The sequence below is a fragment of the Methylomagnum ishizawai genome (genome assembly GCF_900155475.1).
Lineage (GTDB): Bacteria > Pseudomonadota > Gammaproteobacteria > Methylococcales > Methylococcaceae > Methylomagnum > Methylomagnum ishizawai_A.
The window spans coordinates 3,439,502-3,497,172 of the sequence record NZ_FXAM01000001.1; the positions used below are offsets into that span (position 1 = coordinate 3,439,502).

Here is a 57,671-nt window from a genome sequence, read left to right on the forward strand (position 1 = left end):
GTGCAGATGCTATTCGATTGATTAACTTTTGGTCGAGTTGATTGACAGCCACGAAGTTATCTATCATAGCTGTGTGTCCTTTCAACTCTTTTTCCAACTGGGAGACAGGAATCGATTCTTCAAGGCAAGATAGGTCAGGAGTTCCCCCATTGGCTAATTCTTTCGTTAACCAGCGTCTTACCGAAGCCAGTGCTTCGGTATCCAGAATTACTTTACCATTTGGATTTTCTATACGCCATTTAGAAATAGCATCGGCGTATCCAGATAAATTATGAGTACGGCATAGCCATATCAAATCAATGTTTCTAGGCGACTTCAAAATGAAAGGCGCGAAACCCTTTAAGCTATCATCTTCAGAGTAAATAATTTCGCAAAATGGTAGATCTATAGGTTCAATTCCCGGCAGCTTTTTATAAACCCAAACTTTGACCCACCACCCATGCTCGACGAACTCCCGGACAATATCCTCGCTTCGACACAAGCCAGAACCAAGCTCTTTACGCGGCATAAAATCTTCGATCAACAAGACCTTGGGCATCTTGTTCTGCGAACGGTCTGAAGCAATCTCGGCATTGGCCACAGAAGGTCTATGCTGTTTTGACAAGAACTTATGATTTTTCTTGACAAGCTTAACCCTGTTTCTTGCCATCAACGCCGTAGATATTGTGCTTGGACGCCCTTTACTATAACTAGCATATTCATAATGGAAAACATTTATTCCTGGATCGTATACAACTCGCCTGCCTGCCTCCCATATCCTGGCACACAAATCCGTTTCCTCATAATATCCAGGCGTAAACTGCTCATCAAATCCATTTAAGCTTCTAAATAAATCGCTTTCCACGGCCAAAAAACAACCAGAGCAATAATCTACATCGCGTTGGAATTTAAAACGGAGAGATAAGGGATGATCACCACGCCCATAACCCCACGCCGACCCATCACTCCAAATAATGCCTCCAGCCTCTTGAATTTCACAATTCAATTTAATAATTTTCCCTCCAACCGCGCCAACGCCTTGTGCCACGTCGAAAATCTCTAAGACTCTTTCAAGCGATCCCGGAAGGATTTCAATATCATTATTCAAAAATACAAGGATTTTACCTTTAGCGGCATGGACACCGGAGTTACAAGCCGCTGGATAGCCCAACGGCTGGTCGAACCTGATTAGCTTTATACCCGAGACATACTTTTTAATTTCAACAGTCAAATCAGAAGAACCATTATCAACAACAATCACTTCGGCCAAGGCTTCTTGGCTGGATTTTATAAAAAGCTCCAACTGCTTTAACAAGCTAATCGTAAAATCAAAATGATCTATAACAGGTATAATTATAGAAATCCTAGGTTCTTCGAACTCTGGAATAATGATGCTACACCCCGCTTTGACTGACGCAGCTTGAATTTGACAACGCTTTTCATAAAGAGATTTCGCAGCTTCTTCCGACACCGACATATTTATTAATGGGGCGCAAGCTTTCAAATTCTCCTTGATGCCTATCGCTAAAAAATGTTCGAACGCGCCCAGATAGCCATATCTTTTTATTTCATCTATGACCTGTGGATTATGTTCTAAATAATATTTAGTGTCGAAAAATCGATTAGGATTCCGACCTTCACTAATCCCGTGGTATATAAAATGGATTAGCGCATTTGCAGCACCTTGTTTTCCGGTATCACTTATATCATTTACATCCCTATTATTTCTCGCATAAAACTCAACATCAAAGTCGGGGAATGGAATTTTCCCATCCTTCATCCCACGCTCCATATAATGCTGAAAATATGATTCAAACTCAGACGACGGACCAATTGCTTCTTTTATATCGGCATAACGTGAAGCATACCATTCCAGATCAAACAAAGGCGTACAAGCCACCCCCACGGCATTACCATAAGTTATAAAATCAAAAAATGAGTCGCGCACTGGCTTGCGGCCCAATTGCTGGAGATAAAAGTTTTTATTGAAAAACGGGGATGGACCATGCAAAAAAGCATCGTTCCCGACCTTGCGGATATAGTATTGATAGCCGGAAACCAAGTTACCGGTCTCAACCACTTGGCGCACTTCTAAAACCTTATCAAGGAAATATTTTTCATCGAACAACCAGTGGGGAGAAAGGCATTTAGCCGCGCCATATCGGAAATAATCCTCAATAATTCCCCAAGCGGGTTGACGCTGCAAGTATTTTGATTGCTGGGCGTAATAACGGGCACAAAAATATGGTGATGGGCTGCAAAGCTTATCCTGGGCCATCTGATCGAAGTGTTCCTGATAGTTTTGGAACCGCCCACTTTGGATTGCAAGGACAGCTTCGGGGTGTCTTTCTTTGTACCAAGCTACATCCAGCCTGAACTCACGCATCATGTAAAGTTCCTTTCTTGCGCTGCCGGATGAGTTTTTGTCATTAGCCATATAACAACACCATTTCTAATATTTTAGCCGCCGATTAACAATTTTGATAATTTGGTTTCTGCACATTCCAACAAATCCAGGGAGGAATTTTTACCTGTAACCCAAATCTACCCGGATAGATTGCAATATCTGCCCTACCCTAACCGCAATATTTTGCGGAAATTCCTCTTTCGCACCGATGGCACGGTTTATATCTATGGCTTCCAAAGTTTTCCTCGATTTCCGGGGTACTTGTAGCCACATCTCAAAATCCTGTAAGACTTTGGTGGGCTGGCTTAGTACGTCCTCGAATCTAAAGCTAAAATATTTAGCCCGGCCCTGATCTCCCAACTCCCGCACAAACTCCATGCCCAAGCTTAATTGATGTAAGGTAGTATAAGCCATATGGATCGCGGGGTGATCGAATTGGATCAGGAACGTTGATCGATTAGCCGCCCGATACGCCAACGGCAGGGTGATCCTTCCAATCTGGTTATCCAGACGCGCCGTCATATGGGTACGCCGGAGGCAGGTATCCATAGGCTCCCGCAATAATTGGATATAGCGGGCCTTGGGAAAAGCGGCCCGCAACTCGGGCAGGATAAACAGGTTTTCAGGCAGTTTGAAGCCCCATAAGCGCCTCTGCCCGCTGCTGGCTTGCTCCAGCATCCTGGCGGCAGCCAAGCGCAGTTTAGGCACGGCCAAGGCTTGCTGCCAAGCCGATGGACATCGATATTTGCCCATCAAGGTTTCATATACCGCCATCACCATATCCAGGCAATCGCCGGAGGCATTGACCTGCTTGCCCATATAGATACCATGATCTTCCGCCAAGATCGATAATAAGCGGGAGCCCCCACCACCCTTGGCGAGCAGGATAATCGGGGCGTCAATATCCGCGAGCAATGCTTGCGGATATTGCCCGAGCAACTTGCCAGGATCCTGCCAACCCATATAGAGGGTATTGATCGTGCGGAATGGCGCATACTGCTGCCAGCGATAATTGATATATTCGTCGCAGCAGTTTTTATCGGCTTTGTAGGCGAAATTGGCGCGGTCCCGTACTTTGGTGGAATCATGAGCGGTTTGGATGGGTTTGCCTTGGTCGTCCCGGTATTTGTGTATGGTGGGGGCATCGATCACATAGCAGGCATGGCCCCGCTCCCTGGCCGTAAATACCAGGCTTACACAGACCCCATGTATCCCCGGCAATAGATCATCCGCCCTCGACCCTTGGGATTTGCGGACCAGCATGAAATGCTCGTCGATGAACTCCGCCTGGGCGAATAACCGGCCTTGGGTGAAAGTATTGCGATAGGTTTTAGGATCGCTCCAATGCCCCACAAACCGGCCCGATGCCAGATTGCCCGCGACGCCGACAATCCCCCAGTTTGGATCGGCGGTTTCCAAGGACTCCAGGGATTGCTCGAACCGCGCCTGCCAACCTGGCTGCAAGTATACGTCCTCGTGGGCGATGGCGATTAACTCATGCTCGGCGGCAGCGATACCCGCGTTGATTGCCGCGGAGAGGTTGGCATAAAACAGGTTGGCCGTATTATCGATGACCACGGTTTGGTTAAGCGGGTCCACAGCGCAGGGCGAAAGGGCGAAATTATGCTCGAACTCGTCAGAAAACTTGACGACGACGAAACTAATCGGGCGCGTGGGCGGTTTCGAGGCCGGAGCAATGATGGGGAAATCCCGCATGATTTGAAACTGGTAATCTCGATGGGTTTCGGTTTTAAGCGGCGGCGACATACCTTAATCCAAGCCGACGCATCGTTTTCTACGATAAGAGCGAAACCCTTCCATCATACACGAGCGCCAACGCCTCGCGCCATGGCGGGTCCACCCCGCAAGCGTGCTATTGTTGGCCGGCATCCAACCCTTGGAAAAACCTCCACCTTATGAACATCCGAATCCATCCTGTTCCCGGCCCGCGCACCCTCCGCCGGTGGCATCGTCCCATCGGCCTGGTCCTTTGCCTATTGGTTTGTCTCCCTCAAGTCCACGCCGCGGCGCGGCCATCCCAAGCGGCCATCGCCAGCGCCCATCCACTCGCCACCCAGGCGGGCTTGGACATACTCGGCCAGGGCGGCAACGCCTTCGATGCCGCCGTCGCGGTCGGCGCGACCCTGGCGGTGGTGGAACCGGCGGGTTCCGGGCTGGGTGGCGGGGGGCTTTGGTTGTTGCGCCGGGGCGCGGATGGCAAGGAAATCCTGCTCGATGGACGGGAACGGGCACCCTTGGCCGCGGCGCGGGATATGTACCTGGACAAGGCGGGCCAACCCATCCCCGGCTTGTCCATCGACGGGGCTTTGGCGGCGGCGATTCCCGGTATGCCCGCCGCCTTGGTCCATCTGGCCGAGCATTATGGGCACTTGCCGCTCGCCACTTCGCTGGCACCGGCCATCCGCCATGCCGAGGCGGGTTTCGCCCTGGGGGAACGGCATCTCCGCCTGCTCGGACCCCGCGCCGAAGCCCTGCGCCGCCATCCGGCGGCGGCGGCGATCTTCCTGCCCGGCGGCGCGGTCCCGCGCTCCGGGGACACTTTGGTACAGCGGGATTTGGCCGACAGTTTGCGGAAGTTGGCCCGGCAGGGCAAGGCGGGTTTCTATGGCGGGACGACCGCCGCAGCCTTGGTCGAAGGCGTGCGGGCGGCGGGCGGCATCTGGACCCTGGACGACCTCGCCGGCTACCGGGTGGTGGAACGGCCCCCCGTCCATGGCGATTACCAGGGCATCCGCATCACCACGGCGGCACCGCCCTCGGCGGGCGGCGTCGGCCTGGTGGAAATGCTGAATATGCTGTCGGCCTACGACCTGAACCACGCGCCCGCGATTACCCGCAAACACCTGATCGTGGAAGCCATGCGCCGGGCCTATCACGACCGGGAAACCTACCTGGGCGACCCCGATGCCGTCGCCATGCCGATCCTGCGCCTGTTAAGCCCCAATTATGCGGCCGGCCTGAGTTCGACGATCCGCCCCGACCGGGCCTTGCCCAGCGCGGCGCTGAGCGATACCGCCCGGCCCCAGCCGGTCGGCGACAATACCACCCATTACTCGATCCTGGACCGGGAAGGCAACGCCGTGGCCGCGACCCTGAGCATCAATTATGGCTTCGGCTCCGGCTTCGTGGCACCGGGCACGGGGGTGTTGCTGAACGACGAGATGGACGATTTCTCGATCAAGCCGGGCTCGCCCAACATCTATGGATTGGTGGGCGGCGAGGCCAACGCGATAGCCCCCGGCAAGCGCATGTTGTCCAGCATGACCCCGACCTTCCTCGACGACGGCGACCGCCTGGGCTTGCTCGGCACTCCGGGCGGTAGCCGCATCGTATCGATGGTGCTGCTGGCGGCGCTGGATTTCGCCCAGGGCCACGGACCCGCTTCCTGGGTCGCAGTGCCGAGGTTCCATCACCAATACCTGCCGGATGTGGTCGAATATGAAAGCGGGGGCTTGACCGAGGCGGAACAAAACGGCTTGCGGCAACTCGGCCACAGTTTGAAGGCCGTGGACCGCCGTTATGGCGATATGCAGGCGGTGTTGTGGGACCGGAGGGCCGACCGGGTGGAAGCCGCCAGCGACCCGCGCGGCGAAGGCGCGGCCCGGCTGCGCTGAACCCCGGCGCTCACAGGCTGCCGAAAGAAATCCGGTGGCCGGCGATGGTCAGCACATCCCCGGCCTGCAGGATGGCCTCGCGGACCTTGTTGCCGTTGACGCGCAAGGGACGCCAGCCACCCTCGTGGACCACCCTGTAGCCATATTGCTGTTTGACGATGGAAAGTTGTTCGCCCTTGACGAACCAACCATCGATACGCAAATCGCAGCGGCTGCCCCGGCCCACCACGGTCAATTCCTTGTCCAAGGGCACCACCTTGCGGCGCACGCCTTCCAGCACCAGGACCATATTGCCCTTTTCGCTGCGTTGTACGTACTGGGCCACCATGTCGCGCCGCACGAAGCAGGTGGCGTCGCCTTCGTCCTGAGGCTCGGCGGGCTTGTCGACATTGGCGGCGACGCTCTGATGGGTGTGGCCGCTGCCGTAGTCGTCGAACAGCAGGGTATGCTTGCCGATGACGATGCGGTCCTGGTGTTTGAGCGCCTGGGTGTAGGTCCGCTGGCCGTTCAAGAAGGTGCCGTTGGCCGATTGGTTGTCCTCGATCATCCATTGCCCATGGAGGCTCTTGAACAAACAATGCCGCCGCGACACCGCCAGATTGTCGATCACGATATCGCAATCAGGGGCGCGCCCCACGGCATACTCCTCCTGCGACTCCAAGGGGAATTCCGATTGGAGGCTGCCACCGAAAAACACCTGAATCTTGGCCATGATCGATTCCTCGCCGGGCGGTTCGCGCAATGGATGGAAATCCCGGCCGGCATCCCAAACCCCGGCCCGGGTGGGTTAGGCGGCGGCGCTATCGGCCCGTTGCCGGTAGAGGCTGGCATCGACCGCCGCCGCCATGGCGGCTTCGTCCAGGCCACCGCCCAGGAAACGGTTGATCTGGGTGGCCACGGCCAGCGAATCGTGCAAAGCCTCGTGATAGCCTATCGACAGCACGCTGACCCGGTCGGGATGGGCGGCCAGCACGGCACGCACATTGTCCACCTGCTTGAGATAGGCCGCCGCCAATTGCCGCTCGGAAAGGCGCGCGCCGTCCTGGCCCAGGCTTTTCAGCATCGCGGCCTGGGAGGCGACGATTTCCTTGAGCGGGCGCTCCATGAACACGATGCGGTAAACATGGCCCATCGGCAGTTGGTCCAGGAGCGGGGCGATGATCTTGACCGCCTTGCCCTGGGCGTCGTCCAGCCAGGTGTTATCGGGATTCAGGACCAGTTGCTTGACCCGCTCCAATTCGTAATAGCCCCGCGGATTGCTCTCGTCGGCGACCCGCTCGCCATCGGTGAGGATGGACACACCGCCCGCCGCCAGCATCTGCATCGCCATCGACGTGCCCGAGCGCGGCAACCCGGAGACCACCACGATATCCCGGCCCAAGGGCGGCAGGGCCTCCAGGACCGACAAATCCGCCACCGAGGCGGCCCGGTGCATATCGAGGTCCAGTTTCAAATCCACGTCATCGGGCAGTGGCTCACCGGCCAGATAGGCGGCGATCCGCGCCTCGGCGGCCTTGGCCAGCGCCCGGTGTTCGGCGGCCTTGTCGAATTGTTCGCGGCTGCGGTAGATATCGGCCAGCAAGCTGTGCGCGGCGGGATAGACCGGATTTTGGGCCAGGGCGGTTTGCAGGGCGGTGATGGCCTCGTCCTTGCGCCCAAGCCAGACCAGGGCGCGACCGCACACATAATGGGCCAGCGGATTGTGGAACACCATGCCGATGGAGGCCAAGGCTTCCTCCAAGGCCTTGCGGGGCCGGCGGCTATGCAGGTGGCAACGCGCCAAACCCAGCCGGGGCGCGGGATTGACCGGATCGATGGCCAGCACCTCGTTCAGGCAGGCCTCGGCTTCGCGCCAACGTCCCAGCGCCATATAGGCCTTGGCCCGGCCCAGGTAAAGGCTGGGCCGGTTGTGCAATTGGACGTGTTCGGCCTTGGTGAACTCCACCAAGGCCAGGTCGTATTCCTGCTCGGCCATATAGACCAAGGCCAGCAGGAACGGAAAGACCGCGTTGTTGAAACTCGCCTTGCGGCGTAGGTCGCCGATCCGGGTTTGCTGGTCCTCGGTCAGGTCGGTGAAATTCTTGTCCTTCCATTCCTGGGACAGCTTTTGTAACTCCTCCAGGGCCACGGCGGCATAGCGCTGTTTTTCCCGGAACAAGCGCTCGTAAGCGACCCTGGCTTCCTTGGGCCGGCTCAACCCCAGATGGCATTCCAGCAGTTTGACCCCGAAACGGCTCTCGTCGGGGAATTCGTTCCACAGTTCCTCGAAGGACCGGGCCGCTTCCACCAATTGCTTGGCATCGAACAAATCCCGCGCCAGGTTATAGCGGAGTTCCTTGATGGTATTGGCCAGCGCGGTCTCGCGGTCCTCGTCGAGCTTTTCGATATAGCCAAGCTTCACCAGTTGTTTCAAGGCTTCGGTCTCGTCCACCGGGTCGGTTTGCATACCGGGCGGATGCATACCGGCATCGCCGGGCAGGCTGTCCCAGCTTTCGATATATTCCACCTCGGGCACCGCCGCGAAGGCGTTCAACAAGGGCTTACCGTCCATGTCCCGGCCCAAGGGCAGGCCATAGAGGCTGAGGATGGTGGGGGTCACGTCCAGCAGGCTGGCCCCGTAGATCAATTGGTCCCGCTTCAGGCCCGGCCCCTTCATGGCGATGATGCCGAAGTCGCGGTGTTCCTCGGCGGGCCCGGCGGGTTCGTTGGGGAGTTCTTTGGGCCGGAGGTGGTCGGGATGGAATCCATGATCGGACACGATGATGACGGTGGTGTCCTCGCCCGCCAGATGCAGCAAAGTGCCCAGCATCAAATCATGGAACTGGTACCCCGCGTTGACCACCTCGCGGTAGAGTTCGAAATCCTCTTCGGGCACCCAATCCAGCCGCGGCGGGTGGTATTTCATGAAGCCGTGGCAGAAATGGTCGATGCCATCGTAGTACACCCCCATGAAATCCCAGGGTTCGAGTTGCATCAGGGCGGTGGCCGCAGCGTGGATGCTGGCGTTCTCGGCGATGATGGTGCCGAGGATAGACAGCCGCCTGTCCTTCCCTTGATCTATTTCGGCGGCTCTCGGCACAAAGGACAGCAAGATTTCGGGGTCTAACTCACCCGTATGGACCCGGAATTCCGCCAAAGGATCGGCCAAATGGGGAGGATGCACGGTGCCAGGGCGCATCGGCCAAGGTTGGTCCAAGCCGCCCACGACCTGCTGATAATGATTGGAAACCATCACGCCATCGATGGGTTCGGCGGGATGGGAAGGCCACCATCCGACCACATTGGACTTCAAGCCCTGCTGGTGCAGGATATTCCACAGTGCCTTGCACTTGCGGCCCAAATTGGTGACCGGGCGGACCGAACCCGATTTGGGATCGGGCTCGGCGAAGCCATGGATGCCGTGTTTATAAGCGCGCTTGCCGGTCGCGATGGAAGTCCACAGCATCGGGGACAACACCGGATATAGGGTCGAAAGATTGCCCATGACCCCCTGGGACACGAACTTCTCCAGGTTGGGCATCTTGCCCGCGTCCATGAGCGGAGAAATCACTTTCCAATCCGCCGCGTCCCAGCCGATCAACAGTACTTTAGGTGCCATGGGAAATCCTTCGTGTGGTCGTTTCAGTGGGATGGCCGGGGCTGGACCATGGGTCGATGGGCAATACATCGATTGCGCGGGATTCGGCCCTCCCCGCCGGGTTTCGATCCGGGTCTCCTATGCGGAGGCCGCGACAAAAGGGGAAGTGGCATGGGATGGGTCGGCCTTGGACCAAGGCGTTTCGGGGCGGGCGCTAGCGCTTAGTATAGTGCTGGAATGCGGAGGGACGACGGGTAAGGGCCGTCCCTTTTCATGGAAGCTTGAACGAATCAGGTCGCAAGCGCCTTGCTGTCCATGGTGGACTTCTTGCGCGCCCGCCAAGCCCGGATACCTCCCGCGCCCATGCCGATCAAAGCCAAGGCGGCGGTGGAAGGTTCGGGAACCCTAACGTCGGGGGCCGGCACGTTATATGCCCACTGCACGATTGTGAAGGAATGGTTGGTCGAATTCATGTTGATCTGGGCCCATCCATACGCATCGCTACCGTCATGCAAGAAAGCGAAATTGATATAGTTGTCGCCATTATCAACGAACTGTTGCAGGTACTGCCCGGCAACCGTCCCACCGCCTTTACCCACAGGCCGCTTCCACCACATTGTGCGGTAGGCCTGGGCACCGGCCTTCATATCGCCATCCCCTTTAAAAGCATAACCAGCTCTGGTCCCTAAAAGATTGGCGCTTTTGTTGGCCGAACCCACGTTGACCATCCGGGCAAGGGTTCTCCATTTGCCGGTACCGAGGGGCTTCGTAGTCGAATGCCCTGTGGCCATTTTTACGGCGATGCCACGACCATTGGTCGCGCTTTTCATGAAAATTTTACCGCCATCCCCAGGGAACAACTGGAAATCAAGGACGCTATCACCGTCCACGTCCCAGCCTTTGGCCGAACCGCCGATGTCGGCCAGGCTCAGGGTCAACCCCGCGGAACTGCCACATCCCGCAGCAGCGGTACCGGTACAGGAAACTATCCCAGCCTGGGCAACGGCCATGGGGAGCAAGTACAAGGATGATAAAGAGCCGGCCGTCAAAGCCAGCTTGGTGCCGTAAGAAGATTGCCGATCTTCTTGATTGCCGTTTTTGTTGGACATCGGGTGTATCCCCTATATTGGTAGCGATTAATCGTGGCTTAACTAATTGCGATGCGTTTGGGAGCGGAGCGACAAACGCGGTCTCGAATTTATTCACGGTGCAATATATACACTAAAAGCAAGAAGCTCGGCAATTAAAACCGACAAACCCGCCCAATTTTGACCCACTACCCAGCACCACCCCGGCCTATGTCTACCGATTCATAGGTTTTTGTAAAAAAAACAATAATCACGCCGTTTGAGATAAAGACCGAAAGCCATACCTCCCCGATGGAAATAAAACGACACTTCAACGTGGCACCCACCGGCCCCGAATCCGGCACAGCGCATCGAAACAGTTTCGCAAAGAGTACCGTTTTTGCGAAATAGCCCACTTCGTTTGCCGCTCGCACCTTATCCTCTTTAACGCCGACAGTTCCCTTCCGCCAAGGGCAAAACCGCCAAAAGGTGGTGGCATCAAACCATCGGACTATGGAGGCCAAGGCCGTAGCGGGATCGCCAGATAAGAACCCGTCCGAAACGACACGGCCAAGGCGAAACCCACTCCCGCAAACCGGCACGGACGCCGCTCCCGATAGCGGGCCATGGCCTGGAATCCGGCACCCCGTTTGGCCCGCCGCCAAAGGCAACGCCGCCATGGGACTGACTCCTCAGCGATGCCCGGCGGCGGACCCGACCAAGCCGGGCGACGACCTCCACCGCATCGACGAGACCGGCCAATCCAGTCCGCCCCCGAGGAGAACCGTGCGCCGCCCCGGCAGGGCGGAACGGGTGGTCGGCGGCAGCACGGCCATGATCGACCTGGCCGCCCGCGAGACCCATATGCCATCCACGGCGTCAAGCTGGGGATAATCCTGATCCACGCCGGTAAAATCGCCTACGATAAAACCAATCCCAAGCGTGGCAATACCTTATGCCGCCTCATCAATAAATCAAGCCAATATTAGACAACCCCCGCTTGCTACGCGACGCCTATAATGCCGATGAGACCGTGGCGCTGGTCGCCAATACCACTTCTCGCGGAATGAACTGGTAAATATCCACAGATTGCCCCGGCCTCGGCGAATACGTCTACGCCTTGGTGAGCCAGGATTGCGCCACAGGTTATTACGTCTTCGGTCATAATCCGGGTTGTCCCCCACGCCGGGTTCGTGGATACCTCCCAGAATCCACCCCATACCCCCAAAACCACCATGGGCATGGACGGCGTGGTGAACGGGAACGATCCGCGCCTCCCCAAGACGTAGCAAAGCCGCCGACCGGAACCCAGTCGGCGGCTTCTTCTGGAACAGGGGGTAGGCGTGATGTTCCGTCCTGGAAGGACGGAAATCAGGCTTCGGCGGACAGCTTGGCGATGGCCTCGCGGGCCAGTGGGTCCAGACCTTCGCCGCCCCGCCCCAGGTGCTGGATCACCGCCCTACGCATACGGGGATCCCAGAATTTGCGGAGATGCTCGTAGACCCCCGCGACCGCCGTCTCGTGGTCGGGTTCGGAACTGAAGAAATTGCCGATATCGTTGGCCATTTTGACCAGGTTTTCTATTTCCATCGCTCAAGAATCATGGGAGTTGTGGATCAATCGATGCGGATTGGCATAAACCACATGGTCGTCGTCGCGGGCGAAGCCAATCAGCGTGAAGCCGGTGTCCAGCGCCAAGCGCACGGCCAGGCCGGTAGGGGCCGAAATCGCAGCCATGCAAGCGATGCCGACCGAGGCGCATTTCTGGACCATCTCGTAGCTGGCCCGGCTGGTCACCAGCGCGAACCCCGCGTTGAAATCGGTGCCCTTTCGTGCCAAGGCGCCGATGAGTTTGTCTAGGGCGTTATGGCGGCCAATGTCCTCTCGTACCAGGACGACGCCTTTCCCCGGCACCGCGAAAGCCGCGGCGTGGACCGCCCCGGTGATGCGGTTGAGCCGCTGGTGTCCTCGCAATTCGGCCAGGCAGCGGGCCAGTTCCACCGCGTCGACCAAGACGCCCGGACCAACCGGGGCGGGCCTGCGCATGGCTTGCTGGAGGGTTTGGGCACCGCAGAGTCCGCAGCCGGTGCGACCCGTCATATTGCGGCCCTTATCGGGCAAGGTATCGCAGCGGGAAGGTTCGATACGCATCCTGACCTCGATGCCCTCCGAGCGCTGATAGACGCGGATGGCATGCATTTCGCCGGGCGCAGCGAGAATGCCTTCCGTAAGGCTGAAGCCCAAGGCGAAATCTTCCAGGTCCAACGGCGTCGCCAGCATGACCACATGCGGCTGGCCATTGTACATCAGGGCGATAGGGGCTTCCTCGGCGATGCAGTCTTCCAGGCTAGCATGATCGCCACCGCGCCACTGCTCGACCGGACTCAGCCTATAACTGGGCCAACCCAAGTCGGCGGCGGGGTCCACAGCGGATACCTCAGGCGGAAGCGGCCACGCGCTGATCCAACAGCGATAGCTGCTCTTCGGTGAACTCCTGGTACTGGCGCTGCCACTCGGACGGCCCGGCCACCTTGGTCACCTGCACTGCGGTCACTTTGTATTCCGGGCAGTTGGTGGCCCAATCGGAATTGTCCGTGGTGATGACGTTGGCCCCGGATTCGGGGAAGTGGAAGGTGGTATAGACCACGCCCGGCTGTACCCGCTCGGTAATCAAGGCCCGCAGCACGGTTTCGCCCGCACGGCTTTTGATGCCAACCCAATCGCCATCCTTTACCCCGCGTTGTTCGGCGTCGTGGGCATGGATTTCCAAGCGGTCTTCCGAATGCCACATCGAATTCATGGTGCGGCGAGTCTGGGCACCGACGTTGTATTGGGACAGGATACGACCCGTGGTCAGGATCAAGGGATAACGGCTGCTGGTACGTTCCTGGGTCGGCACGTATTCGGTCAGCAGGAACCGGCCCTTGCCACGCACGAACTCGTCGATGTGCATGGTCGGCGTGCCGTTCGGCGCCTTTTCGTTGCAAGGCCATTGAACGCTGCCGAGTTCGTCCAGCTTGGCGAAACTGACCCCGGTGAAGGTCGGCACCAAGCGGGCGATCTCGTCCATGATCTCGGAGGCATGCTTGTAGTTCATGGGATAGCCCAGGGCGTTCGCCAGCAGCTGGGTCACTTCCCAATCCTCATAGCCCGCCAAAGGTGGCATTACCCGGCGCACCGGGGAAATCCGCCGTTCGGCATTGGTGAAGGTGCCGCTTTTTTCCAGGAAGGAAGCACCGGGCAGGAATACATGGGCGAACTTGGCGGTTTCGTTTAGGAACAAATCCTGCACCACCACGCATTCCATCGCCCGCAAAGCCGCGTGGACATGCTGGGTGTCGGGATCGGACTGGGCGATGTCCTCGCCTTCGCAATACAGTCCCTTGAAGCTGCCGTCCAAGGCCGCGCCGAACATGTTGGGAATCCTCAGTCCCGGTTCGGATTCCAGACTCACACCCCAGGCTTGTTCCAACACGGCGCGGGTCTCAGAATCGGACACATGGCGGTAGCCGGGAAATTCGTGCGGGAAAGAACCCATATCGCAGGAGCCCTGCACATTGTTCTGGCCGCGCAAGGGATTCACACCCACGCCTTCGCGACCGATATTGCCGGTCGCCATCGCTAGATTGGCGATGCCAATCACAGTGGTCGAACCTTGGCTGTGTTCGGTCACACCCAGACCATAATAAATAGCCGCGTTGCCGCCGGTGGCGTAGAGACGCGCCGCCTGCCGGACCAGTTCCGCTGGCACGCCGGTGGTGGATTCGCTGGCCTCCGGGGAATTGCGCTCCTCGCCGACGAACGCTTTCCATTTCTCGTAGGAAGCCACTTCGCAGCGCGCCAAGGCGAACTCGTCGTTGGCCAAGCCTTCGGCCACGATCACATGGGCCAGGGCATTCACCAAAGCCACGTTGGTGCCGGGCCGGAGTTTCAGATGGTAATCGGCCTTGACGTGGGCTGACTTCACCAGATCGATATCGCGCGGATCGGCCACGATCAGCTTGGCCCCTTGGCGGATACGCCGCTTCATCATCGAACCGAACACCGGATGGCCATCGGTGGGATTGGCCCCAATCACCAGGATCACATCGGATTGCATCACCGAATCGAAAGTCTGGGTACCCGCCGATTCGCCCAAAGTCTGCTTGAGGCCATAGCCGGTCGGCGAATGGCAAACACGGGCGCAGGTATCGACATTGTTATTGCCGAAAGCGGCGCGGATCAGCTTTTGGACCAAATAGGCTTCTTCGTTGGTGCAACGACTGGAGGTCAAACCACCGACCGACTGGCGGCCATATTGCCCTTGGATGCGCTTGAATTCGGAAGCCGCATAATTGATGGCTTCTTCCCAGGAAACCTCTTGCCAAGGATCGTTGATGCTCTTACGGATCATCGGCGATTTGATGCGGTCCTTGTGGGTCGCGTAGCCGAAAGCGAACCGGCCCTTCACGCAGGAATGGCCGTGGTTGGCATGGCCGTCCTTGTTCGGCACCATACGCACCACTTCGCTGCCCTTCATCTCGGCCTTGAAGGAACAGCCCACACCACAATAGGCGCAGGTGGTCACGACGCTATGTTCGGGCTGGCCCCGGTCGATGACCGTTTTTTCCATCAAGGTCGCGGTCGGACAGGCTTGCACGCAAGCGCCACAGGAGACGCATTCGGACTGCATGAAGGCTTGGTTCTGGCTCGGCGACACCTTGGACTCAAAGCCGCGACCATCCAAGGTCAGGGCGAAAGTGCCCTGCACTTCTTCGCAAGCCCTGACGCAGCGCGAACAAACGATGCACTTGGAAGGATCGAAGCTGAAATAGGGATTGCTGGCGTCCTTCTCGGATTTGAGGTGGTTTTCGCCTTCGTAGCCGTAGCGCACTTCGCGCAGACCCACGGCCCCGGCCATGTCCTGCAATTCGCAATTGCCGTTGGCGGCGCAGGTCAGGCAGTCCAGCGGATGATCGGAGATATAAAGCTCCATCACCCCGCGCCGCACATTGGCAAGCCGGTCGTTCTGGGTAGAAACTTTCATGCCTTCGGCCACCGGCGTGGTGCAGGACGCGGGTAGGCCACGTCCGCCCTCGATCTGCACCAGGCACAGGCGGCAGGAACCGAACGGTTCCAGGCTATCGGTGGCGCAGAGTTTGGGAATTTGGATGCCGATGCTGGCCGCGGCCCGCATGACCGAAGTGCCTTCGGGCACGGTGGCGGTGAAGCCGTCGATTTCCAATGTGACCTGCTTGGTGGAACCGCTGGCCGGTGTGCCGTAATCGTAATCGCGCATTGCCATGGGATTGACTCCTCGAAATCCTGAGATGGGATGGACCCCGCAACGCCTGGGCGCGGGCACATCCAACCTACTTGCTGATTGACTCTTCCCACGAGCCGCGTGGGAAAGCGGTCGGTCCCGCCGGGGACCGGGATCGTCGGGCTAGGCCGCTTTCTCCGTCGCCGATGCCCCGAAATCTTCCGGGAAATGATTCAACGCGCTCAACACTGGATAAGGCGTCATACCACCCAAAGCGCACAGGGAACCATTCAGCATGGTATCGCAGAGGTCGCGCAGGAGCTTCAGGTTTTTATCCCGTTCGACGCCATGGGTCACTTTATCGATGACTTCGACACCGCGGGTGGAGCCAATACGGCAAGGCGTGCATTTGCCACAAGATTCGACCGCGCAGAATTCCATGCCATAACGTGCCATCTTCGACATATCGACGCTATCGTCGAAAGCGACCACGCCGCCATGGCCCAGCACGGCCCAAAGCGCGGCGAAGGCTTCGTAATCCAGCGGGGTATCGAATTGCGATTCCGGCAGATAAGCCCCCAAGGGCCCGCCGACCTGCACGGCACGGATCGGACGGCCCGTGGCGGAACCCCCGCCGTAGTCATAGAGGATTTCGCGCAAGGTGACGCCAAAGGCTTTTTCCACCAGCCCCGGATGTTTGAGATTACCGGCCAGTTGGATCGGCAAGGTACCCCGCGAACGGCCCATGCCGAAATCGCGGTAATAATCGCCGCCCTTGTCCAGGATGATGGGGATCGAGGCCAGGGAAATCACGTTATTAATGATGGTCGGCTGGCCGAACAAGCCCTTGATGGCCGGCAACGGCGGCTTGAAACGCACCAACCCGCGCTTGCCTTCCAGACTTTCCAGCAGGGAGGTTTCCTCGCCACAGACATAGGCACCGGCTCCCACGCGCACTTCGAGATCGAAGGCCTTGCCGCTGCCCAAAATATCCCGCCCCAGATAACCCGCTTGGTAAGCCGCTTGGATAGCTTCATTCAAGGCGCGGTGGGCATGGGGATATTCGACGCGCAGATAGATATAGCCTTGGGTCGCACCCACCGCCAGCCCGGCGATGGTCATACCCTCGATCAAAACGAAGGGATCGCCTTCCATGATCATGCGGTCGGAGAAGGTGCCGGAATCGCCCTCGTCGGCATTACAGACGATGTATTTTTGCTCGGCGGGCGTATTCAGCACGGTGCGCCATTTGATGCCGGTCGGAAAGGCCGCGCCGCCCCGGCCCCGGAGGCCCGATTGGGTGACTTCATCGACGATGGCGGCGGGTGCCAGGTCCAAGGCTCGCCGCAGTCCGCGATAGCCCTCATGGGCCAGATAATCGTCGAGGCTGACCGGATCGGTGATGCCGACACGGGCGAAGGTCAGCCGTTCCTGCTTCTTGAGGTAGGGGATTGCATCGGTTGGCCCTTGGCACAACGGATGCGGATGGCCTTGCAGGAAGCCAGCCTCGAACAAGCCAGCGACATCGCCTACGTTGACCGGCCCATAGGCTATCCTGCCATCGGGAGTCGCCACCTCGATCAAAGGTTCCAGCCAATACATGCCCCGCGAGCCATTGCGGACCACATTGATAGCGATATTGCGCTGGGCGGCCTCGGCCTGGAGGGCGCTCGCCACCCGTTCGGCTCCCAAGGACAGGGCGCTGGAATCACGCGGGATATAAACAGTCGTGGTCATGCGCCCACCCCCGGATTGGCGATGATTTCGTCGAAGCGCTCGGGGGTGATACGGCCATGCACATCATGATCGACCATGATCGATGGCGAGCAGGCGCAATTCCCCAGGCAATAAACTGGCTCCAGGCTGAAAGCCTGATCGGATGTGGTTTCGTGATAATCGATGCCGAGGCGGGTTTTCACATGGGTTTCCAGGGCATCGGCCCCCATGGATTTGCAGGATTCGGCACGGCACAAGTGAATGGTATGTTTTCCCGGCGGGGTTTGCCGGAAATAATGGTAGAAACTGACGACACCGTGGACCTCGGCGCGGGAGAGATTCAAGCCCTCCGCGATCAACGGGACGCTATCCGGCGGGACGTAACCCAAGGCATCCTGGATACCATGCAGGATCGGCAACAAAGCGCCCGGCTTGTCCTGCAAACCCGCGATGATGGCCCGCACGCTCTCGCGGTCCCATTGTTGTTCAGTCATTCTCTCCTCGCTCGATCAAACTTAAAAGTGCCGATAGGCGCAACGTCAGGCGACATTTCAACGCGGTCGGCTTTGAGAAACTGGCTAGCGCCCCTGTGAATGCGAGAACTTTAAATCCCGCAGTCGCTTTTTGCAATTCTTTACCAAGCATTTTAGTATGTTTTTAAAGCGCCCGCCGGGATGCCGCGAGAGCGTTTTTATCAGGCGTTTCGGTGGTATCGAACACGCCATTCCAGGGCATGGTCATGGGTTCGACAGGACCATCGCATCGGCGATCACGCAAGCGATCCGATGGGTGTTCTGGCTGGCATAGCCGATCAAGGTGGCGGGATAATCGCGGCCCTGCCCCGGTTCGATGGGTTCGGCCAAGATTTTCTTGGCGGCTTCGAGGAAGGCATTGCGCCGGGAGTATTGCGCGCACACCACTTCGATGTCGCCCACCTTGAATTGCCCGGTGTTCTCGATCCGTAGATCGGACAGGATTCCGCTTTCCCTGGGATCGACCTTCCATTTGAAGCTCTTGAGTTTGATCCCGCGTAACACTTCGCGTTTGCCGCGCTCGTCCAGTGGCGGCGGCTCCGGCGCTGTCTCGGGCCCAATCGCCTGGGACATGGGCTGCGTCACGGCAGGGAGAGATGGGGTAGACTCCGGTGCCGCCTCTGCGATGGGCGGTTCGGAAGGCGGGAGGGCAATCGGTGTCTCCAATACCGCCGGGGTTGGCGAAACAGACTGTTTCAGTTCTTGTATCCCGGGCTGGATACGCCCGGCCCCGGCGGAACCGCGCCCGGACGGATAGGTCGGCGCGGAAGAATCCGTTCCGACACTCGGCGATGACTTGTCCTCCCGTCGCGCCCCGGATGGGCGTCCCGGCACGGCAATATCGGTGGCGGACCACCAGATTCCCCCGGCTGCCACGATAAACCCCGCCAAGATCACCCCTGGAAAAATCAGCCGCCGTTTCACTGGGAAACCCGGGGTGGCGGAGGGTTCGACAATCTCCGGTGATTTGTTTCCCAGCGAGGAAGCCCCGGCTGTCGTCCCGGAAAAGGTAGCCTGGATCACGCTCCGGCTAGGCGATGGAATATCAGCGGGCAAAGCGTCGCGGAAAGCCAGATAAATATTCCCCACATGCCGCAAAACCTCCTGGGCAAACGCCTTGTATAGCGTGAGCTTCACCTGTCCATGGATAGGTATTTCTATGAGCTTGAGCACCTCGGCGAAAGCAGTAAACAAATAGGTCGGCCCCCAAGGTGGCCTGGAACCTTCAATACCCCCACCCATTTGTTTCATATAAATCCTGGTGATCGCCAGGATAATGCTGCCATGCTGGGTATCAAATGTCCGCACGGTTCTCGATACAAACTCGCAGATCTGGGTTTCATCTCCCGGTTCATAAACCTCGTTCCCCGGATCGGTTGGCCCGGGCACTCCCCCGCCCTCAAGCCCACCCAAGCAGGATTGGAAAGGCTTCATCAGCTCGCTCTCGAAAGCCTCCGCAAGCCCAGGCGCTCGTACAATCATATCTTGCAGCACATCGGCGAGATGGGCCTTCAACGGCGGCTCAAACCCTTCATCCAAAGCGGTGACATAAATAGCATAAGCTTCGCTCAGCATTTCCTGGAAACGGGTACGTAGCCTTTTGACATAGCTCGCCCTATAAACCTCGATCAATTCCCTTACCAAGGCCGGGTTGGTCGATACTACCGACCCTGTAAATACTGTCGATACCACAGCTTTATCATTCATAAATCTTATACCCCAAGCCCTGCAAGGCATTATCCCGCAATTTTCAGAGGGCGCGAACCCATGCCTTATAATCCTGCCCACCTGTGGCTTTGAATCTACAAGCGTGCTTTGACACGGCCCGCCATAGGGAAACCCTAAACCCAAGCGCCACCAGATTCCCCGCCGCCCCGTAGGCTGGCGCATGGCCCATATGGCGGCAATATGCCTCCAAAGGAATTCCACGATCCAAGGACCGTTCTGCAACGACACCAAGCCCAACCCAGCGTGATCCCTTGAAACCATCCATCCCGTCGTTACCGACCTCATAGGCAATACTTTTCGGCCCGGTTGCGCGCGAGACGATGGCTTGGGTTTCGCTGTTATAATTCGAATCCAACAAGGCGTTCCCACCCATGCCCATCGATAGCCAACCCAGCGCATAACCAGGATAGATGATATTCACCACAATCGAAATGGCAAAACCCTACCGTCCGGCTATCGTACAACCCAAAACCCCGACCTACAAATAACGTGAAAATGCTCTAGTCCGACCTGTATACCCACTCAGAAACACCAAGATGGCCCTCCACCATCCGCATATCCAACCTGGCTTTCATTCAATCGTCCAACCCTGAGCATACCCATTATAAACATGTCTACAGATACCCCGGCCCCACCCAACGACAACCACCAACCCATTGCTCGACGCCGGATACGCAGTTATACCCTGCGGCAAGGCAGGATCACCGAATCCCAACACAAAGCCTTGGAAGACCTATGGCCCATATTCGGGCTGGAAACCGATCAAGCCTTCGATGCCCGCGCCGTTTTCGGCCGGGAAGCACCAACCATCGTCGAAATCGGTTTTGGTAATGGGGAAAGCTTGGCGCGGATGGCAACCGACGCGCCGGACACCCATTTCCTGGGTATCGAGGTGCATCGGCCCGGTATCGGCCATTTATTATTGCGGCTGAGAGAGGCGGGCCTATCCAATGTCCGCGTCTATCGCGGGGATGCCGTCGAATTCCTGGCGAACCGCATCCCCGATGGCGGCTTGAGCGGGATCAACCTGTTCTTCCCCGACCCCTGGCCCAAGGCCCGCCACCACAAGCGCCGTATTCTCAACCCGGAGTTCGCCCGGTTGGTAGCCGACAAGTTGAAAAGTGGCGGGATATTCCATGCCGCGACGGACTGGGAAGATTATGCCCGGCAGATGCTGGAGGTATTAAGGGACTGCACCGGATTGGAGAATACCCAGGCCGACGGCGGTTTCACGCCGCGCCCGGCCCACCGGCCCCCGACCAAATTCGAGGCACGGGGGGAACGTTTGGGACATGGGGTATGGGATTTGGTTTTCGTCCGGCGTTGAAACGGCGAACCTCACTTCGCCGCAGCCTTGGGCGGTCGGTAATCCTCCGCGTTGGCGGAATTCTCCGCCGCCGGGGGCTCCAATTGGAGGACGCGGCGGATCGCCGCCAATTCGGCGTGTTGCTGGCGTAGTTGCGCCAGCGCTTTCGCCAGGGAGGCGATTTCGCCATCCAGCGACGCCCCGGTTTCATTGACCTTGCGTAGGACTTCCAGGCGGCTTTCGATCAGGCGTTTATGATCCTTGATCTGATGCACCAAAGGTACCAAGGCCATGGTGGTCCAACCGATGGCGTCCTTGTGGGCTTGCTCGAACAATTCCCGCGCCCTGGCGATGGTGGTGGTGTAGAGCTTCACCACCACCGTGCTTTGCTCCATCAGGGTCGAGGAAGCACTGCCGCGGAAGGCTTCGCCCTCGTCGAACACCTGCTCCAACTCGGCCTGATATTGCTTGAGCGACAACAAGGGCGGCTTGAGTTCCGCCACCCCGTGTTCCTCCTGGAACTTGGCATAGATGCCCTTCACCAGCTTGCGGGTTTCCTCGCACACCGATACCGCGTTCAACAGCACCACCCGCAGTTCGTCCAGGACCAGTTTCATGGCTGTTTTCATGCCGACCGTGGTCAGGCTCCCGGCCATTTGCTTGCGGGTACGCTTGATGATTTCCTCGACCTTCTCGGGAGCCAGGGAATCGACCAGGAGCTTGGCCTGCACCGCGAACACCCGGCGGCTGGCCTGGAATTGATCCACGCCGACCAAATAGCCGCTTTGTTGATCGCGGGTTTCCGTCATCAACTGGGTCATCTTGGTCTTGTTGTTCACATCGATCTGGCGGAGGTCGTTGATCTGGCGCTCGGCATCGAGGATTTGGGCATCGAGGCTGCCGGTGGACTCCTCGACCAAGTGCCCCACGCCCTGCGCGACCGAAGCCAGCAACAAGCTCTGGCGCTCCTTGACCACGCTGTCCGCCAGATAATCCTCGAAGTTCTTCAGGCGGCTCTTCTCCAAGAGGTTGGCATCGCCCTTGACCTTGGCCAACAACGCCTGTTTGGCCGACATCGGGAAGATCGCCCGGCTCTCCACATCCAAGATTTTCGAGACCGATTCGGTCTGCGAACGGATCGATTTCTCGATGGTTTCCTCGCCCTGCAAATCGCCCCACATGGAGTCGATCTTATTCAGCACCACCGCGAGACCGCCGCGTTTATTGCCCTGCCGGGAACCGCGCACATGGTTGCGCCACATGTCGAGGTCGCTCTTGGTGACGCCGGTATCCGCCGCCAATACGAAGATGACGGCCTGGGCCTTGGGCAGCATTTGCAGGGTGAGTTCGGGCTCGGCTCCCAAGGCGTTGAGGCCGGGGGTATCGAGGATGGTCAAGCCTTCCTTGAGCAGATGATGGGGGAAGCTGATGAGGGCGTGGCGCCAGCACGGCACTTCCACAGTGTCGGGTTCGTCGCCATGGGGAATATGGACATCTTCGGAATAAAGCCCCAGGCGCTTGGCCTCGGCGACGCTGACATGCTTGGTCGCGGCCAATTCCTGGAAGGCTTCCTGCATCTGCACCGGCGAATCGCAATCCAGGTCGATCTGCATCCAACTCCTAGGATGCTGCTTGTACTCGCTCAGTGGAATATCGCTCAGGCGGCTCTCGATGGCCAGCAAGCGGATATAGCTACCGGCCTGGGTGTCGTAGAAAATCTCGGTCGGACACATGGTGGTCCGCCCAGGGGAGGACGGCAGCAGGCGCACCCCGGTATCGGAAAAAAACAAAGCGTTGATGAGTTCTGTTTTGCCCCGCGAAAATTCCGCCGCGAACGCCAGCACGATGCGGTCGCTGCGCAGCCCTTCCAACATGCTTGAAATGGCCTCGTTGACACCATCGCTATTAAGCTGATAGCGGTCCAGCCAAGTTCGATATTGCTCAATCGCGCGGCCCAGTTGCTCGCGCCATTGGCCGTACCCTCGCAGCTTATCTTTAAAATGAATGGTGGTACTCATCATCCGGCTCTCGATCCTATCACCCAGCGAACAGTTGCAACCCAGGGCAAGTCCCAAAAATTGTAGACCAAAACCAAGCTCAGTCCATTTGATCCGGTTTGGGGATTAATCCGGGCAGGCGTTTGGGCGATGCGATCCTGACGCGCTTATCCCGGCTGCTTTCCCCCGCCAGCAACACCACATCGCGTTTGGGAACCGCGAAGGTCTCGGCGAGGAAATCGATGACCCGCTGATTGGCCTTGCCATCCACCGGGGGGGCCGCGATGCGGATTTTCAAACGCTCACCGAAGAAACCGGCGATCTCGCTCTTCGCGGCGCGGGGCTGGACGTGGAGGTCCAGGATCAAATCACCACCCTGCCAAGTGAATCCGCCGCCCATCTCAGCTTAGCGCCATCATCGCATGATGGAGTGGCGGCATGATGAGCATTTTCGCCAACTGTATCCCAATCAGGGGAATCAGCGGGGAGAGATCGATCCCCCCCATCGGCGGCAGCAAACGCCGGGCCGCCCGCAAAGTCGGCTCGGTCAGGCTGTATAACAAGGTGGTCGCGGCATTGTAAGTCCGGGTGCCCAGCCAACTCAAAACCGATCTGATGATGATGGCGAAAAAATACAGGTTGAAGAGTTGATCTAATAATTGCGCGATGGACCACACCAACAAGGCCGGCACCGTCGTTCCAGCCCCTTGCAATAGGAAGGTCAAATACCCGGCCAGCATCTGCAAACCCAGCATCAGCACCAGCGAAGCGGTATCGATCCGCCCCAGCGAGGGGATGAAACGCCTGAGCAACCGCAAAGGCGGATGGGTGATCTTGATGAGGAATTGCGAGACCGGGTTATAGAAATCCGCATCGACCCACTGAAACAGGAACCGTAACATGACCGCGAAGACATACAGGCTGAACAGGGTGTCGATCAGGAAAACAGCGGGCGCGACCCAATACTGCGAAGACATGGCCTAACCCCCCAATTGCCGCGATAGCTCGGCGGCCCGCGCGCTGGCCGCCCGCATGGCCTGCTCGACCAAACCCTGCAAACCACCGGCCTCGAACGCCTGGATGGCCCGCTCCGTGGTCCCGCCGGGGGAGGTTACCCGCTGACGGAGTTCGGCGGGCGGTTCTTCCGATTCGATGGCGATACGGGCGGCTCCCAGGCCGGTCTGCTGGGTCAACAAGCGGGCGGTGGCCTGGTCCAGCCCCAGTGCGATGGCGGCGGACTCCATGGCCTCCATCATCAGGAAAAAATAAGCCGGGCCGCTACCCGACAAGGCGGTGACGGCATCCAGCAAGTCTTCCCGCTCCACCCACACCGCCAAGCCCACCGAGCGCATGATGGCTTCGGCCTGGCTTTTTTGCTCTTCGGTGATGCGGTCATTGCCGTGCAGGGCGGTGGCTCCGGTTTTGACCAGGGCCGGGGTATTGGGCATACAGCGCACCAATGCCACCTTGCCGCCCAACCAGCGTTCGAGCGCGGCTTCGCTGACGCCCGCCGCGATGCTCACCACCAAGGGCTGCCGCTGCTGCACCGTCGCGGCCAATCCGGTGGCGACCGTTTGCAGGGTTTGCGGCTTCACCGCCAGCACGACGACCTGGGCCTGTCCGGCCACCACTTGGTTATCCTGGCTGGTATGCACGCCGAAACGGCTTTCCAAATCCTTGAGCTTCGCCGCGTCCACATCCGAAACCCAGATATTGCCGGGCGCGAAGCCATCCGAAACCAAGCCGCCGATCAGGCTGCCCGCCATGTTCCCGGCACCGATAAAGCCTAAGATTTGTTGCTTCATTGCGTTCTTCTCTGGTACTGATCGCCCGCTATTCTAGCGCAGGCGGGTACGTCCCGGTGAAACCTAAGCCTTGGGAGGACGCGCACCGAACAAAGCCGTGCCGATACGGACCAAGGTGGCCCCTTCCAACACGGCGGCTTCCAAGTCCTCCGACATGCCCATCGACAAGGTATCCAGGCCATACCGGGACAAGCCCTCGAACGCCCGCCGCACCGCCCGGAACGCCGCCCGCTGGGCTTCCACGGCGTCGGTCGGGGCCGGAATCGCCATCAAGCCGCGCAGCCGCAAGCGGGGCAAGGCCGCGACCGCCGCCGCCAACTCGGGTAGTTCTTCGGGGGAAACACCGGATTTACTGGCCTCGCCGCTGACGTTGACCTGGAGGCAGATGTTCAAGGGCGGCATTCCCGCGGGGCGCTGCTCGCTGAGGCGCTGGGCGATCTTGATCCGGTCCACGCCATGCACCCAGGCGAAGCGGGCGGCGATGGGCCGGGTTTTGTTGGATTGCAGGGGGCCGATGAAATGCCAGCCAATATCGAAATGGGCCAGCCGGTCCTGCTTGGCTTCGGCCTCTTGCAGATAATTTTCGCCGAACTCGCGCTGGCCCAGCCCATAGGCGGCGACCAAAGCCTCCGGCGGCTGGGTCTTGCTGACGGCGATCAAGCGCACCGAACCTTCTTCCCGGCCGGCGGCGCGTTCGGCCCGGCGGATGCGTGCCTTCAAGGCTTCCAATCTCTGTGCTAGCGAACTGGTCATGCCCAAGCTTGGGTTTGTCTATAATTGAACGATGCCCAAGGTTATCCGCTAACCCGCTGTTTCACAACCATAACCCGCCCCGGACTCCCCATGGATATCGCCGAACTGCTCGCCTTCTCCGTCAAGAACAATGCCTCCGACCTTCACCTGTCGGCGGGATTGCCCCCCATGATCCGCGTGGACGGCGATATCCGCCGCATCAACGTCCCGGCCTTGGATCACAAGGAAGTCCACGCGCTGGTCTACGACATCATGAACGACAAACAGCGCCGTGATTATGAAGAATTCCTGGAAACCGACTTCTCTTTCGAGTTGCCCGGCGTGGCCCGCTTCCGCGTCAACGCCTTCAACCAGGAGCGCGGTGCCGCCGCCGTGTTCCGTACCATCCCCTCGAAAATCCTGACCCTGGAAGAACTGGGCTGCCCCAAATTCTTCCAGGACGTGACCCGCCATCCGCGCGGCCTGATCGTCGTGACCGGCCCCACCGGCTCGGGCAAGTCCACCACCCTGGCCGCCATGATCGACTACATCAATTCCAACGACTATTCCCACATCCTGACCGTCGAAGACCCCATCGAATTCGTGCATCCCAGCAAGAAATGCCTTATCAACCAACGCGAGGTCCACCGCGATACCCTGGGCTTCAACGAAGCCTTGCGCTCGGCCCTGCGCGAAGACCCCGACGTGATCCTGGTCGGCGAAATGCGCGACCTCGAAACCATCCGTCTGGCCCTGACCGCCGCCGAAACCGGCCACTTGGTCTTCGGCACCCTGCACACCAGTTCCGCCGCCAAAACCATCGACCGTATCATCGACGTGTTCCCCGCCGCCGAGAAAGGCATCGTCCGTTCCATGCTGTCGGAATCGCTGCAAGCCGTCATCACCCAGGCGCTCCTCAAAAAGAACGGCGGTGGCCGTACCGCCGCCTGGGAAATCATGGTCGGCACCCCCGCCATCCGCAACCTGATCCGCGAGGACAAAGTGGCCCAGATGTATTCCACCATCCAAACCAGCCGCAAGGACGGGATGCAAACCCTGGATCAACACCTGCTGGAACTGGTGGAAAAAGGCCTCATCTCGCGCCAGATCGCCCGCACCAAAGCCGTCAACAAAGCCAATTTCTAATCCCCGCCCGGAGGTTCCGCCATGGCCATGGATTTCGATACCCTGCTGATGCTGATGACGCACAAGAAAGCGTCGGACCTCTTCATCACCACCAACAAGGAACCCTGCCTCAAGATCGACGGCCAGCTACAACCGATCTCGAACGCCAAGCTGTCCAAGGACCAAGCCTACCAACTGGTGCTGAGCGTGATGAACCAACGCCAGCGCGACGAGTTCGAGAACACCAAGGAATGCAATTTCGCGATCTCGGCGGAAGGATTGGGCCGGTTCCGGGTCAGCGCCTTCATGCAGCGCGACGCCGCCGGGATGGTGCTGCGCCGGATCGAAACCCATATCCCCACGGTGGAGGATTTGCACCTGCCGCCGGTCCTCAACGAACTGGCGATGACCAAGCGCGGCCTGATCCTGTTCGTGGGCGCGACCGGCACCGGCAAATCCACCTCGCTCGCCGCCCTCATCAAATACCGCAACGAGAATTCCACCGGCCATATCATCACCATCGAAGACCCCCTGGAATTCGTCCATCCCCATGCCGGTTGCATCGTGACCCAGCGCGAGGTGGGCTTGGATACCGAATCCTACGAAGTCGCGCTCAAGAACACCCTCAGGCAAGCCCCCGACGTGATCCTGATCGGCGAAATCCGCACCCGCGAAACCATGCAGCACGCCATCGCCTTCGCCGAAACCGGCCATTTGTGCCTGTCCACCCTGCACGCCAACAACGCCAACCAAGCCCTCGACCGAATTCTGCATTTCTTCCCGGAAGACATGTATTCGCAGTTGTATATGGACTTGTCGATGAACCTCAAGGCCGTCATCGCCCAACAGCTCATCCGCCGCGCCGATGGCAAGGGCCGTTATCCCGCCATCGAAATCCTCATCAACACCCCGCTCGCCTCCGACCATATCCGCAAGGGCGAAATCCACAAGCTCAAGGAACTGATGAAACAATCCCGCCAGCATGGGATGCAGACCTTCGACCAGTGCCTCTACGACCTGTACAAGACCGGCAAGATCACCTACGAGGACGCGCTGAACTCGGCGGACTCCAAGAACGAGGTACGCCTGATGATCAAATTGGGCGAGGAAGGCAGCGTGGACAAATACGCCCCGCGCAGCGACAAGATTTTCATCGTGGACGACGATTGACCCACATCGGGGCCGGGTTCCGTGCCCAAAGCAACCCGGCCCTTTGGGTATAATCCCCGTTTCCCCTGCCTACCCCACTCCCAGCGTATTTCCATGAATTGGTTGATTATTGGCGGGATCGTCCTGGCCGTTTCCGTATTTTTCGCCGTCCGCGCCCTGTCCGGCGGCGGCAAACCCCAGCGGACCGGCTACCAAAGGCGCGATTTCTTGTTTTCCGCCGAAGAGCGGCTGTTCCATGCCAGCCTGAAACAGGCGGTGGGCGGGGATTACGAAGTGTTCGGCCCCATCCGGGTGGGCGATGTGGTGTCGCCGCGCGGCACGCCGCCGCGCCAGGACGGACCGCGGGAATTCGAGGATATCCGGGATGGACGCTTCGCTTTCGTGCTGTGCGACCCGGCCGACCTCGCCATCGCCTGCGCCGTGCGCTTGCGGGAACGCGGCCCGGCGGGCCAGCCCGCCGGTTCCGATCCGCTGAAAACCATCTGCCACGCGGCGGGCCTGCCCCTGGTCGGATTCGAGGCCGGGCCGGTCTACGACGAACATGAAATCCGCGAAACCATCGCCCAGGCCGTGCGCAAGGAACCCCTGTACGTCACCGAGTCCACGGGCCGCAAGGAACCGCGCATCTCCTGTCTCGACAACCTCGATCTCTGAAACCCCATGACGACCCTATACGGACTCCGCAATTGCGATACCTGCCGCAAGGCCCGCGCCTGGCTGGACGGCCAGGGTCTGGCCCACCGCTTCCACGATTTCCGCGGCGACGGCCTGGACCCGGCCTTGCTGCAAAGCTGGGCCGACTCCCTGGGCTGGGAAACCCTGCTCAACCGGCGCGGCACCACTTGGCGCGGCCTCTCCGAAACCGACCGCGCCGATCTCGACGCCGCCAAAGCCCTGCGCCTGATGCTGGTCCATCCCGCCCTCATCAAACGCCCGGTCCTCAGCCATGGCGACACGCTTTTGATCGGCTTCTCTCCCGCCCACTACCTCGAAAACCTATGACCGACACCGTAGCCCTCACCGCCGAATTGATCCGCCTGCCCTCCGTCACGCCCGAAGACGCCGGCTGCATGGACCTCCTCGCCGCCCGACTCGAACCCCACGGCTTCCTCCGCGAGCAACTCGACTTCGGCCAAACCCGCAACCTTTGGCTGCGCCGGGGCACGGCCCGGCCCTTGCTGGTGTTCCTGGGGCATACCGATGTGGTGCCGCCCGGTCCTTTGGGCGATTGGCAATCGCCGCCGTTCGAGCCGGTGTTCCGCGACGGGATGCTATACGGGCGCGGGGCCGCCGATATGAAAAGCGGCGTGGCGGCGATGACCACCGCCCTGGCCCGTTTCGCCGCGCACCACCCGGAACACCGGGGTTCGGTGGCTTTGTTGATGACCAGCGACGAGGAAGGCGCGGCCAACGATGGCGTGGTCAAGGTGATGGAAGCTTTCACGGCGCGGGGCGAGCAGATCGATTGGTGCCTCATCGGCGAACCGTCCAGCTTCGACCGGCTGGGCGATACCATCCGGGTCGGGCGGCGCGGCTCCTTGTGCGGCAACCTGACCGTGTTCGGCATCCAGGGCCATGTGGCCTATCCCGACAAGGCCGACAACCCCATCCACCGCGCCGCGCCCGCCCTGGCCGAACTCTGCGCCGAGGTCTGGGATACCGGCAACGAACTCTTCCCGCCCACCAGTTTCCAGATTTCCAATCTCCACTCGGGCACCGGAGCCGATAACGTCATCCCCGGACGGCTGGAACTCCTGTTCAACTTCCGCTTTTCGACCGCCTCGACCGAAGCCGATCTCAAAGCCAGGACCGAGGCCATTTTGAACCGCCATGGACTCCGCTACCAACTGGCGTGGCGGCTGTCGGGGGAACCGTTCCTGACCACCCGCACCGAACTGGTCGAAGCCGTGCAAACGGCGCTGGAAAGCGTGGTGGGATACCGGGCGCGACCCGACACCGGCGGCGGCACTTCGGATGGCCGCTTCGTGGCGCCTACGGGAGCGCAGGTGGTGGAACTCGGCCCGCTGAACGGTAGCATCCACAAGATCAACGAACATGTGCCGGTGGCCGATATCGAAACCCTGTCGGCGGTCTACGAGCGGATCATGGTGGAATTGCTGACCTAGGATGGGTTGCGACCCACCGGATTCCGCCCCCAACCCCATCCCGGAGAATCCAAAATGCACGCGACGGCAACCCCCTTGCTCGATGCCGAATGGCTCGCCGCCCACCTCGACGATCCCGACCTGGTGGTGCTGGACGCCAGCTTCTTCCTGCCCAACCAAGGCCGCGACGCCCATCGGGAATATCTCGCCGCCCACCTGCCCGGCGCGGGCTTTTTCGATATCGACGCCATCGCCGACCACGCCTCGTCCCTGCCCCATATGCTGCCCACGCCGGACTGCTTCGCCCAGGCGGCCGGGACGTTGGGGATCGGCCCGGACACCCTGGTCGTGGCCTACGACCACAACAGTTTCATGGCCTCGGCGCGGGTGTGGTGGACCTTCCGGGTGTTCGGGCATGACCGGGTCCGGGTACTGGATGGCGGCTTGACCCGCTGGCGGGCATTGGGCTTGCCCCTGGCTGCCGGGCTGGTGACGGCCCCACCACGGGAATTCACCGCGAGTTTCCATCCCGGTTGGGTGCGCGGCCTGGAGGAAATGCGCGGCTTGCTCGGCGACCCCACCGCGCAAATCCTCGACGCCCGCTCCCCCGGACGCTTCGCCGGCACCGAGCCGGAACCCAGGGCGGGCTTGCGCTCCGGCCACATCCCCGGCAGCCGCAACCTGTTCTTCAAGCGCCTGATCGACGCGGCCACGGGTTGCCTCAAACCTTCGGACGAACTGGAACGGGAATTCCGCGATGCCGGGATAGACCCGCTGAGGCCGGTAGTCGCGACCTGCGGCACGGGCGTCACGGCCTCGGTACTGGCCTTGGGGCTTTACTGCCTGGGGAACGGTGATGCGGCGGTGTACGACGGTTCCTGGATCGAATGGGGCGGGCGGGACGATACGCCGGTCGGCACAAACTGACGCCATAACGACCGGGGGCGCGATACCAGACAGCGCCCCGGACCTTCCCACCATATCCCAGCCACTCCGCCACGCCCTCCACAAACGCATCATTCCAGGGCGGACCCTGCCGTTCCGCGATACGCCTGCTCCACTAGCGCCCGGCTTCGCCCCGTCATAGCTGTCAATCTACCAGCAAAATAGTATCAGCTTGCTATAGCCATGACCGGAAAATGGCGCTAGCCTAAGACCCGCGTCACCCGGACGCCGATACCGAATGGCCAAAAAGCGTGGCATCCCATCCTAGAGCCGCCACGCCCACCCTTCCCAAGCACTCGGCCATCCGCCCGCCGCGGGCGGAAGCATCCGGCGGAATCGCAGCGCCATTCCCAACCCCGCACTCCCGGAAGAGGAAACCCCATGCATAACAACAAATCCGCCACCTTCACCGCCGCCCTGGCCTTTTGGGTGGGTGCCACCGCCCAAGCCGGTTATCCCGTATCCACCTTCCCCAACCCCGCCGCTGCCCCCGCCTGCCACGACGAGTGGCGGCAGCAACAAGACGCCCGCCTGAAGGCGGCGGACGCCTATCTCGCCAGCCAGCAAGTCGCCTACCGCTGGTTCGCCGATTTCCCCTTCGGGCTGAACAGCGGCGTGCCCTTCCTCGTCCTCAAACTGCTCCCGGAACTCGCGCCCGAGCAATGGGGCGGCAAGGACAACTTCCTGGAAGCGATGGGCCTGTTCCGCGACGGACGCAATCCGGGCTACCCCATCGCGCTGGGCGTCGGCTGGACCGGCTTGGCCCGCGAAGACGCCCAGGGCGCGGTGGACTACGCCTCGTTCACCTGCGGCGGCTGCCATATTGGCCGGGTGCGTCTGGAAGACGGCAATTACCGCTATCTCGACGGCGGCGTGAATACCCAATTCAATCTGGCGCAATACCGGGTACGGGTCGTCAAGACCCTGGACAAAGTCACCGCCGGAGCCACCGGCCCGGAAGACAAGGTCCGCCGCGCCACCGCCGCCTTCGTCGCCGCACTGGACCGGGTCCACGCCGCCGATCCCCATTATTTCTATAAAAACTACAGCTTCGCGGGCCGCCGGTTCGACGCGGCCTATGAGCAAAAACAAATCGAGCTGTTCAAGCGCGACGCCCCGGCCATCGTCGGCAAGTTCATGACCATCGCCGGGCTGGAACTGGCCGCCTACCAAGACCTGTTGGCGAAAAACTACCGGGGTTTCGAGGGACCGATGGTGCAAGGCTTCGGCGGCATGGCCGATGCCACCGGCATCAGCACTTCGTTCGCCTACGCCGTCCGCAAGGCCCAGGGCCAGCCGGTGAACCCCGACCTGGAATTGCCGCCCAGCCCCGGCCTGACCGATTTCATGGTGGTGTGGGAACAGGGCAAACGCCGGGCGCACTGGAACGCCGACCATAGCCAGTTGGTGGACGGCGGCGGACAATGGAACGGCAACATCCCCATCCCCATCTACCGCAACCTGGCCGCCGAACTCACTATCGGACTCGGGGCCGACACCGATGTGCGGGTGGGTGCTTTCGCCGAGGATTTGCTGGCGGGTTTGCCAGCCCCGGTATATCCGTTCGCGGTGGATCTGGCGCTGGCGCAAAAGGGCAAGGCGCTGTTCCAAGACAACTGCGCCGAGTGCCACAAGCCGCATAATGGCAAGGTCTACGCCCTGGGCACCGACCTGGGCCGGGCCAGGGTGGTGAGCGAGGCCATCGCCGCCAGCGCCCGCACCAGTTTCACCACTCTGTGCCCGACCAGCAAGGAAGTGGTCCTGCCGCCGGAGGGCACCCAGGTCAAGCCCTGCGCCAAGTTCGACGGCGTGTCGCTGGAGGATAAGCAATATCTGGCGATGCTCGACCCCAAGACCCAGGAGGGCTACAACGCCTTGCCCTTGGGCGGGGTCTGGGCGCAAGCCCCGTACCTGCACAATGGTTCGGTGCCGACGCTCTACCATCTGCTGGTGCCGTCGGCACGGCCCAAGGCGTTCGTGAAAAGCCGCCTCGATTACGACCAGAAACTCGGCGGCTTCGCGTGGGATGCCGAACAGCCCGGCGAGGGCTATCGTTTCGATACCGGGGCGTTCCCGGCGCTGTCCAACCAGGGCCACGACAAGGATATCGTGGACGGCAACAAGACCTACCGGCTGGATTGGTCGCAGGACAAAGCCGGGGCCATGGCCTTGATCGAATACCTGAAGACGCTCTGATTCCCGCCCATGCCGGGGGCGCAAGCTCCCGGCGCAGCCCGCACCCCACCTATTTCCCGGCCTTCCTGCCGTAGAGCAACAGTTCCGGGTTACGCTCCAGGCTATCGGCCAACACCCGGAGCGACCGCGCCGCCGCCGCCACTTCGCGCAGGGCGTTCTCCGCCGCCGAATCGCGGCCCGTCAAATCCTCCACCGTCGCCAGCGTCCCCTGCGCCCGCACCAGGGTTTGGGCCAAGGTCTCCAGCGTCCGCTCGGTGGCGGTGGACAAGGGCAGCACCCGCTGATTGAGATTGCGGGCCAGGGCTTGGCCGTCCTTGAGCGTGCCGTTGAGGTTGGCGGCAACGCCATCGATCTTGCCGTCGAAATGGCCGATGGTCCGCTGGAGTTCCACCAGGGTCCGATTGAGGTTGGCGATGCTGGCCTGGGTTTCCGGCAGGGACAATAAATGCTCGATACGCCGCACCGCCGCCAAGGTGGCGGCGAAAACCTCCTTCAAAGGCAGTTCCTTCACCTGGGCCAGGGTGCCGCGCACGGTGTCCTCGATTTCATCCTTATCGGACGCGATGGTCGGAATCTCGGGGAGGCCCAGGTCGTCGATCCCCAGCAAACGGGCGGGCCGGTCCGGGTAGAAATCCACATCCACATACAACTGTGCCGTCACCAGGCTTTGCAGGGACAACCGGGCCCGCAAGCCCCGCTCGACCAACTCGGCCAGGCCGGGCGCGTGGCCGGGCCAATGGTTGCCGCGGATATCCGAGACCTTGCCCAGGTCGATCTCGGCGACCACCGGGGTCAGCACCCGGTTGTTCTGGGTATCGTATTGCACCCGGATATCGGTGACGCGGCCTATGGGCACGCCCTTGAGCTTCACCCACGCCCCGACATTGAGACCGTTCACCGAGCCTTGGAAATAGGCCACGTATTTCTGGCTGTGGGAAAAGAAATTGCCGCGCCCGAAGATCAGCACCAGGGCGATGGCCAGGATCGCGGCCCCCAGCACGAACAAGCCGATCAATTGAGTTTTATTCATGCCGGGCAGGATAGCGATTCGCCGCGGGTGAGGAAATCCCGCACGGCGGGATGCGGGCAATGGGCCAGGAGGTCGCGGGGATGGCCCTGGGCCAGGATGGTCTTGGTTTCGGCGTCGAGGAAGATGGCATCGGTGCCCACGCCGAGGATGCTGGCGAGTTCGTGGGTGACGATGACCACGGTACTGCCCAGGCTGTCGCGGAGATGCAGGATCAAATCGTCGAGCCGCTTCGCGCTCAAAGGGTCCAGCCCGGCGGAAGGCTCGTCGAAGAACAGGATTTCCGGGTCCAGGGCCATGGCGCGGGCCAGGGCGGCGCGTTTCTTCATGCCGCCGCTGAGTTCGGCGGGATAGAACGCCTCGAACCCGGCCAACCCCACCAGGGCCAGCTTCAAAGACACCAGTTCGGCGATATCCTGGGGCGACAAATCGGTATGCCCGGCCAGGGGCAGGGCGACATTCTCGGCCAGGGTCATGGAACTCCACAGCGCCCCGCTCTGGTAGAGGATGCCCATGCGCCGCAGCAGACGGTCGCGCTGGGCGGGACCGGCCCGCCACAGGTCGTGGCCGTCGAACTCGACGCTGCCTTCGGTCGGGGGTTGCAGGCCGATGAGATGGCGCAGCAAAGTGCTTTTGCCGCAGCCGCTGCCGCCCATGATGATGAAGATTTCGCCCCGCCGCACCGTGAAATCGATGCCGCGCATCACCACGAAATCGCCATAGGCCATGGTGAGATCGGTGACGCGGAGGTGGTCTTGCTGCATGGGCGGGGCGGGTGGTGGAACGGCGGATATTCTAACGCGGGGCGGGACCGCCCGCCCGGCCCCTCTTCGCCGAAAAGGCACTATATTTCACGGACAGGCCGCGCCGGCACAGTCTGCCGAACTTAGCAGCCCTTTTTTCCTCGTTATCGCGCATGAAAAACGGCTTCCCCACCTGGAAGCCTTCAATCAAGAGGTATCCCATATGACGGTTTCGCAACGGCTACTGTTACTGTCCCTGGCGGCTATCGCGGGCCTGGCCATCTTGGCCGGCGTTGGCTATATCCAAATCGGGCGGGTTTTCACAGCGGCCAGCTACGCTGCCGCCAATACCGTGCCCACCTACCAAAGCTTCATGGATATAAGGAAAAACCTAGCCGACCTGCGCGAAAACTCCCTATTCCATGTCATCGTGACCGACGAGGCGGGGATGCGGACCATCGAACGGATGATCGAGGAGTCGCGGGCGAAACTGGAAGAGGGCTTAAAACACTATGTCACCGATGCTTGCGGCGGCTCCAGTTGCATGTCGGACGAAAAAGAACAGCGGATGTTCGACAACGCCAAGGCGCTGCTGGCGGAATACGATATCCAGCGCTTGAAGGTTTTCGAGCTTTCCAAGCAAAACCGCACCAAGGAGGCCGAAATGGCGGTGCGCGAGCTTTTAATGCCGTCGGTGCAAAAGCTCCTGGCAGGCTTCCAGGTCGAACTCGACTATAACTCCGAGCTGGCCAGGAAGAGCATAGAAAACGCCACCAATATACAAAGCAGCGCGACCTACCTGTCCCTCAGCGTGGCCCTGGCGATCATAGCCATCATCAGCGGGACAAGCTGGCTCATCAGCCGGCAACTGCTCGGGCAACTGGGCGGCGAACCCGCCTTGGCGGTCGAGATCGCCAACAAGATCGCGACCGGCGATTTGTCCATGGATATCAAACTTCGGGCGGGGGACAACGATAGCGTGATCGCGGCGATGAAGCGCATGTCCGGCATGTTGGTCCAGACCATCGGCGATGTGCATACCGCCACCCAAATCCTCGGCGAGGCCGCCACCCAGGTCAACAGCACCGCGCAAAACCTATCCCAGGCGTCCACCGAGCAAGCGGCCAGCGTCGAGGAAACCACCTCCTCGGTGGAGGAGATGAGCGCCACCATCGAGCAGAACACCGACAACGCCAAGGTGACCGACAACATGGCCACCAAGGTCGCCCAACAAGCCGTGGAAGGCGGACAGGCCGTGACCGCGACGGTGGCGGCGATGAAAAAGATCGCCGGCAAGATCGGCATCATCGACGACATCGCCTACCAGACCAACCTGCTCGCCCTCAACGCCGCCATCGAGGCGGCCCGCGCCGGCGACCACGGCAAAGGCTTCGCGGTGGTGGCGGCGGAAGTCAGGAAGCTGGCCGAGCGCAGCCAGGTGGCGGCGGGGGAAATCAGCGAACTGGCCGGTAGCAGCGTGGCCCTGGCGGAGCAGGCGGGCAAACTCTTGGAGGAAATCGTGCCCAATATCGCCAAGACTTCCGAACTGGTGCAGGAAATCAGCGCCTCCTCGACGGAGCAATCGGTGGGCGCGAACCAGATCAACAACGCCATGATACAACTCAACCAAGTCACCCAGCAGAACGCCGCCGCCTCCGAGGAATTGGCCGCGACCTCCGAGGAAATGAACCAACAGGCCGAGCAATTACAGCGGCTAATGAACACCTTCAAAATCGGCGAATTCCAGCGCCCCCCCAGGACTCCGTCAGCCACCGCCATCGGCGGCGAATCCGGCCACACCCGTTCCACAGCCCAGCCATCCGCAAGGCAAGCGGCCCATGCCGTGGGTTCCAACTTCGTGAAGTTCTAGCGCATTTTCGGTGTAGGTGTACGCTCGACCGTAGCCCACCGCTTCCGGGCTATCCCGGTGGGCACGGAAGACGCGCCTGCAAGCAAGCCATGCATGTAGAAATACTCCAACGCCAGAACCGCCCTCACAAAAACGTCAACTCGATCTCCGCCGCCCCGAGATACGCCGCTTCCTGTTCCAGGTCGGCCACGGTCAGGGGATGTTCGTCCAGCCAGCCCGGCGGAAACCTGAGATCGATCCGGGCAGCGCCCAGAGCGATGCGGATATCCGGCAACTCGGTGGCGTGGCGGCTGCGGTGGAGGACGATGGCGAGCCGGAGCAGCAAGGCCAGGGGTTGCGCCGCCTCGTTCCAGGGCGGATTCAAATCCTTGATGAGCTTGGGCTGGAATTTGCGCCGGTGCAGCCGCACCAGGGTCGCCAGCAACATCTGATCCTGCCGCGAAAACCCCGGCAAATCGGCGTTTTCCAGGACATAGGCACCGTGCTTGTGATAACCGCTATGGGCGATGTCCAAGCCGATTTCGTACAGGGTCGCGGCCCATTCCAGCCATTGCGCGGCGGTCTCGCGGTCGATGGCCCCCGCGAACGGCAGTTGTTCCAGGAACCGGCCCAAGGTTTTTTGGACCCGGCCCGCGTGGTCCAGATCGATATGGTAGCGCTTGGCCAGGGCCAGCACCGTCCGGCCCCGGATATCGTCGTGGTGGATACGGCCCAGCAGGTCGTACAACAAACCCTCGCGCAAAGCCCCGTCCGACACCCGCATATGGGCGATGTCCAGGCTCTTGAAGGTCGCATGCAGGATCGCCAAGCCGCCCGGCAGGCTCAGATAGCGGTCGGGGTCCACATCGGCGAATTGCGCCTTGTCCACCTTGCCGGCGGCGAGCATGGCGTCCACCAAGGTGTTGAGTTCGCCCATTCCGATCCCGCCCTTGCTCCAAGCCCGCCCGACCAGGAGCTTATGCACCGCCCGCAGCGTGCCCGAAGCCCCCACCGCCTCGTCCCAAGCGCCCTTGCGGAACAGATGCTCGAACGGCTCCAATTCGCGCTGGGCCGCGATCACCGCCTTCTTGAAGCGCTTGGCCGTGACCTTGCCATCGGGGAAATGTTCGAGGCTCATGGAAACACAGCCCATCCTGAGGCTTTCCTTTTGCAGCGGGGTTTTGTCGATGCCGATGATGTATTCGGTGCTGCCGCCGCCTATATCCATCACCAAGCGGCGCTTGCCGTCGGGCGCGAGGCTTTGCGCCACGCCCTGGTAGATCAAACGCGCTTCCTCGATGCCGGAAATGATCTCGATGGGGTGGCCCAAGGCCCGTTCCGCCGCGGCCAGGAACGCCCCGGCGTTGCGGGCCTCGCGCAAGGTGTTGGTGCCGACGGCCCGCACACAACCGGAGGGCATCGCCCGCAAGCGCTGGCCGAAGCGCTCGACACAGGCCAAGGCCCGTTGCTGGACCTCGGGGGTCAGGCTGCGCTGGGGCGTGAGTCCCGCGCCTAAACGCACCATTTCCCGCAAACGGTCCACCATCACCAACTCATTGGCGCGGACCTCGGCGACGATCATATGGAAACTATTGGAACCCAGGTCCACGGCGGCGACTTGGGCGGGCGGGTTCTCGGGGGAAAAGCTCATGGCGGATACCGGGGGGGAAAGGACCGAACGGAAAGCGGGATTTGCTAAAATCGCTCGCCCGCAAGGACGCGCCGCCTCGATACAAGGCCGCCGGAGCGGCCCGGCTGGAACCCCGAGCAGGCGTCCACAGCAGGCTCTGGACTCCAGCGGGTCGGTCTCGATGACGGCAGCGCATGGGTTGCGGCCACGGGAACCCAGGTTCCGGGCGCGGGGGTTCCGCCATTTTCCCTAAAAAAACAGGACGACAACAACCACGATGACCGCCATTTCCATCCGCGCCCTGCGCAAGACCTACCAGAACGGACTCGAAGCCTTGAAGGGCATCGACCTGGAGGTCGAGGCGGGCGACTTCTTCGCCCTGCTCGGACCCAACGGCGCGGGCAAATCCACCACCATCGGCATCCTCAGTTCCCTGGTGAACAAAACCTCGGGCCAGGTCTCGATCTTCGGCCACGACCTCGACCGCGACAAGGAAGCTGCCAAGCGTTGCATCGGGCTGGTGCCGCAGGAGGTCAACTTCAACCAGTTCGAGAAGGTCATGAGCATCGTGGTCAACCAGGCCGGCTATTACGGTATCCGCCGCCAGGAGGCCACCCGCCGGGCCGAGGAATGCCTGCGCCAGTTGTCGCTGTGGGACAAGCGCGACACCGTCTCGCGCAACCTCTCGGGCGGCATGAAACGGCGCTTGATGATCGCCCGCGCCCTGGTGCATACCCCCAAGCTCCTGATCCTGGACGAACCCACCGCCGGGGTGGACCTGGAAATCCGCCGCTCGATGTGGGAATTTCTGCGCAAGATCAACAAGGAAGGCACCACCATCATCCTGACCACGCATTATCTGGAAGAGGCGGAAAACCTCTGCCGCCACATCGCCATCATCAACCATGGGCGGATCGTCGAACACAGCCGCATGGACGACCTCCTAGCCCGGCTCCACATCAACCATTACATCCTGGAACTGGCCCAGCCCCTGGAAGTCGTGCCCGAAATCGACGGCTACCGGCTGGAACTCAGCGACGAGCGCACCCTGAACGCCGCCGTCCCCACCGAACTCGGCATCCATGGCCTGTTCCGCAACCTCTCGGCCCTGGGCATCGAAGTCGTCGCCCTGCGCAACGCCGCCAACCGGCTGGAGCAGTTGTTCGTCGATCTGGTCGAAACCCAACGCAATCCCCCCGCCCGCTAATCCACCATGCTGCAACTCATCGCCCTGCAAACCCTCCTGTTCCGGGAAATTTACCGCTTTGTGCGCATCTGGCCGCAAACCATCCTCCCGGCCGCCATCACCACTTCGCTGTATTTCCTGATTTTCGGCACCTTGATCGGCTCGCGGGTCGGGCCGATGCAGGGGATTTCCTATATGGACTACATCATGCCCGGCGTGGTCCTGATGTCGGTGGTCACCAACGCCTATGGCAACGTGGTGGCCTCGTTCTATTCCACCAAGTTCCAACGCAATATCGAGGAAATGCTGGTCGCGCCCCTGTCGCGTTGGGTGATCCTGGCGGGTTATGTCGGCGGCGGGGTGGCGCGGGGCGTCGCGGTGGGGAGCGTGGTCGGCGGCATCGGGATGTTTTTCAGCCCGGTACCGATGCTGCACCCCGAAATCGTGGCGGGAATGTTCCTGCTGACCGCGGCCTTGTTCTCGCTGGCCGGCTTCGTCAACGCCATCTACGCCAACAGCTTCGACGATATCTCCATCGTGCCCAATTTCGTGCTGACGCCCTTGGTCTACCTGGGCGGGGTGTTCTATTCGGTGGACCTGCTGCCGGGGATTTGGCGGACGGTTTCGCTGGGGAATCCCATCCTGTACATGGTCAGCGTGTTCCGCTACGGGTTCTTGGGAGTGAGCGACGTGGATATCGGGACGGGATTCCTGATCGTGACCGCGGCCATATTAGCGCTGCTGCTGTGGGCCTTGGTGTTGCTGCGGCGCGGGACGGGTTTGAAGGCTTGAGGTCTCAAGCCGCCCGTTCCTTTCCCGTATAAACTTGGGGTGTTCAGCCCATCCAGCCACGGCGCATGCATTGCGGGGCGGTTGGAGAGCCGGGGTCCGCGCCGTCCCCACTCTCCATCATCACAGGAGTGCCCAGCCATGAACACCTATCTCCGCGGGTTCCAAGAACTCGGCATCCACGACGTGCCCCTGGTCGGCGGCAAGAACGCCTCCCTGGGCGAAATGATCGGCCAGCTCGCCGCCGCCGGGGTCGCGGTGCCCGGCGGCTTCGCCACCACGGCGGAAGCCTACCGCGATTTCCTGGCCCAGGACGGCCTCGGCGAACGCATCTGGGCCGAACTAGCCCGCCTCGATATCGCCGATGTCGCCGCTCTCGCCCGCACCGGCGCGACGATCCGGCACTGGATCGAAGCCGCGCCCTTCCCGCCCGGCCTGGAACAGGCCATCGCCACCGCCTACACCGAACTCGCCGCCCGTTCCGGCCCAGGGTTCTCGGTCGCGGTGCGCTCCTCCGCCACGGCGGAAGACCTGCCCGACGCCTCTTTCGCCGGCCAACAAGAAACCTATCTCAACGTCGAAGGGCTCGACGCCGTGTTGCGGGCGGTGAAGCGGGTATTCGCCTCGCTATTCAACGACCGGGCCATCGCCTACCGCGAACACCAGGGCTTCGAGCATCGCAAAGTGCTGTTGTCCGCCGGAGTGCAGCGCATGGTGCGCAGCGACCTCGCGGCCAGCGGCGTCATGTTCACCCTCGACACCGAATCCGGCTTCCGCGACGCGGTGTTCATCACCTCGGCCTATGGCCTCGGGGAATTGGTGGTGCAGGGCGCGGTCGATCCCGACGAGTTCTATGTCTACAAGCCCGCGCTGGCGGCGGGCAAGACGGCGGTGATCCGCAAAACCCTGGGCAAGAAGGGCGTGAAGATGGTGTACGACCCGGAACGGGCCGTCGCCACCCTCGACACGGCCATGGAAGCAAGGCGGCGCTTCTCCCTCACCGACGCCGAGGCCGAGCAACTGGCCCGGCTGGCGGTCGTCATCGAACGGCATTATGGCCGCCCCATGGATATCGAATGGGCCAAGGATGGGCTGGACGGCGGTTTGTACATCGTCCAGGCCCGGCCCGAAACCGTGCAAAGCCGCGTCCGCCACGAGATCGAGCGCTACCGGCTGCAAGGCCAGGGCGAGGTGCTGGCCCAGGGCCGCAGCGTCGGCCACAAGATCGGCGCGGGCGCGGCCAGAGTGATCCAGAGCGTGGCGCAAATGGACGAGGTCCGGCCCGGCGATGTGCTGGTGACGGACATGACCGACCCCGATTGGGAACCGATCATGAAAAAAGCCAGCGCCATCGTGACCAATCGGGGGGGTAGGACGTGTCATGCCGCGATCATCGCCCGCGAACTCGGTATCCCGGCGGTGGTCGGCTGCGGCGACGCCACCCGCGCCATCCCGGCGGACACCGAGGTCACGGTCTCCTGCGCCGAGGGCGACACCGGCTATGTCTACGCCGGGAAGCTACTTTACACGGTGGACCGCATCGACCTGGACCGGATGCCCGACCTGCCGGTCAAGTTGATGATGAACGTGGGCAGCCCGGAACGGGCCTTCGCCTTCGCCGCCCTGCCCAACGATGGCGTGGGGCTGGCGCGGATCGAGTTCGTCATCGCCCGCACCATCGGCATCCATCCCAAAGCCCTGCTCGAATTCGACCAACAAACCCCGGAACTGCAAGCCGCCATCCAGGAGCGCATCGCGGGCTACGCCGATCCCATCGGCTTCTATGTGGACAAACTGGCGGAAGGCATCGCCACCCTCGCCGCCGCCTTCGCGCCCAAACCGGTGATCGTCCGCACCTCCGACTTCAAGACCAACGAATACGCCAACCTGCTGGGCGGCGGGCGCTATGAACCCAAGGAGGAAAACCCGATGATCGGCTTCCGCGGTGCCTCACGCTATGTGGCCGATGCCTTCCGGGATTGCTTCGAACTGGAATGCCGGGCGCTGAAGAAAGTGCGGGAAGAAATGGGCCTCGCCAACGTGCAGGTGATGATCCCCTTCGTGCGTACCCTGGACGAGGCACGGGGCGTGGCGGAATTGTTGGAGCGTTTCGGTTTGCCGCGCGGCGTCGATGGCCTCCAATGGATCATGATGTGCGAGATTCCCTCCAACCCGCTGCTGGCCGACGAGTTCCTGGACATCTTCGACGGCTTCTCCATCGGTTCCAACGACCTGACCCAGTTGACCCTGGGCATCGACCGCGATTCCGGGCTGGTGGCGGGCGGCTTCGACGAGCGCAACCCAGCGGTGAAAGCCCTGCTGCGGATGGCCATCCAAGCCTGCCGCCGGCGCGGCAAATATATCGGCATCTGCGGGCAAGGACCGTCGGACCATCCCGATTTGGCATTGTGGTTGTTGCGGGAAGGCATCGGCAGCCTGTCCTTGAATCCCGATACGGTGGTGGAAAATTGGTTGTTCCTGGCCGGGGAACAGGACGGGCATTGAGGCCGGAACCCGAACGTCACGATTCCTTAACGTTCAGGGACGATAATCGCCGGTCATTTTGCCCGCAGGTTCGAACACCGGGGACGGAAGATACACAGGCTTTTTCGGGAAACCCACCCCCGGCCCGAGGCCGGGATCGACCAGGAGAATAAAACATGAAGAAGATCGTTGGCTTGATCGCCGCGCTGGCCTTGGTATCCGGCTGCGCAACCCCCGCGAAGAACACCAACAAGGACGATTACTACGCCAAGGAGAACGCCCTGCGTAAAGACTATCAGCAATGCTTGAAGAAGGCGGGCAAGGGCGCGGCGGAATGCCAGGACGAGAAGGACCGGTTGCTCGAACAGATGGAATGGAACCTGTTGGACGAAAGCACCTGAGTCCCCGACACCGGCCATGCGCAAAAAGCGGGGCTAAAGTGCTGACAGCCGCGTGAATTTCCCCTATAATGCGCGGCTCTTGGAGAGATGTCCGAGCGGTTTAAGGAGCACGCCTGGAAAGTGTGTATACGTTAATAGCGTATCGAGGGTTCGAATCCCTCTCTCTCCGCCAATCACAGGGCCGAAGAAGCCCGATAAAAACCGAAAAACCCGCATGTTTTCTAGCCTGCGGGTTTTTTGTTGCTCGAAGAAAACCGATAGAATCCGGCGACAGCCGGGCCATTCCGGGGGCATATCCGGGGGCATGTGCCCCTTGCTCTGGGGCAGATGCCCCCAAGCCCCTACCCAAAACACAAATCCATGCCCCCACCCCGCGCACCATGCGGCTTGCGGCGGGCGACCTGGGGGCATGTGCCCGGCGCTTCCCTATGCTTCACCTGGAACCACGCCTTGCGAGGGGGAACCCATGCCGTTGACCGACACCGCGATAAGGAATGCCAAGCCCGGAATCACGCCAGCCGGGAAGCCCACCGACAAGCCCTACAAGCTGGCGGACGCTGGGGGCTTGTATCTGGAGGTTTCGCCCAAGGGCGGGAAATACTGGCGGCTCAAGTACCGCTTCGAAGGGAAGGAAAAATCGAAAGACAGCTTGCCCATGCCGAGCGGAACAAGGTGCGGGCTTCCTACCACCGGGCGGAACACCTGGCGGAGCGCCGGAAGATGATGCAGGCGTGGGCGGATTATCTGGACGGGCTGAGGCAGGGGGCGGACGTGGTGCCGATCCGCCGCCCTGGATAGGGGAATCGATCCGATAAGCACCAGGGACACCCTAGCCAACCTTTGGCGTCACTGGTGTATCATAACCAACAGCCGCGCCTAACCTTTGGCCGGGCGAACCATGGACCCCCTTTCACCCATGTTGGCACGGCTCCCCATCTGAAAGGCCAGCCCGAAAGGGTGCTATCTCCATTCCCGTTTCCCGAGGCCGGGGGAAACCCTCGTATCCATCCCACCCCATGGGGAATAGCTATGTCATCCGTAGCGGAAAGGGTCTATGAAATCACGCGGAATCTGCCGGAATCGAAGGCGGCGGAAGTATTGAGGTTCGCCGAAGCCCTACAGGCCGAACCAGAGGCCGGGGAAAGCGATTTCTTCGCCCTGGCGGGTTTGTGGCAAGGCCGGGATATTGACGCGGCGGCACTGCGGCGGAAGGCGTGGCCGGAGCGGTCCCGGTGATTCTCTGCGATACGAACATCCTGATCGAGTTCTACAAGAACAATCCGGCCATCGTCCAAGCGCTTCGGGCCATCGGGCCTAGGAGCCTGTCGGACTTTCCGATAAAAAGACCGAATTGACCATTTTGTGGTCAATTTTGGCGCTTCTACATGAATTTTCGATCATTCGAATTCGATGAGTCGCCCAAATATTCGTGTACAAGCGCTTCGCGCTTGGAAGTCCGACAGGCTCCTAGGAAGCCAGACCGTCAAAATCCGCCAGCTTTTCCAGATCGCCCGGCACATCCACATCGAACAAGCAGCCAGGATCGTCCATATCGAGGCGGACGATGGCTTCGCCCTGGATTCGGAGCAGGTCCCTGGCCCCCTCGTCGCCCGAGAGCGCGGCCAGCGCATCGAACCACCGTTGGGCGAAACCCACCGGATGGCCGCGCCGACCCCCGTGATAAGGCGCGGCGATGGCAGCCCCGGCACGCAGCGCGGCAGCGACGCGGCCCAAGGTCTCCTCCCGGAGGTAGGGCATGTCGCCAAGGGCCACCAACCAGCCCCCGGCCTGGGGCGTTGCGCGGATACCGGCCGCCAGCGTCGCGCCCATGCCGTTCCCGGCGTCCTCCACCTCGACGATTTCGACCCCGAGCGGGGCGAGCGCCCCGTGCAACGCCGGTTGGCCGGGACGGACCAGGACGATGGCGCGATCCACCGCCGCCGCCAAGCGCCGCGCACTCGCGGCGACGATGGCTTCCCCGCCGGGTAGCGGATGCAGCAGTTTGTCGCCACCGAAGCGGCGACCGTCACCGGCGGCGAGCAACAATCCGACGATGGGTTCCATGGCGTCCGCCCGCCTCACGGTTCCGCAACCGCGTCCCGCAGCGGCACGGCCACCCCGTTCTTGACCGCCGTCATCTCGGCGAGGATCGCCAGCGCGATCTCGGGCGGCGTGCGGCTGCCGATGGCGAGCCCCACCGGCCCACGCAGGCGGGCCAGCTCTTGTTCGGAAAGGTCGAAATACCGCGCCAACCGGTCGCGCCGTTTGGCGTTGTTCAAGCGCGAGCCGATAGCCCCGATATAGAACGCCGGTAATTTGAGGGCTTCCATCAGCACCATGTCGTCGAGTTTGGGATCGTGGGTCAGCGCCACGACCGCCAGCCGCGCATCGGGTTCCAGGGCGAACAGCGTGTCGTCGGGCAGGGTGGTGACTAGCCGCGTACCGGGCACATCCCAACCGGGACCGTACTCCTTGCGCGGATCGCAAACGATGATCTCGTAATCCAGCGCCAGCGCCATATGCGCGAGGTAACGGGACACCTGGCCGGCCCCGATGATGAGCAAGCGCCACCGCGGACCATGCACGGTAATCAAGCGCCCGCCATCCCAGGACAGCGCGTCGCCGCGCTCGGCGGCGGCGATGGTCACGGTGCCGCTGGCGATATCCACTTGCCGCTGGGTCAGTTGGTGCTGACCCAACCGGGCCGCCAAATCCTCCAATTGCGCTGGGTCGGGCGACGGCTCGACCACGAGTTCCAATGTACCGCCGCAAGGCAGGCCGTAGCGCACCGCTTCTTCCTGGGTCACGCCGTAGGCCAAGATAAAGGGCTGGCCGCCGCCGAGACGGTTGCCGCGCATCCGGGCGATCAGGTCGTCCTCGACGCAGCCGCCGGAAACCGATCCCTCCACCCGGCCATCGTCGCGCAACGCCAGCCAGGAACCGGGCGGGCGCGGAGCCGAACCCCAGGTCCGGGCCACCGTGACCCAGGCGAAGCGCCTGCCCTCGGCGGCCCAACGCCGGGCCGCCGCCAGCACTTGCAGATCGACGCTGTCCATCAGGCTTTCAGCACCTCGGTATCCAGCGGCAAGCGCCGGACCCGCTGGCCGGTGGCGGCGGCGATGGCGTTGGCGACCGCCGGGGCCAAGGGCGGCACGCCGGGTTCGCCGATGCCGGTCGGCTTCTCCGCCGAGGGCAGGATATGCACTTCGACCCGTGGCATTTCGTCGATGCGGATTGGCACGTAATCATGGAAATTGGATTGCTCGACGACCCCGGCCTTGAACGTGATCGCGCCGCGCAGGAACGCCGACAGCGCGAAGCCCACCGAGCCTTCGACCTGGGCGCGCACGTTGTCGGGATTGACGACGATGCCGCAATCGACCGCGCAGACAACCCGGTCAACCTTGATATCGCCATCGGGCTGGACCGTCACTTCCGCGACCTGGGCCACCACCGTGCTGAACGATTCGTGTACCGCCACGCCCCGGCCCCGCCGCCCGCCGTTGGTGGCGGGGTCCAGCGGTTTGCCCCAACCGGCCTGTTCGGCGGCGAGTTTCAGCACGGCGATATGGCGCGGTTGCTGTGCCAGCAGCCCGAGGCGGAAGGCCAGCGGGTCTTGGCCGGCCGCGACCGCGATCTCGTCGATGAAGGTCTCGGTGGAATAGGCGGTGTGGGTCGAGCCGACCGAGCGCCACCACAGCACCGGCACGCCGATATCCGTGGGCGTGTGGAGTTCGACCCGCAGGTGGGGGACCGCGTAAGGCAAATTGGCGGCACCTTCGACCGAGGTGGGATCGACACCATCCTCGATATATTCGGCGAAGGGGGAACCGGCCAGGATCGATTGGCCGACCAAGCGGTGCCGCCAACCGACCAGCCGGCCCTGGGCGTCGAGGGCGGCTTCCAGCGCATGGTGGAAGGCCGGGCGGTAATAACCGGCCTTCATATCGTCCTCGCGCAGCCGCACCAGCTTGACCGGGGCGCGGCCCCCGATGGCCTGGGCGATGGCGACGGCTTCGATGACATAGTCCGCGTCCTTGCTGGCCCGGCGGCCAAAACTGCCCCCGGCGTACAGCATGTGGATCGCCACCTGCTCGGGCTTGAGGCCCAGGCGTTCGGCGACCTTGTTCTGATCGGCGGTTTGCATCTGCTCGCCGTTCCAGATTTCGCAAGCGTCCTTGGTCAGCCGCACCACGCAATTCATCGGTTCCATGGCGGCATGGGCCAGATAGGGGAAATCGTAGGCCGCCTTGAGTACGCGCTTCGCCGCGGCGAAAGCGGCATCGGGATCGCCTTCCTTGCGGGCGACGGCACCGGGCGTTTTCACGAGCTCGTGGTAGCGGGCGAAAATCTCGTCGCTGCCGAGCTTGAACGCGGCGGATTCGTCCCATTCGACCACCAGCGCATCGCGGCCTTGTTTCGCGCTCCAGGTGTCCTGGGCCAGAACGGCCACGCCGCTAGGAACCCGGACCACCTCCACCACGCCCCGCACCGCCTTGGCCTGGGTCGCGTCGAAGGATTTGACCAGGGCACCGAACCGCGGCGGGCGGGCGACGACCGCGGTCAACATCCCCGGCAGATGCACATCCTGGGTGAACCGCGCCTGGCCGTTGATCTTGTCCCCGGTATCCTTGCGCGGCGCGTGCTTGCCGACCAGCTTGAAATCCTTGGGGTCTTTCAGCGTGACATCGGCGGGGACCGGCAGGGTGGCGGCGATCCCCGCCAATTCGCCGAAGCTGGCTTTGCGCCGCGTGGGCGGGTGCGCCACGACGCCCTCGCCGACTTCGATCTCCCGCGCCGGAACCCGCCACTGCCGGGCCGCCGCCGCCACCAGCATGGCGCGGGCCGAAGCACCGGCTTGACGCATTTGCTCATAGGAATTGGCGATGGCCGAACTGCCGCCAGTGCCTTGGGCCTTGCCCCAGGCGAGATTGTTGAAGCGCTTGGCATCGGCCGGTGCGCCTTCGACCCGCACCTGCGACCACGCGGCATCCAGTTCCTCGGCAACCAGGGTGGCAAGGCCGGTATAACTCCCCTGCCCCATCTCCAGATGCTTGGCGATGACGGTGACGGTGTTGTCGCTGCCTATCCTCAGGAACGCGTTCGGTTCAAAGGCTGGCGCGGGACCGGGAGCCGGGGACTTCCTAGCCGCGCCGGGGCTGTCCGGCACATAGATAGCCAACGTCAGCCCAGCGGCCTGTTGCAGAAAGCGGCGGCGGCTTGCGTTTTCAATGCGGATCGTCTGGTTCATGGGGGTAGCTCCGTCAAGCCAAGGCCTGGGCCGCCGCGTGGAGGGCGGCGCGGATGCGGACATAGGTGCCGCAGCGGCAGAGATTGCCGCCCAAGGCGGCGTCGATATCGGCATCGGAGGGCTTGGGGTTCTTTTCGAGCAGGGCCACCGCGCTCATGATCTGGCCGGGCTGGCAATAGCCACATTGCACGACATCCAGGCGCTTCCAGGCTTCCAGCACCGCCTTAGCGGCGCGGCCCGGTCCAACGCCTTCGATGGTGACGATCTGCTTACCGACGGCGGCCGCCAGCGGGGTCATGCAGGCGCGCACCGGCTGGCCCGCCAGATGGACGGTGCAAGCGCCGCACAAGCCCTGGCCGCAGCCATATTTGGTGCCGGTGAGCTGTAGCTCGTCCCGTAATACCCATAACAAGGGCGTGTCCGCCGCGGCGTCGACGCGGGTCGCCTTGCCGTTGATGTCGAGTGTGGTCATGGAGTACTCCCAAGTGGTGAAGCCGCACCTTATACGACCGCCCTTCCGCCGTCCACCGTCAGGGCGTGGCCGACGACATAAGCCGCCCCCGAACCACGCCTGTAGGGTTGGGTATGAACCAGCGAAGGGATGCAGGTAGCGCTGGACATGGGGTTGCCCGGTCTTGAGGGTAAACGAGCGGTTCATCAGCGAACCCATGGGGAATTTGTCGATGCAGGCATCCGGCCCGCGCCCGCCGGTCAGTTCCTTCAGCGCCTCGACTCGGACGATGCCGACGCTTTAGGTAATCGCACCTACCGACCACGCGGCCAAGGCTTGGGCCACCGCCACCACCACCGGACCCCAGCCGCCCTCTGGGGACTGGCGGAACAGCCGCATCGTGCCGGGATACCAAGGCGAGTCCGCCCGATCCTTCAGCCAGCGCCAATCGGTCATATGGTCGGGCAGCAACACCCAGCACGGCTTGCCCAGCGCCCCGGCCAAGTGGGCGACCGCCGTATCCACGCTGATTATCAAATCCAGCCCCGCGACGACAGCGGCGGTATCGGCGAAATCGGTCAGTTCATGGCCCAAGGCCAACAGCTTGACTCCGGCAGGCGGATTCCGCGCCTCGTCTTCGCCCGCGCCTTTTTGCAGGCTCACGAACCGGATGCCGGGCACCCGGCCCAGCGGGACGAGCAAGTCCAACGACGGCAAGGACCGATCCGCGTCGTTCTCGAACCGGGGATTGCCCTTCCAGACCCAACCGACCCGTTTCCCTGGCGGCAAGCGCGGCGACCAATAGGCCATCCGCTCGGGATCGGCGGACAGATAGGGAATTGGCGTCGGGATGCTATCAAGCCGGGTCCGGCAGTGATAAGGCAGGCTCAAGGGCGGCGTCCAGTAATCCCAGCCCGAGGCGGGCACGTCCTCCGCGACCGAGATGGCTTCATCGATACCGGACAAGGTATCAAACAAGGTTTTCAAGCCGGGATGGCATAGCACGGTGATCCGCGCCGCACCCATCCGTTTCAGCAGCGGCCCGTAGCGGCAGAACTGGATCATGTCGCCGTGGCCGGCTTCGAGGCCGATCAGCAGCGACTTCCCGGCCAAGTCCTCGCCTTGCCAGCGCGGGCAGGTGAAATGCCGGTCCAGGATTCCATACCATTCGCGGGCTTCCAGGCATTCCCAGCCCTCTTCGTAGCGGCCTTGCCGCAGCAGCCCATAGGCCAGATTGAAACGGGCCTTGGCATAGGCCGGGTCCAGGCCGATAGCGTTACGGAGACAACGTTCCGCCGCGTCCTCGCGCTGGGTGCGGATCATCAAGACCCCCAGGTTGGACCAAGCCGCTGCCGAATCCGGCGCGAGGGCCAAGGCGTGGCGGAAACGGGTTTCGGCCTCGGCATAGCGGCGGACGTTCATCAGCAGGACGCCCAGGTTGAGGTGCAGGCGGGCTTGGTCGGGGCGCAGGGCGATGGCGCGGCGGTGGCAGGCTTCGGCCTCGTCCAGCGCCCCGGCCTGTTCGCGCAGCAAGCCCAGGTTGGTCAGCGCTTCCGGGAAATCGGGCCGGAGCGCGAGGGCTAGCCGGAAACAGCGCTCGGCGGCTTCGGCCTCGCCCGCCGCCATCAGGCGGTTGCCTTCGGTGAAAAGTCCGTCCTCGGTCATCACGGGCCGGGGCTGGCGGCATAAACGGCCTCCCGCACCTCGACCAAAACCGCTTCCACCGCCGCCGCATCGGGTTGTGCGGGCAGGGGGCAAGCGGCATAGGCGGCGTGGATTTCCGCCAGCTTATCGTCGGCGCGGCGGACCAGATCGTCGTAGTCGAATTCCCCCCGGCGGATGGCCAACAAGAATTCCCGGTCGGGGCGGCGCACATTGACCCGGCCCTCGGTGGCGATTTCCAAGGCCATGTGCAGCAGGCGGAAGGTGTGCATCATGTTCTTGGCGTCGTAGTGCTTGCCGTGTTCCAAGGTACCCCGATAGCGGGCCTCGTTGCGCTTCGCCACCCAATCCCAGTATTCCCGATACTCGCGGCAATAGGCCGAATAGCCATCCTTGTTGACATGCAACAAACCCGTCGGAACCCGGTCCTTGGGAATGCTGCTGAGGCTGACTTCCTGCGCTTCCGCCCCCGAGACGATGCCCCGGAAGCGCTGTTCCGGGCCATCCCCGTGGAATAGCGCGTAACCGTCGCGGAAATGGGGAATGGCCGCGAGTCCGCAATCCTCTTGCCGCCAGCTCCGGCGCTCCAACCACTCGACCAGGGGCACGCTGCCCTGACCCTCGGCCATATGGCAGAAGTCGAGCAGGCTTTTACGCCCAGGCTCGACGGGACGGACGATCTTCTTGTTCAGTCCACGCGCCTTGCGGATTTGCGACTGCGCGTAGCCGGCGAAGCTCTGTTCGCACAGCTTGCTCAGGAATAATTCCGGCGTGAACCGTTCCATCAAGGGATGCCGGTAGCGCAGGCAATCGGGTGGAGTGGCGAGTAATTCCAACAGGTTGGGATTGTTGCGGCAGAGCAGTTCGGCGTAGCGTTTCAGTTCGTAATAGGTTTCGTCCTGGCTCGGATTGCTCACTTGTTCGGTGTAGCCGAACCCGTAGAACTCCCGCCGTGGCAGGATGAACACCCCCCTGAGGTCGGTGTCGGATTCGGGCGTGGCCAACCCATAGGCCCGGCTGCCGCTCACGGCCTCCAACAATAGGCAATCCCGGTTGCCCCGCAGGCGTTGGTAATTCATGGCAATAGCAGGCTCCTGAATAGCCGGTTCAAGGGTTCTTCCGCCCCGCTATGCGGAGCCAGCGCCGCGCTGTCTTGTGGATACGCGGCCAAGCGGCGGGCGATAAAATCCTGCAAAACCGGCACCGGAGCCGTTTCCGCCCGCTCGTCGGCGTTCCGCTTGAGGTCCAGCAAGGCGTCGATGGCTGTTTGTACGGCGGCGTCCGCGACCTGATCGCGCAAGGATGCGAATTCCATCGGCGGCACGCCGCCGCGCTCCACAATCCAAGCCGCCGCCAGCAAGGGCCGCAAGGCATAGAAATAATGCTTGAGCCGGACGCGGGTGCCTTGGAGTTGGTGTTCGTAGGCGTTGCGGGCCATGGACAAATAATGATGGCAACCGGCCCGCCGGGAAAAATAATCCGGCATCAAAGCCGTCCACGCCTCGCAGCACCGCGCATCCCGGCGGTAGACGATGGGCGATTGCAGCCATTCGTACAAAGGCGCGTTGCTCTTGCGGAACAGGGCCAGCGCCTTGCGGATATCCCAGCCGTTCACGTCCAACAGGCGATCTATCGGCACTTCGATCACATCGCGCTGGGCGGCGATGGACAAATAATCCTCCAGCGGGCGGAGATAGACGAAACGGACATCGTAATCGCTGTCGGGCGAGGCGAAGCCCCAGGCCCGGCTGCCGGATTCGGCGGCGTAGAGGATACGGACCCCGTGTTCGTGTTCGATTTGGTCCAGGCAGGCGAGGATTTGGGTGTGCATGGGGGGGCCGATGGTCGGTAGAATGTTCTGTAGTTACGGATTCCCAAGCGTCCGGTGCAGCGCCTTTTTAGGCAAGCAGTTTGTCATATTCCGCGTGAGTGCCTATCCAAACCCAAAGAAATCCCCCTTCAATCTGCGCGGCTACCGCACGGTAATTGGAGCCAACACGAGCCGACCAGACTTTGCCCACTTTCTTGAATTGCAAAGAAGGATGGGAGTGATCGGCTTTTAGCAGCTGAAAGTTCTTCTTGGCGAGGCTGCGAATCTCTACAGGAAGTCGTTCATAGCAAGCCCAGAAGCTGGAAGCGGTTTTGTGTTTCAAAGGTCTCCCGTTAGTCCAGCTTCGTGTTCAGCGAGTGCCGCATTGATAAGGAAGTCCAATTTCCCAGCATTGGAATCAGCCTCCAGTTTCTTGTCCCAACGGGCTTGGTCAAATTCCATAAACCAATCGCGTAGCTTTGCAAATGAAGCATCATCCAATTCCGCAATATGTTGCTCTAATAATTCCACTTGATTCATAAATTCCTCACTTTTTAAAAGGCGGGTTACGCTGTCGCCGACCCGCCTTAGCGTACTACCACGCTGGGAGCGGAACTTCCGAACCGGCATTCCCAAGCAGGGCCTGGGAATCAGCGAAAAGCAGAAGTTAATTCCGGCCAAATCCTATCAGCGAAAATACTTCGCGTAGCTTGCCATACAGCCCCGCCCGCCCTGTCTTATCCAAGGTTTAACGGATCACTTCCAACCGCCCAGCCACATCGGCCAACACCCGCTCCACCAGCCTGTCATCCTCGCTGCAATACCGAGCCGCATCCTGCTCCCGCCGCAACCAAGTGAACTGCCGCTTGGCGAACTGCCGGGTCGTGATGACGCCGCGCTCGACCATCGTCTCCCAATCATATTCCCCGGCCAGATAAGCCCAAACCTGCCGATAGCCCACCGCCCGGATCGAGGGCAAACCGGGCTGCAAATCCCCACGCTCGTACAGGGCGCGGACTTCCTCGACCAAGCCGCGTTCCAGCATAGCCTGGAAACGTAGCCGGATACGCTGATGCAAAGCGGGCCGGTCGGCGGGTGCCACCACCAGCTTAATCAAATCGAACGGCGGCGGCGGGGCCAAGGTGGCGGCGCAAAGTTCGGTGAGCGGTACGCCGGTAATGCGATAAACCTCCAAAGCCCGGTGGATGCGCTGGGGATCGTGGGGATGGATGCGGGCGGCAGCTACGGGATCGACCCGCGCCAGTTCGGCGTGTAGTTCGGGCCAGCCCCGGACAGCGGCTTCCGCGTCGAGTTGGCGGCGGATATCGGGGTCGGCGGAGGGAAGTTCGGAAATCCCATGGAACAGCGCGTTGAAATACAGCAGGGTCCCACCCGCCAGGATGGGCAGCTTGCCGCGCCCGGTGATATCGCGCATCAAGGCCAGGGCGTCCTCGCGGAACCGGCCTGTCGAATACGCCTCCTTGGGGTCGAGGATATCGATCAGATGATGGGGCACGCCGGCCCGCTCTGCGAGGTCGGGCTTGGCGGTGCCGATGTCCATGCCCCGGTAGACCAGGGCCGAATCCACGCTGATGACTTCGCCATCCAGCGCTTGTGCCAAGGCGATGGCGAGCCGGGTCTTGCCGGAAGCGGTCGGCCCCATCAAGGCCAGGGCGGGCGGCAAGCGTTCCACGCTCAACGGCCCCTGGCGAACCAGCCGTTCAACTCCTTGAGGCTCAACACCACCCAGGTGGGCCGACCGTGGTTGCACTGGCCGCTGCGCTCGGTGGTTTCCATTTCCCGCAGCAGGGCGTTCATCTCGGGAATGGTCAGCTTGCGATTGGCCCGCACCGAACCATGGCAAGCCAGCGTCGCCAGCACCGCGTTCAAGCTTGCCTCGACACGGGCGCTGTGGCCGTGCTGGTTGAGGTCGGCCAGCACATCGCGCACCAGCGTTTCGCCGTCGGTTTCGCCCAACAGCACGGGCAAGGCGCGGATGACCAGGGTTTCGGGACCGGCGCGGTCGAGTTCGATGCCGAGCGCGGCCAGGGCGTCCTGGGCCTCGACCGCCAACTCGGCCTCGGCCCCGGTCACTTTCAACCGCAGCGGCAATAACAAAGGCTGGCTGGGCACCGGCCCGGCCTCGTGCTGGCGCTTGAGCTTTTCGTAGGTGATGCGCTCGTGGGCGGCATGGGCATCGACCAGGACCAAGCCCTCGCGGTTTTCGGCCAGGATGAACGCGCCATGCACATGGGCCACGGCATAGCCCAAGGGCGGCATGGCGGCAGATTCGGACTCCGGGGTTTCAGCGGCGGCGGAAGCATTGGCCGGTTTGCCGTATAACCCGGCATAGCCTTGGAGGGTTTCGGCCACGTTCAGCGGCAGGGAGGCTTGGCGGGCGGCGGCGCGGGTGGATGGGCGCGGCGCGTACAGGCCGGAACCGGATGTGGCGCGGGACGATCCGCCCTGCGCGGCCACGGGTTCCGCCACCTCGAATCCGGCAGCGGCTCCCACGCCCGCGCCCGGCTTGGCCTCGCCCAAAGCCCGGTGCAAACCCCGGAACAGGAAATCATGCACCATGCCGGGTTCGCGGAACCGCACTTCCAGCTTGGCCGGATGGGCGTTGACATCGACCAGGGCCGGATCGAGCGTGAGATACAGCACATAAACCGGCTGCCGCCCGTGGTACAGCACATCCTGATATGCCTGCTTGATGGCGTAGCCCGCCAGCTTGTCGCGCACCGAGCGGCCATTGACATAGAAATATTGCATATCGGCCTGGCTGCGGGAAAAGGTCGGCAAACCCACCCAACCCGTGAGCCGCATTCCCGCCGCCTCGAACTCCACCGCCAAGGCCTGGGCCAGGAATTCCCCGCCCAACAGCAAGGCCAAGCGCAGTTCGGTATCAGCCTGGGTGGTGGCCGGGCGCAGATCGAACACATTGCGCTGGTTATGGCTCAGGGAAAAGCCCACCCCGAAGCGGGCCAGGGCCAGCCGCTTGACCAGGGTTTCGATGTGCTGGAATTCGGTCTTCTCACTGCGCAGAAATTTGCGGCGGGCCGGGGTGTTGTAGAACAGGTCGCGGATTTCGACCGTGCTGCCTTCGGGATGGGAGGCGGGCTGCACATCGAAATCGGCCTCGCCGCCATCGGTGGTGACACGGAAGGCGCAGCGCTCGCCCTGGGTGCGGGAAATCAGGGCCAGGCGCGACACCGAGCTGATGCTAGGCAGGGCTTCGCCGCGAAAGCCGAAGCTGGACACCCGTTCCAGGTCGTCGAGGCTGGCGATTTTGCTGGTGGCGTGGCGCGAGAGGGCGAGCGGGAGTTCTTCCTTGGGGATGCCGGTGCCATCGTCGCGGACCCGCATGAGCCGGAGCCCGCCCTGTTCCACTTCGATTTCGACCCGGTGGGCGTCGGCATCGAGGGCGTTTTCGACCAGTTCCTTGATGGCCGAGGCGGGGCGTTCGACGACTTCGCCGGCGGCGATTTGGTTGACGAGTTGGGGGGGGAGGAAGCGGATGGGCATGGCGGTAGGCCGGGAGTGGTTCGTGTGGGGTGGGTATTGTCGCCGAGTGGGAGGGGGGGTGGAAGGGTTGGGATTAACACTATAAGCTCGGTAGGGTGGGTATGCACTCATGCCCACCGCCCCCCAAACCTGCGGTCATTCCGAAATACCGCCCACCCTGCCCGGTTAATTCAACTATTAGCCACCATGACCAATCCCATCATGAATCCACCCACAACCCCCCCATGCCCCTTCGGCGAAGGCTATCAAAAATACTGGGATAAGCTTTCGCCTATGGAGCGCCAAATGGAAATGGACCTCGAAGGACTGTATTCGCTGGACCTGCAAGCCTTGGCCCTGGAACTGGCGGAACGGATTCGATCCCCACGGGTGGTCGATGCCTTCTGCGGAATAGGCGGAGCGGCCATCGCCTTCGCCCGCAGGGGCAAACAGGTTGACGCGATAGAGCTTCAAGCCAGCCGCCTCGACATGGCCCGGCGCAATGCCCAACGCTTCGGCGTCGAAGACCGAATCCATTTCCTGGAAGGCGATTGCACCGAGAAACTCGAACCGGCGGCAGACACGGCGATTTACCTCGATCCACCTTGGGGTGGCCCCGCCTACGGCAAGCTTGAACAATTCCGCCTCAAGGATTTCTCGCCGGACGGAGCAACCCTGCTACGTCAAGCCTTGGCGGTATCCCCCGAGGTATTGTTCAAACTGCCCAAAAACTTCGATTTCGCCGATTTACAGCGCATCTCGGCACCCACCGCGATACTCCGCAACGAATTCCGGGGAAACCTGGAATACTACACCGCCGTGTTTCTTCGGAACGGCGGATGAACAACCGTCCGTTCAATCCCTACCCCGCCGCAGCCAAACCTGTCCCAACGTCCCCAGCAGGATAATCAAGAACAACACGAACGCCACCGCCGCCGCATAGCCGAGATTCCACCAGCGGAAACCCTCCTGGAACATCAACAAAGCCACGCTCAGCGTGCTATCGGCGGGACCGCCCTGGGTCATCACATAAGGCTCGGCGAACAACTGGCAATAGCCGATCAAGGTGATGACGGTCACGAACAAGAAAGTCGGGGCCAGCATCGGCACAGTAATATGCAGGAATTGCCGCCACGGCCCGGCCCCGTCCAGCATCGCCGCCTCGTATAAACGGCGCGGGATACTCTGCAAACCCGCGATGAACACGATCATGTTGAAGCCGAAATTCTTCCACACCGCCATCAAGATAATCGCGGGCATGGCATAGGCCGGGTCGCCCAGCCAATCGATGGGCGCGATACCGAGCCAACCCAGCACATAATTCAAAAAGCCATAGCGCGGGTGATAGAGATAACGCCACACCACCGCAACCGCCACCAAGGTCGTCACCACCGGCAGGAACAGCAAGGCCCGGAACACGCCCTTCCCGCGCACCCGCCCATGGTTCAGCAACAAAGCCATCCCCAGCGACACCGCCACCGACAACGGCCCACCCACCGCCACGAAATAGCCGGTATTCCGCAACGCCGTGAGGAACAAGGGATCGGCCAGTAAGCGCCGGTAATTGTCCAGCCCCACGAAGCGCAGCGTGCTTAAATCGCCCAGCGCGTAAATATCGA

General features: G+C 61.5%; 51 protein-coding genes and 1 tRNA gene (2 of these 52 running past the window's edge). 20 read left to right on the forward strand and 32 right to left on the reverse strand.

Going from position 1 to position 57,671, the window contains the following annotated elements; genetic code table 11:
* A protein-coding gene (locus B9N93_RS15365) for a glycosyltransferase (RefSeq protein WP_085215146.1) crosses the window boundary here: on the reverse strand, positions 1 to 2,416 show its 5' portion. It extends 626 nt beyond the left edge of the window; the window shows 2,416 of its 3,042 coding nt (coding positions 1-2,416); its start codon is at positions 2,414 to 2,416; its stop codon lies off the left edge, out of view.
* 90 nt (positions 2,417 to 2,506) lie between these two features.
* Positions 2,507 to 4,153 (reverse strand): sulfotransferase, encoded by a 1,647-nt coding sequence (locus B9N93_RS15370; RefSeq protein WP_085215147.1) that lies wholly within the window; start codon positions 4,151 to 4,153, stop codon positions 2,507 to 2,509.
* Between the two features lie 149 nt (positions 4,154 to 4,302).
* On the opposite strand from B9N93_RS15370, the gene ggt reads away from it, so the two are divergent.
* Positions 4,303 to 6,021 (forward strand): gamma-glutamyltransferase, encoded by a 1,719-nt coding sequence (gene ggt / locus B9N93_RS15375; RefSeq protein ID WP_085215148.1) that lies wholly within the window; start codon positions 4,303 to 4,305, stop codon positions 6,019 to 6,021.
* Between the two features lie 10 nt (positions 6,022 to 6,031).
* Here the strand turns inward: ggt and B9N93_RS15380 are convergent, their stop codons facing one another.
* The 3 genes from B9N93_RS15380 to B9N93_RS15390 form a co-directional block, all read right to left on the reverse strand.
* The gene (locus B9N93_RS15380) at positions 6,032 to 6,733 is read right to left on the reverse strand and encodes an FHA domain-containing protein (RefSeq protein WP_125469015.1); all 702 of its coding nucleotides are present in this window, start codon (positions 6,731 to 6,733) and stop codon (positions 6,032 to 6,034) included.
* Positions 6,734 to 6,808: 75 nt separating this feature from the next.
* Entirely contained in the window at positions 6,809 to 9,619 is a 2,811-nt protein-coding gene (locus B9N93_RS15385) for an alkaline phosphatase family protein (protein WP_085215150.1), read from the reverse strand.
* Between the two features lie 269 nt (positions 9,620 to 9,888).
* Positions 9,889 to 10,707: a PEP-CTERM sorting domain-containing protein gene (locus tag B9N93_RS15390; RefSeq protein ID WP_085215151.1), complete on the reverse strand. Its 819-nt coding sequence runs from the start codon at positions 10,705 to 10,707 to the stop codon at positions 9,889 to 9,891.
* Between the two features lie 636 nt (positions 10,708 to 11,343).
* On the opposite strand from B9N93_RS15390, the gene B9N93_RS15395 reads away from it, so the two are divergent.
* Positions 11,344 to 11,559 carry a hypothetical protein gene (locus B9N93_RS15395; RefSeq protein ID WP_085215152.1) on the forward strand — a complete coding sequence of 72 codons (216 nt, stop codon included), beginning with the start codon at positions 11,344 to 11,346 and terminating at the stop codon, positions 11,557 to 11,559.
* Positions 11,560 to 12,036: 477 nt separating this feature from the next.
* Here the strand turns inward: B9N93_RS15395 and B9N93_RS15400 are convergent, their stop codons facing one another.
* The 7 genes from B9N93_RS15400 to B9N93_RS24835 all read right to left on the reverse strand — a co-directional run bounded on the left by B9N93_RS15400 (position 12,037) and on the right by B9N93_RS24835 (position 20,305).
* Positions 12,037 to 12,255, reverse strand: coding sequence for a formate dehydrogenase subunit delta (locus B9N93_RS15400; RefSeq protein WP_085215153.1), 219 nt, complete (start codon positions 12,253 to 12,255; stop codon positions 12,037 to 12,039).
* Positions 12,256 to 12,258: 3 nt separating this feature from the next.
* A complete protein-coding gene (fdhD, locus tag B9N93_RS15405) occupies positions 12,259 to 13,092 on the reverse strand; it encodes a formate dehydrogenase accessory sulfurtransferase FdhD (protein ID WP_085215154.1) in 834 nt (277 codons plus the stop codon).
* Between the two features lie 10 nt (positions 13,093 to 13,102).
* Complete coding sequence (gene fdhF, locus B9N93_RS15410) at positions 13,103 to 15,949, reverse strand: formate dehydrogenase subunit alpha (protein ID WP_085215155.1); 2,847 nt, start codon at positions 15,947 to 15,949, stop codon at positions 13,103 to 13,105.
* A 141-nt stretch (positions 15,950 to 16,090) separates the two neighbouring features.
* Entirely contained in the window at positions 16,091 to 17,644 is a 1,554-nt protein-coding gene (locus tag B9N93_RS15415) for a formate dehydrogenase beta subunit (protein WP_085215156.1), read from the reverse strand.
* On the reverse strand, positions 17,641 to 18,117 hold the full coding sequence (locus B9N93_RS15420) for a formate dehydrogenase subunit gamma (RefSeq protein WP_085215157.1): 477 nt from the start codon (positions 18,115 to 18,117) through the stop codon (positions 17,641 to 17,643). Before B9N93_RS15420 ends, B9N93_RS15415 begins: the two co-directional genes overlap by 4 nt.
* 243 nt (positions 18,118 to 18,360) lie before the next feature.
* Positions 18,361 to 19,863, reverse strand: a complete 1,503-nt coding sequence (locus B9N93_RS24830; RefSeq protein WP_125469016.1) for a hypothetical protein — start codon at positions 19,861 to 19,863, stop codon at positions 18,361 to 18,363.
* A 43-nt stretch (positions 19,864 to 19,906) separates the two neighbouring features.
* Positions 19,907 to 20,305 carry a hypothetical protein gene (locus B9N93_RS24835; protein WP_125469017.1) on the reverse strand — a complete coding sequence of 133 codons (399 nt, stop codon included), beginning with the start codon at positions 20,303 to 20,305 and terminating at the stop codon, positions 19,907 to 19,909.
* A 189-nt stretch (positions 20,306 to 20,494) separates the two neighbouring features.
* On the opposite strand from B9N93_RS24835, the gene trmB reads away from it, so the two are divergent.
* Positions 20,495 to 21,211, forward strand: a complete 717-nt coding sequence (gene trmB / locus B9N93_RS15435) for a tRNA (guanosine(46)-N7)-methyltransferase TrmB (protein ID WP_085215160.1) — start codon at positions 20,495 to 20,497, stop codon at positions 21,209 to 21,211.
* An 11-nt stretch (positions 21,212 to 21,222) separates the two neighbouring features.
* On the opposite strand, the gene B9N93_RS15440 is transcribed toward trmB, so the two are convergent.
* From B9N93_RS15440 to B9N93_RS15460, 5 genes are all read right to left on the reverse strand, one after another.
* The gene (locus B9N93_RS15440) at positions 21,223 to 23,211 is read right to left on the reverse strand and encodes a dynamin family protein (protein WP_254899403.1); all 1,989 of its coding nucleotides are present in this window, start codon (positions 23,209 to 23,211) and stop codon (positions 21,223 to 21,225) included.
* A 76-nt stretch (positions 23,212 to 23,287) separates the two neighbouring features.
* Positions 23,288 to 23,587 (reverse strand): DUF167 family protein, encoded by a 300-nt coding sequence (locus B9N93_RS15445; protein ID WP_085215161.1) that lies wholly within the window; start codon positions 23,585 to 23,587, stop codon positions 23,288 to 23,290.
* A 1-nt stretch (position 23,588) separates the two neighbouring features.
* Positions 23,589 to 24,164: a YggT family protein gene (locus B9N93_RS15450; protein ID WP_085215162.1), complete on the reverse strand. Its 576-nt coding sequence runs from the start codon at positions 24,162 to 24,164 to the stop codon at positions 23,589 to 23,591.
* A gap of 3 nt (positions 24,165 to 24,167) precedes the next feature.
* Positions 24,168 to 24,992, reverse strand: coding sequence for a pyrroline-5-carboxylate reductase (gene proC / locus B9N93_RS15455; protein WP_085215163.1), 825 nt, complete (start codon positions 24,990 to 24,992; stop codon positions 24,168 to 24,170).
* A 63-nt stretch (positions 24,993 to 25,055) separates the two neighbouring features.
* Entirely contained in the window at positions 25,056 to 25,745 is a 690-nt protein-coding gene (locus B9N93_RS15460; RefSeq protein WP_085215164.1) for a YggS family pyridoxal phosphate-dependent enzyme, read from the reverse strand.
* A gap of 90 nt (positions 25,746 to 25,835) precedes the next feature.
* On the opposite strand from B9N93_RS15460, the gene B9N93_RS15465 reads away from it, so the two are divergent.
* The 7 genes from B9N93_RS15465 to B9N93_RS15495 all read left to right on the forward strand — a co-directional run bounded on the left by B9N93_RS15465 (position 25,836) and on the right by B9N93_RS15495 (position 33,265).
* Positions 25,836 to 26,870 (forward strand): type IV pilus twitching motility protein PilT, encoded by a 1,035-nt coding sequence (locus B9N93_RS15465; protein WP_085215165.1) that lies wholly within the window; start codon positions 25,836 to 25,838, stop codon positions 26,868 to 26,870.
* Positions 26,871 to 26,897: 27 nt separating this feature from the next.
* The gene (locus B9N93_RS15470) at positions 26,898 to 28,019 is read left to right on the forward strand and encodes a PilT/PilU family type 4a pilus ATPase (protein ID WP_085216294.1); all 1,122 of its coding nucleotides are present in this window, start codon (positions 26,898 to 26,900) and stop codon (positions 28,017 to 28,019) included.
* 93 nt (positions 28,020 to 28,112) lie between these two features.
* Complete coding sequence (locus tag B9N93_RS15475) at positions 28,113 to 28,673, forward strand: DUF2726 domain-containing protein (protein WP_085215166.1); 561 nt, start codon at positions 28,113 to 28,115, stop codon at positions 28,671 to 28,673.
* Positions 28,674 to 28,679: 6 nt separating this feature from the next.
* On the forward strand, positions 28,680 to 29,021 hold the full coding sequence (locus B9N93_RS15480; protein WP_085215167.1) for an ArsC family reductase: 342 nt from the start codon (positions 28,680 to 28,682) through the stop codon (positions 29,019 to 29,021).
* Positions 29,018 to 30,145 carry a succinyl-diaminopimelate desuccinylase gene (gene dapE, locus B9N93_RS15485; protein WP_085215168.1) on the forward strand — a complete coding sequence of 376 codons (1,128 nt, stop codon included), beginning with the start codon at positions 29,018 to 29,020 and terminating at the stop codon, positions 30,143 to 30,145. The genes B9N93_RS15480 and dapE overlap by 4 nt, the downstream gene beginning before the upstream one ends.
* Positions 30,146 to 30,199: 54 nt before the next feature.
* Positions 30,200 to 31,051 (forward strand): 3-mercaptopyruvate sulfurtransferase, encoded by an 852-nt coding sequence (gene sseA / locus B9N93_RS15490; RefSeq protein ID WP_085215169.1) that lies wholly within the window; start codon positions 30,200 to 30,202, stop codon positions 31,049 to 31,051.
* Positions 31,052 to 31,450: 399 nt separating this feature from the next.
* Entirely contained in the window at positions 31,451 to 33,265 is a 1,815-nt protein-coding gene (locus B9N93_RS15495; protein WP_254899404.1) for a c-type cytochrome, read from the forward strand.
* A 49-nt stretch (positions 33,266 to 33,314) separates the two neighbouring features.
* Here the strand turns inward: B9N93_RS15495 and B9N93_RS15500 are convergent, their stop codons facing one another.
* Together B9N93_RS15500 and B9N93_RS15505 are read right to left on the reverse strand one after the other, a co-directional pair.
* Complete coding sequence (locus B9N93_RS15500; RefSeq protein WP_085215170.1) at positions 33,315 to 34,295, reverse strand: MlaD family protein; 981 nt, start codon at positions 34,293 to 34,295, stop codon at positions 33,315 to 33,317.
* Entirely contained in the window at positions 34,292 to 35,056 is a 765-nt protein-coding gene (locus tag B9N93_RS15505) for an ABC transporter ATP-binding protein (RefSeq protein ID WP_085215171.1), read from the reverse strand. The genes B9N93_RS15500 and B9N93_RS15505 overlap by 4 nt, the downstream gene beginning before the upstream one ends.
* A 202-nt stretch (positions 35,057 to 35,258) precedes the next feature.
* Between B9N93_RS15505 and B9N93_RS15510 the strand changes: the two genes are divergently transcribed.
* On the forward strand, positions 35,259 to 36,905 hold the full coding sequence (locus B9N93_RS15510; RefSeq protein WP_085215172.1) for a methyl-accepting chemotaxis protein: 1,647 nt from the start codon (positions 35,259 to 35,261) through the stop codon (positions 36,903 to 36,905).
* A 124-nt stretch (positions 36,906 to 37,029) separates the two neighbouring features.
* Here B9N93_RS15510 and B9N93_RS15515 read toward each other — a convergent pair whose 3' ends face one another.
* Entirely contained in the window at positions 37,030 to 38,535 is a 1,506-nt protein-coding gene (locus tag B9N93_RS15515; protein WP_254899405.1) for a Ppx/GppA phosphatase family protein, read from the reverse strand.
* A 256-nt stretch (positions 38,536 to 38,791) separates the two neighbouring features.
* On the opposite strand from B9N93_RS15515, the gene B9N93_RS15520 reads away from it, so the two are divergent.
* The 8 genes from B9N93_RS15520 to B9N93_RS15550 all read left to right on the forward strand — a co-directional run bounded on the left by B9N93_RS15520 (position 38,792) and on the right by B9N93_RS15550 (position 44,610).
* On the forward strand, positions 38,792 to 39,721 hold the full coding sequence (locus B9N93_RS15520; RefSeq protein WP_085215173.1) for an ABC transporter ATP-binding protein: 930 nt from the start codon (positions 38,792 to 38,794) through the stop codon (positions 39,719 to 39,721).
* A gap of 6 nt (positions 39,722 to 39,727) precedes the next feature.
* Entirely contained in the window at positions 39,728 to 40,492 is a 765-nt protein-coding gene (locus B9N93_RS15525; RefSeq protein WP_085215174.1) for an ABC transporter permease, read from the forward strand.
* A gap of 138 nt (positions 40,493 to 40,630) precedes the next feature.
* Positions 40,631 to 42,994 (forward strand): phosphoenolpyruvate synthase, encoded by a 2,364-nt coding sequence (gene ppsA / locus B9N93_RS15530; protein ID WP_085215175.1) that lies wholly within the window; start codon positions 40,631 to 40,633, stop codon positions 42,992 to 42,994.
* A 155-nt stretch (positions 42,995 to 43,149) separates the two neighbouring features.
* Entirely contained in the window at positions 43,150 to 43,374 is a 225-nt protein-coding gene (locus B9N93_RS15535; RefSeq protein ID WP_085215176.1) for a hypothetical protein, read from the forward strand.
* 81 nt (positions 43,375 to 43,455) lie between these two features.
* A tRNA-Ser gene (locus B9N93_RS15540) sits at positions 43,456 to 43,546 on the forward strand.
* Positions 43,547 to 43,840: 294 nt separating this feature from the next.
* The gene (locus B9N93_RS15545; RefSeq protein ID WP_176225276.1) at positions 43,841 to 44,098 is read left to right on the forward strand and encodes an Arm DNA-binding domain-containing protein; all 258 of its coding nucleotides are present in this window, start codon (positions 43,841 to 43,843) and stop codon (positions 44,096 to 44,098) included.
* Entirely contained in the window at positions 44,047 to 44,172 is a 126-nt protein-coding gene (locus tag B9N93_RS26400) for a hypothetical protein (protein ID WP_254899493.1), read from the forward strand. Before B9N93_RS15545 ends, B9N93_RS26400 begins: the two co-directional genes overlap by 52 nt.
* Before the next feature lie 231 nt (positions 44,173 to 44,403).
* Positions 44,404 to 44,610 carry a hypothetical protein gene (locus B9N93_RS15550; protein WP_085215177.1) on the forward strand — a complete coding sequence of 69 codons (207 nt, stop codon included), beginning with the start codon at positions 44,404 to 44,406 and terminating at the stop codon, positions 44,608 to 44,610.
* Positions 44,611 to 44,841: 231 nt separating this feature from the next.
* Here the strand turns inward: B9N93_RS15550 and B9N93_RS15555 are convergent, their stop codons facing one another.
* The 11 genes from B9N93_RS15555 to mutL form a co-directional block, all read right to left on the reverse strand.
* The gene (locus tag B9N93_RS15555) at positions 44,842 to 45,438 is read right to left on the reverse strand and encodes a nucleotidyltransferase family protein (RefSeq protein ID WP_085215178.1); all 597 of its coding nucleotides are present in this window, start codon (positions 45,436 to 45,438) and stop codon (positions 44,842 to 44,844) included.
* A gap of 14 nt (positions 45,439 to 45,452) precedes the next feature.
* Entirely contained in the window at positions 45,453 to 46,430 is a 978-nt protein-coding gene (locus B9N93_RS15560; protein ID WP_085215179.1) for an XdhC family protein, read from the reverse strand.
* Positions 46,430 to 48,625 carry a xanthine dehydrogenase family protein molybdopterin-binding subunit gene (locus B9N93_RS15565; RefSeq protein WP_085215180.1) on the reverse strand — a complete coding sequence of 732 codons (2,196 nt, stop codon included), beginning with the start codon at positions 48,623 to 48,625 and terminating at the stop codon, positions 46,430 to 46,432. Before B9N93_RS15565 ends, B9N93_RS15560 begins: the two co-directional genes overlap by 1 nt.
* A 13-nt stretch (positions 48,626 to 48,638) precedes the next feature.
* Positions 48,639 to 49,097 (reverse strand): (2Fe-2S)-binding protein, encoded by a 459-nt coding sequence (locus B9N93_RS15570; RefSeq protein WP_085215181.1) that lies wholly within the window; start codon positions 49,095 to 49,097, stop codon positions 48,639 to 48,641.
* 279 nt (positions 49,098 to 49,376) lie between these two features.
* Positions 49,377 to 50,741 carry a tetratricopeptide repeat protein gene (locus B9N93_RS15575; RefSeq protein ID WP_085215182.1) on the reverse strand — a complete coding sequence of 455 codons (1,365 nt, stop codon included), beginning with the start codon at positions 50,739 to 50,741 and terminating at the stop codon, positions 49,377 to 49,379.
* A complete protein-coding gene (locus B9N93_RS15580; protein WP_085215183.1) occupies positions 50,741 to 51,817 on the reverse strand; it encodes a DNA polymerase beta superfamily protein in 1,077 nt (358 codons plus the stop codon). Before B9N93_RS15580 ends, B9N93_RS15575 begins: the two co-directional genes overlap by 1 nt.
* Complete coding sequence (locus tag B9N93_RS15585; protein ID WP_085215184.1) at positions 51,814 to 52,569, reverse strand: nucleotidyltransferase domain-containing protein; 756 nt, start codon at positions 52,567 to 52,569, stop codon at positions 51,814 to 51,816. The genes B9N93_RS15580 and B9N93_RS15585 overlap by 4 nt, the downstream gene beginning before the upstream one ends.
* Positions 52,570 to 52,636: 67 nt before the next feature.
* The gene (locus tag B9N93_RS15590) at positions 52,637 to 52,891 is read right to left on the reverse strand and encodes a type II toxin-antitoxin system HigB family toxin (RefSeq protein ID WP_085215185.1); all 255 of its coding nucleotides are present in this window, start codon (positions 52,889 to 52,891) and stop codon (positions 52,637 to 52,639) included.
* A complete protein-coding gene (locus B9N93_RS15595; protein ID WP_085215186.1) occupies positions 52,888 to 53,088 on the reverse strand; it encodes a hypothetical protein in 201 nt (66 codons plus the stop codon). The genes B9N93_RS15590 and B9N93_RS15595 overlap by 4 nt, the downstream gene beginning before the upstream one ends.
* 208 nt (positions 53,089 to 53,296) lie before the next feature.
* Positions 53,297 to 54,247 (reverse strand): tRNA (adenosine(37)-N6)-dimethylallyltransferase MiaA, encoded by a 951-nt coding sequence (gene miaA, locus B9N93_RS15600; RefSeq protein ID WP_085215187.1) that lies wholly within the window; start codon positions 54,245 to 54,247, stop codon positions 53,297 to 53,299.
* On the reverse strand, positions 54,244 to 56,073 hold the full coding sequence (gene mutL, locus B9N93_RS15605; RefSeq protein ID WP_085215188.1) for a DNA mismatch repair endonuclease MutL: 1,830 nt from the start codon (positions 56,071 to 56,073) through the stop codon (positions 54,244 to 54,246). Before mutL ends, miaA begins: the two co-directional genes overlap by 4 nt.
* A gap of 285 nt (positions 56,074 to 56,358) precedes the next feature.
* Between mutL and B9N93_RS15610 the strand changes: the two genes are divergently transcribed.
* Positions 56,359 to 56,895, forward strand: a complete 537-nt coding sequence (locus B9N93_RS15610; protein ID WP_176225277.1) for a methyltransferase domain-containing protein — start codon at positions 56,359 to 56,361, stop codon at positions 56,893 to 56,895.
* Between the two features lie 12 nt (positions 56,896 to 56,907).
* Here B9N93_RS15610 and B9N93_RS15615 read toward each other — a convergent pair whose 3' ends face one another.
* Positions 56,908 to 57,671, reverse strand: the 3' portion of a protein-coding gene (locus tag B9N93_RS15615; protein WP_085215190.1) for a carbohydrate ABC transporter permease. It continues 115 nt past the right edge of the window; only the last 764 of its 879 coding nucleotides appear in the window; the start codon falls outside the window, past its right edge — the gene reads right to left on this strand; its stop codon occupies positions 56,908 to 56,910.

Bases quoted from the DNA above. Each gene is read 5' to 3' on its own strand.
- ppsA (WP_085215175.1), top strand. From the start codon at position 40,631: ATGAACACCTATCTCCGCGGGTTCCAAGAACTCGGCATCCACGACGTG.
- B9N93_RS15585 (WP_085215184.1), bottom strand. From the start codon at position 52,569: ATGCACACCCAAATCCTCGCCTGCCTGGACCAAATCGAACACGAACAC.
- B9N93_RS15500 (WP_085215170.1), bottom strand. From the start codon at position 34,295: ATGAATAAAACTCAATTGATCGGCTTGTTCGTGCTGGGGGCCGCGATC.
- B9N93_RS15460 (WP_085215164.1), bottom strand. From the start codon at position 25,745: ATGACCAGTTCGCTAGCACAGAGATTGGAAGCCTTGAAGGCACGCATC.
- B9N93_RS15390 (WP_085215151.1), bottom strand. From the start codon at position 10,707: ATGTCCAACAAAAACGGCAATCAAGAAGATCGGCAATCTTCTTACGGC.
- fdhF (WP_085215155.1), bottom strand. From the start codon at position 15,949: ATGGCAATGCGCGATTACGATTACGGCACACCGGCCAGCGGTTCCACC.
- B9N93_RS15535 (WP_085215176.1), top strand. From the start codon at position 43,150: ATGAAGAAGATCGTTGGCTTGATCGCCGCGCTGGCCTTGGTATCCGGC.
- B9N93_RS15550 (WP_085215177.1), top strand. From the start codon at position 44,404: ATGTCATCCGTAGCGGAAAGGGTCTATGAAATCACGCGGAATCTGCCG.
- B9N93_RS15445 (WP_085215161.1), bottom strand. From the start codon at position 23,587: ATGGGCGGCGGATTCACTTGGCAGGGTGGTGATTTGATCCTGGACCTC.
- B9N93_RS15570 (WP_085215181.1), bottom strand. From the start codon at position 49,097: ATGACCACACTCGACATCAACGGCAAGGCGACCCGCGTCGACGCCGCG.
- B9N93_RS15545 (WP_176225276.1), top strand. From the start codon at position 43,841: ATGCCGTTGACCGACACCGCGATAAGGAATGCCAAGCCCGGAATCACG.
- B9N93_RS24830 (WP_125469016.1), bottom strand. From the start codon at position 19,863: ATGAATGATAAAGCTGTGGTATCGACAGTATTTACAGGGTCGGTAGTA.
- dapE (WP_085215168.1), top strand. From the start codon at position 29,018: ATGACCGACACCGTAGCCCTCACCGCCGAATTGATCCGCCTGCCCTCC.
- B9N93_RS15480 (WP_085215167.1), top strand. From the start codon at position 28,680: ATGACGACCCTATACGGACTCCGCAATTGCGATACCTGCCGCAAGGCC.
- B9N93_RS15565 (WP_085215180.1), bottom strand. From the start codon at position 48,625: ATGAACCAGACGATCCGCATTGAAAACGCAAGCCGCCGCCGCTTTCTG.
- B9N93_RS15395 (WP_085215152.1), top strand. From the start codon at position 11,344: ATGGGACTGACTCCTCAGCGATGCCCGGCGGCGGACCCGACCAAGCCG.
- B9N93_RS15440 (WP_254899403.1), bottom strand. From the start codon at position 23,211: ATGATGAGTACCACCATTCATTTTAAAGATAAGCTGCGAGGGTACGGC.
- proC (WP_085215163.1), bottom strand. From the start codon at position 24,992: ATGAAGCAACAAATCTTAGGCTTTATCGGTGCCGGGAACATGGCGGGC.
- B9N93_RS15525 (WP_085215174.1), top strand. From the start codon at position 39,728: ATGCTGCAACTCATCGCCCTGCAAACCCTCCTGTTCCGGGAAATTTAC.
- B9N93_RS15385 (WP_085215150.1), bottom strand. From the start codon at position 9,619: ATGGCACCTAAAGTACTGTTGATCGGCTGGGACGCGGCGGATTGGAAA.
- mutL (WP_085215188.1), bottom strand. From the start codon at position 56,073: ATGCCCATCCGCTTCCTCCCCCCCCAACTCGTCAACCAAATCGCCGCC.
- B9N93_RS15595 (WP_085215186.1), bottom strand. From the start codon at position 53,088: ATGAATCAAGTGGAATTATTAGAGCAACATATTGCGGAATTGGATGAT.
- B9N93_RS15400 (WP_085215153.1), bottom strand. From the start codon at position 12,255: ATGGAAATAGAAAACCTGGTCAAAATGGCCAACGATATCGGCAATTTC.
- B9N93_RS15580 (WP_085215183.1), bottom strand. From the start codon at position 51,817: ATGAATTACCAACGCCTGCGGGGCAACCGGGATTGCCTATTGTTGGAG.
- B9N93_RS15415 (WP_085215156.1), bottom strand. From the start codon at position 17,644: ATGACCACGACTGTTTATATCCCGCGTGATTCCAGCGCCCTGTCCTTG.
- trmB (WP_085215160.1), top strand. From the start codon at position 20,495: ATGTCTACAGATACCCCGGCCCCACCCAACGACAACCACCAACCCATT.
- B9N93_RS15520 (WP_085215173.1), top strand. From the start codon at position 38,792: ATGACCGCCATTTCCATCCGCGCCCTGCGCAAGACCTACCAGAACGGA.
- ggt (WP_085215148.1), top strand. From the start codon at position 4,303: ATGAACATCCGAATCCATCCTGTTCCCGGCCCGCGCACCCTCCGCCGG.
- B9N93_RS15465 (WP_085215165.1), top strand. From the start codon at position 25,836: ATGGATATCGCCGAACTGCTCGCCTTCTCCGTCAAGAACAATGCCTCC.
- B9N93_RS15380 (WP_125469015.1), bottom strand. From the start codon at position 6,733: ATGGCCAAGATTCAGGTGTTTTTCGGTGGCAGCCTCCAATCGGAATTC.
- B9N93_RS15495 (WP_254899404.1), top strand. From the start codon at position 31,451: ATGCATAACAACAAATCCGCCACCTTCACCGCCGCCCTGGCCTTTTGG.
- B9N93_RS15515 (WP_254899405.1), bottom strand. From the start codon at position 38,535: ATGAGCTTTTCCCCCGAGAACCCGCCCGCCCAAGTCGCCGCCGTGGAC.
- B9N93_RS15470 (WP_085216294.1), top strand. From the start codon at position 26,898: ATGGATTTCGATACCCTGCTGATGCTGATGACGCACAAGAAAGCGTCG.
- B9N93_RS15505 (WP_085215171.1), bottom strand. From the start codon at position 35,056: ATGCAGCAAGACCACCTCCGCGTCACCGATCTCACCATGGCCTATGGC.
- B9N93_RS15575 (WP_085215182.1), bottom strand. From the start codon at position 50,741: ATGACCGAGGACGGACTTTTCACCGAAGGCAACCGCCTGATGGCGGCG.
- B9N93_RS15420 (WP_085215157.1), bottom strand. From the start codon at position 18,117: ATGACTGAACAACAATGGGACCGCGAGAGCGTGCGGGCCATCATCGCG.
- sseA (WP_085215169.1), top strand. From the start codon at position 30,200: ATGCACGCGACGGCAACCCCCTTGCTCGATGCCGAATGGCTCGCCGCC.
- B9N93_RS15510 (WP_085215172.1), top strand. From the start codon at position 35,259: ATGACGGTTTCGCAACGGCTACTGTTACTGTCCCTGGCGGCTATCGCG.
- B9N93_RS15475 (WP_085215166.1), top strand. From the start codon at position 28,113: ATGAATTGGTTGATTATTGGCGGGATCGTCCTGGCCGTTTCCGTATTT.
- B9N93_RS15560 (WP_085215179.1), bottom strand. From the start codon at position 46,430: ATGGACAGCGTCGATCTGCAAGTGCTGGCGGCGGCCCGGCGTTGGGCC.
- B9N93_RS15610 (WP_176225277.1), top strand. From the start codon at position 56,359: ATGGAAATGGACCTCGAAGGACTGTATTCGCTGGACCTGCAAGCCTTG.
- B9N93_RS15555 (WP_085215178.1), bottom strand. From the start codon at position 45,438: ATGGAACCCATCGTCGGATTGTTGCTCGCCGCCGGTGACGGTCGCCGC.
- B9N93_RS15370 (WP_085215147.1), bottom strand. From the start codon at position 4,153: ATGTCGCCGCCGCTTAAAACCGAAACCCATCGAGATTACCAGTTTCAA.
- B9N93_RS15450 (WP_085215162.1), bottom strand. From the start codon at position 24,164: ATGTCTTCGCAGTATTGGGTCGCGCCCGCTGTTTTCCTGATCGACACC.